This window comes from Pseudoalteromonas sp. S3178 (genome assembly GCF_005886985.1).
Taxonomy (GTDB): Bacteria; Pseudomonadota; Gammaproteobacteria; order Enterobacterales; family Alteromonadaceae; genus Pseudoalteromonas; species Pseudoalteromonas carrageenovora.
The window spans coordinates 1-54,874 of the sequence record NZ_PNCW01000021.1 but is presented as its reverse complement, the minus strand read 5'-3'; the positions used below and the strand labels follow the sequence as shown (position 1 = coordinate 54,874).

At 38.3% G+C, this 54,874-nt stretch carries 42 protein-coding genes, 1 pseudogene and 1 riboswitch; of the genes and pseudogenes, 22 read left to right on the top strand and 21 right to left on the bottom strand.

Features of this window, described 5'->3' with window-relative positions; genetic code table 11:
• Positions 1–346: 346 nt before the first annotated feature.
• Positions 347–829, bottom strand: a complete 483-nt coding sequence (locus CWC11_RS05960; RefSeq protein ID WP_138681943.1) for a GNAT family N-acetyltransferase — start codon at positions 827–829, stop codon at positions 347–349.
• 12 nt (positions 830–841) lie between these two features.
• Positions 842–5,602: a PAS domain-containing protein gene (locus CWC11_RS05955; protein WP_138681942.1), complete on the bottom strand. Its 4,761-nt coding sequence runs from the start codon at positions 5,600–5,602 to the stop codon at positions 842–844.
• A gap of 229 nt (positions 5,603–5,831) precedes the next feature.
• On the opposite strand from CWC11_RS05955, the gene CWC11_RS05950 reads away from it, so the two are divergent.
• The 4 genes from CWC11_RS05950 (at position 5,832) to bfr (CWC11_RS05935) (ending at position 8,964) form a co-directional block, all read left to right on the top strand.
• Complete coding sequence (locus CWC11_RS05950; RefSeq protein ID WP_104643989.1) at positions 5,832–6,710, top strand: cation diffusion facilitator family transporter; 879 nt, start codon at positions 5,832–5,834, stop codon at positions 6,708–6,710.
• A gap of 82 nt (positions 6,711–6,792) precedes the next feature.
• Positions 6,793–7,863 (top strand): PepSY-associated TM helix domain-containing protein, encoded by a 1,071-nt coding sequence (locus CWC11_RS05945; protein ID WP_138681941.1) that lies wholly within the window; start codon positions 6,793–6,795, stop codon positions 7,861–7,863.
• Positions 7,864–8,016: 153 nt separating this feature from the next.
• Positions 8,017–8,487, top strand: coding sequence for a bacterioferritin (bfr, locus tag CWC11_RS05940; RefSeq protein ID WP_138681940.1), 471 nt, complete (start codon positions 8,017–8,019; stop codon positions 8,485–8,487).
• A gap of 12 nt (positions 8,488–8,499) precedes the next feature.
• Complete coding sequence (gene bfr, locus CWC11_RS05935; protein WP_138681939.1) at positions 8,500–8,964, top strand: bacterioferritin; 465 nt, start codon at positions 8,500–8,502, stop codon at positions 8,962–8,964.
• A 68-nt stretch (positions 8,965–9,032) separates the two neighbouring features.
• Here the strand turns inward: bfr (CWC11_RS05935) and CWC11_RS05930 are convergent, their stop codons facing one another.
• A complete protein-coding gene (locus tag CWC11_RS05930; RefSeq protein WP_058404608.1) occupies positions 9,033–9,227 on the bottom strand; it encodes a (2Fe-2S)-binding protein in 195 nt (64 codons plus the stop codon).
• A 155-nt stretch (positions 9,228–9,382) separates the two neighbouring features.
• Positions 9,383–9,485: riboswitch (yybP-ykoY riboswitch) on the top strand.
• Positions 9,486–9,569: 84 nt separating this feature from the next.
• Here CWC11_RS05930 and CWC11_RS05925 point away from each other — a divergent pair.
• Positions 9,570–10,127: a TMEM165/GDT1 family protein gene (locus tag CWC11_RS05925; protein ID WP_138681938.1), complete on the top strand. Its 558-nt coding sequence runs from the start codon at positions 9,570–9,572 to the stop codon at positions 10,125–10,127.
• Positions 10,128–10,225: 98 nt separating this feature from the next.
• Here CWC11_RS05925 and CWC11_RS05920 read toward each other — a convergent pair whose 3' ends face one another.
• The 3 genes and pseudogenes from CWC11_RS05920 to CWC11_RS05910 form a co-directional block, all read right to left on the bottom strand.
• A complete protein-coding gene (locus tag CWC11_RS05920; RefSeq protein WP_138681937.1) occupies positions 10,226–10,756 on the bottom strand; it encodes a DUF6436 domain-containing protein in 531 nt (176 codons plus the stop codon).
• On the bottom strand, positions 10,740–12,206 hold the full coding sequence (locus tag CWC11_RS05915; RefSeq protein WP_138681936.1) for a methyl-accepting chemotaxis protein: 1,467 nt from the start codon (positions 12,204–12,206) through the stop codon (positions 10,740–10,742). The genes CWC11_RS05920 and CWC11_RS05915 overlap by 17 nt, the downstream gene beginning before the upstream one ends.
• Before the next feature lie 151 nt (positions 12,207–12,357).
• Positions 12,358–12,911: pseudogene (locus CWC11_RS05910) on the bottom strand (isochorismatase family protein).
• A 167-nt stretch (positions 12,912–13,078) separates the two neighbouring features.
• Here CWC11_RS05910 and CWC11_RS05905 point away from each other — a divergent pair.
• The gene (locus CWC11_RS05905) at positions 13,079–17,581 is read left to right on the top strand and encodes an EAL domain-containing protein (RefSeq protein ID WP_138681935.1); all 4,503 of its coding nucleotides are present in this window, start codon (positions 13,079–13,081) and stop codon (positions 17,579–17,581) included.
• A gap of 76 nt (positions 17,582–17,657) precedes the next feature.
• Here CWC11_RS05905 and CWC11_RS05900 read toward each other — a convergent pair whose 3' ends face one another.
• The gene (locus CWC11_RS05900; protein WP_138681934.1) at positions 17,658–18,554 is read right to left on the bottom strand and encodes a cation diffusion facilitator family transporter; all 897 of its coding nucleotides are present in this window, start codon (positions 18,552–18,554) and stop codon (positions 17,658–17,660) included.
• 208 nt (positions 18,555–18,762) lie between these two features.
• Here CWC11_RS05900 and CWC11_RS05895 point away from each other — a divergent pair, with 208 nt between their 5' ends.
• Positions 18,763–20,205 (top strand): diguanylate cyclase domain-containing protein, encoded by a 1,443-nt coding sequence (locus CWC11_RS05895; protein WP_138681933.1) that lies wholly within the window; start codon positions 18,763–18,765, stop codon positions 20,203–20,205.
• A gap of 11 nt (positions 20,206–20,216) precedes the next feature.
• Here the strand turns inward: CWC11_RS05895 and CWC11_RS05890 are convergent, their stop codons facing one another.
• The gene (locus CWC11_RS05890; protein ID WP_138681932.1) at positions 20,217–21,089 is read right to left on the bottom strand and encodes an SMP-30/gluconolactonase/LRE family protein; all 873 of its coding nucleotides are present in this window, start codon (positions 21,087–21,089) and stop codon (positions 20,217–20,219) included.
• 158 nt (positions 21,090–21,247) lie between these two features.
• Between CWC11_RS05890 and CWC11_RS05885 the strand changes: the two genes are divergently transcribed.
• Positions 21,248–22,078, top strand: coding sequence for a patatin-like phospholipase family protein (locus tag CWC11_RS05885; RefSeq protein ID WP_138681931.1), 831 nt, complete (start codon positions 21,248–21,250; stop codon positions 22,076–22,078).
• Between the two features lie 237 nt (positions 22,079–22,315).
• Here the strand turns inward: CWC11_RS05885 and CWC11_RS05880 are convergent, their stop codons facing one another.
• From CWC11_RS05880 to CWC11_RS05870, 3 genes are read right to left on the bottom strand one after another with little or no spacing between them, the layout of a single operon-like run.
• On the bottom strand, positions 22,316–22,513 hold the full coding sequence (locus tag CWC11_RS05880; protein WP_138681930.1) for a SurA N-terminal domain-containing protein: 198 nt from the start codon (positions 22,511–22,513) through the stop codon (positions 22,316–22,318).
• Positions 22,514–22,554: 41 nt separating this feature from the next.
• Positions 22,555–24,150 carry a PepSY-associated TM helix domain-containing protein gene (locus CWC11_RS05875; protein ID WP_138681929.1) on the bottom strand — a complete coding sequence of 532 codons (1,596 nt, stop codon included), beginning with the start codon at positions 24,148–24,150 and terminating at the stop codon, positions 22,555–22,557.
• Entirely contained in the window at positions 24,147–24,434 is a 288-nt protein-coding gene (locus tag CWC11_RS05870) for a hypothetical protein (RefSeq protein ID WP_138681928.1), read from the bottom strand. Before CWC11_RS05870 ends, CWC11_RS05875 begins: the two co-directional genes overlap by 4 nt.
• Positions 24,435–24,785: 351 nt before the next feature.
• Here CWC11_RS05870 and CWC11_RS05865 point away from each other — a divergent pair, with 351 nt between their 5' ends.
• From CWC11_RS05865 to CWC11_RS05850, 4 genes are all read left to right on the top strand, one after another.
• Entirely contained in the window at positions 24,786–25,559 is a 774-nt protein-coding gene (locus CWC11_RS05865) for an undecaprenyl-diphosphate phosphatase (protein WP_138681927.1), read from the top strand.
• A 182-nt stretch (positions 25,560–25,741) separates the two neighbouring features.
• Entirely contained in the window at positions 25,742–25,963 is a 222-nt protein-coding gene (locus CWC11_RS05860) for a hypothetical protein (RefSeq protein WP_058549908.1), read from the top strand.
• A 191-nt stretch (positions 25,964–26,154) separates the two neighbouring features.
• Positions 26,155–28,176: a hybrid sensor histidine kinase/response regulator gene (locus CWC11_RS05855; protein WP_138681926.1), complete on the top strand. Its 2,022-nt coding sequence runs from the start codon at positions 26,155–26,157 to the stop codon at positions 28,174–28,176.
• Positions 28,177–28,214: 38 nt separating this feature from the next.
• On the top strand, positions 28,215–28,466 hold the full coding sequence (locus tag CWC11_RS05850) for a hypothetical protein (protein WP_058549910.1): 252 nt from the start codon (positions 28,215–28,217) through the stop codon (positions 28,464–28,466).
• A gap of 105 nt (positions 28,467–28,571) precedes the next feature.
• Here the strand turns inward: CWC11_RS05850 and ahpF are convergent, their stop codons facing one another.
• Complete coding sequence (gene ahpF, locus CWC11_RS05845; RefSeq protein ID WP_138681925.1) at positions 28,572–30,155, bottom strand: alkyl hydroperoxide reductase subunit F; 1,584 nt, start codon at positions 30,153–30,155, stop codon at positions 28,572–28,574.
• Between the two features lie 154 nt (positions 30,156–30,309).
• Positions 30,310–30,879: an alkyl hydroperoxide reductase subunit C gene (gene ahpC / locus CWC11_RS05840; RefSeq protein WP_058404596.1), complete on the bottom strand. Its 570-nt coding sequence runs from the start codon at positions 30,877–30,879 to the stop codon at positions 30,310–30,312.
• Positions 30,880–31,146: 267 nt separating this feature from the next.
• On the opposite strand from ahpC, the gene CWC11_RS05835 reads away from it, so the two are divergent.
• The 3 genes from CWC11_RS05835 (at position 31,147) to CWC11_RS05825 (ending at position 32,866) form a co-directional block, all read left to right on the top strand.
• Positions 31,147–31,566, top strand: coding sequence for a DUF3429 domain-containing protein (locus CWC11_RS05835; RefSeq protein ID WP_138681924.1), 420 nt, complete (start codon positions 31,147–31,149; stop codon positions 31,564–31,566).
• Positions 31,567–31,633: 67 nt separating this feature from the next.
• Positions 31,634–32,032: a hypothetical protein gene (locus CWC11_RS05830; protein WP_138681923.1), complete on the top strand. Its 399-nt coding sequence runs from the start codon at positions 31,634–31,636 to the stop codon at positions 32,030–32,032.
• Between the two features lie 3 nt (positions 32,033–32,035).
• On the top strand, positions 32,036–32,866 hold the full coding sequence (locus tag CWC11_RS05825; RefSeq protein ID WP_138681922.1) for a class I SAM-dependent methyltransferase: 831 nt from the start codon (positions 32,036–32,038) through the stop codon (positions 32,864–32,866).
• Here the strand turns inward: CWC11_RS05825 and CWC11_RS05820 are convergent.
• A complete protein-coding gene (locus CWC11_RS05820) occupies positions 32,855–34,465 on the bottom strand; it encodes a GMC family oxidoreductase (RefSeq protein ID WP_138681921.1) in 1,611 nt (536 codons plus the stop codon). The genes CWC11_RS05825 and CWC11_RS05820 overlap by 12 nt on opposite strands.
• 197 nt (positions 34,466–34,662) lie before the next feature.
• On the opposite strand from CWC11_RS05820, the gene CWC11_RS05815 reads away from it, so the two are divergent.
• From CWC11_RS05815 to CWC11_RS05805, 3 genes are all read left to right on the top strand, one after another.
• Positions 34,663–35,652, top strand: coding sequence for a Gfo/Idh/MocA family protein (locus CWC11_RS05815; RefSeq protein WP_138681920.1), 990 nt, complete (start codon positions 34,663–34,665; stop codon positions 35,650–35,652).
• Positions 35,653–36,090: 438 nt separating this feature from the next.
• Complete coding sequence (locus tag CWC11_RS05810; RefSeq protein WP_138681919.1) at positions 36,091–36,831, top strand: FadR/GntR family transcriptional regulator; 741 nt, start codon at positions 36,091–36,093, stop codon at positions 36,829–36,831.
• Positions 36,832–37,109: 278 nt separating this feature from the next.
• A complete protein-coding gene (locus CWC11_RS05805; protein WP_138681918.1) occupies positions 37,110–37,991 on the top strand; it encodes an EamA family transporter in 882 nt (293 codons plus the stop codon).
• A gap of 215 nt (positions 37,992–38,206) precedes the next feature.
• On the opposite strand, the gene CWC11_RS05795 is transcribed toward CWC11_RS05805, so the two are convergent.
• Positions 38,207–39,403, bottom strand: a complete 1,197-nt coding sequence (locus CWC11_RS05795; RefSeq protein WP_138681917.1) for an MFS transporter — start codon at positions 39,401–39,403, stop codon at positions 38,207–38,209.
• Positions 39,404–39,483: 80 nt separating this feature from the next.
• Complete coding sequence (locus tag CWC11_RS05790; RefSeq protein WP_138681916.1) at positions 39,484–40,578, bottom strand: NADH:flavin oxidoreductase/NADH oxidase; 1,095 nt, start codon at positions 40,576–40,578, stop codon at positions 39,484–39,486.
• Between the two features lie 428 nt (positions 40,579–41,006).
• On the opposite strand from CWC11_RS05790, the gene CWC11_RS05785 reads away from it, so the two are divergent.
• Entirely contained in the window at positions 41,007–43,421 is a 2,415-nt protein-coding gene (locus CWC11_RS05785; protein WP_138681915.1) for a TonB-dependent receptor, read from the top strand.
• A gap of 92 nt (positions 43,422–43,513) precedes the next feature.
• Positions 43,514–45,097, top strand: coding sequence for a tetratricopeptide repeat-containing sulfotransferase family protein (locus CWC11_RS05780; protein WP_138681914.1), 1,584 nt, complete (start codon positions 43,514–43,516; stop codon positions 45,095–45,097).
• 212 nt (positions 45,098–45,309) lie between these two features.
• On the opposite strand, the gene CWC11_RS05775 is transcribed toward CWC11_RS05780, so the two are convergent.
• Complete coding sequence (locus CWC11_RS05775; RefSeq protein ID WP_138681944.1) at positions 45,310–46,314, bottom strand: zinc-dependent alcohol dehydrogenase family protein; 1,005 nt, start codon at positions 46,312–46,314, stop codon at positions 45,310–45,312.
• Between the two features lie 182 nt (positions 46,315–46,496).
• Here CWC11_RS05775 and CWC11_RS05770 point away from each other — a divergent pair, with 182 nt between their 5' ends.
• A complete protein-coding gene (locus CWC11_RS05770) occupies positions 46,497–47,102 on the top strand; it encodes a TetR/AcrR family transcriptional regulator (protein WP_138681913.1) in 606 nt (201 codons plus the stop codon).
• A gap of 407 nt (positions 47,103–47,509) precedes the next feature.
• Here the strand turns inward: CWC11_RS05770 and CWC11_RS05760 are convergent, their stop codons facing one another.
• The 3 genes from CWC11_RS05760 to CWC11_RS05750 form a co-directional block, all read right to left on the bottom strand.
• Positions 47,510–50,275, bottom strand: coding sequence for an AAA family ATPase (locus tag CWC11_RS05760; protein WP_138681911.1), 2,766 nt, complete (start codon positions 50,273–50,275; stop codon positions 47,510–47,512).
• 381 nt (positions 50,276–50,656) lie between these two features.
• Complete coding sequence (locus CWC11_RS05755) at positions 50,657–51,202, bottom strand: DUF7010 family protein (RefSeq protein WP_138681910.1); 546 nt, start codon at positions 51,200–51,202, stop codon at positions 50,657–50,659.
• 81 nt (positions 51,203–51,283) lie between these two features.
• Complete coding sequence (locus tag CWC11_RS05750; protein ID WP_138681909.1) at positions 51,284–51,700, bottom strand: hypothetical protein; 417 nt, start codon at positions 51,698–51,700, stop codon at positions 51,284–51,286.
• A 202-nt stretch (positions 51,701–51,902) separates the two neighbouring features.
• Between CWC11_RS05750 and uvrA the strand changes: the two genes are divergently transcribed.
• Positions 51,903–54,467 carry an excinuclease ABC subunit UvrA gene (uvrA, locus tag CWC11_RS05745; RefSeq protein ID WP_138681908.1) on the top strand — a complete coding sequence of 855 codons (2,565 nt, stop codon included), beginning with the start codon at positions 51,903–51,905 and terminating at the stop codon, positions 54,465–54,467.
• Between the two features lie 40 nt (positions 54,468–54,507).
• Here the strand turns inward: uvrA and CWC11_RS05740 are convergent, their stop codons facing one another.
• A complete protein-coding gene (locus CWC11_RS05740) occupies positions 54,508–54,711 on the bottom strand; it encodes a DUF2798 domain-containing protein (protein WP_249330664.1) in 204 nt (67 codons plus the stop codon).
• Positions 54,712–54,874 lie beyond the last annotated feature (163 nt).

Sequence of the window (54,874 nt, the reverse complement as noted above, 5' to 3'; positions counted from 1 at the left end):
TTCTATGACTTGCAAAAATAAAAATGTGGTTGTTTTATGTTCTGTTTTTATTTTTATATTAGGGCGTGTTGATCTTTGCGGATTGAAATTTGTTCAATCTAGGGGCGATTAAATCGCGGCGCAAGGTTTGTAACCTAGTGGGCTAAGTAAAAATCGAGCAACAAAGAGTTTATCGCCCCTAGGAAGAACCCGAAGGGCAGCGCATGTTTAGCATTTATGCTGCGTTATCACCTATTTATGTGGAATAACCACACTTCATAGGCTCTGCCTTGCCTAAAAACCAAACATACTGCTGCAAATTCAACCATCAAAGATCAACACGCCTTAATCTAATCGCAATAATAAATCACTTAGCAAAGTCGATTAGCTCTTGCCCTGTTAACCTATAAATTATCCATTCATTTTGAGGTTTAGCCCCAATACTGTCATAAAAGTCTATTGCAGGTTTATTCCAATCAAGTACCACCCATTCAAAGCGACCGCAGTTATTACTAATTGCTTTATTTGCAAGGTGCTTCATTATTGCTTTGCCTGCGCCATTTCCGCGACTATCTGGGCTAACGTATAAATCTTCTAGGTATAAACCGTTTTTACCAAGCCACGTTGAATAGTTGTAAAAATACACAGCAAAGCCAATGGGTTCATCGTCTTGTAAACAAATAATACTATGAGCGGTGGCACCTTCACTGAATAAAGTATCTAAAATGGCTTGTTCATCTGTTTTTACAGCGTCTGGCTCTTTTTCGTATATGGCAAGCTCAGTAATAAAATGCAAAATAGTTTTCGCGTCACTTGGCTTCGCGTCACGAATAATAACGGGTTGTTTCATTTATTTTTAATCCTAAATGTACTGCTCTAATTTATCTTTTAAAATATCTAATTGAATTGGTTTACTCAAGTAATCATCCATTCCTGCTTTAATACAACGCTCTTTATCTGACTCCATTGCATTAGCCGTCAGCGCAATGATTTTAATATCTTTATGTTTCATCGTCGCCAACCCTTTGCGAATAGCTGCAGTGGCAGCAAACCCATCCATTACAGGCATTTGGCAATCCATTAAAACAACTTTAAAAAAGTCAGGCTCGTGGGCTTTTAATATATCGATGGCTAATTGCCCATTTTCAGCAATAGTCACTTCGCAATTAAGCTTTTTAAGCATTAATTTAGAAACCTGTTGATTGATAGGGTTATCTTCAACTAATAATATTTGCGCAGGCTCTTCTACTTTTTCTTTTTTAAGCGAAGAAATATAACCTGGTGTAACTAATGGCAGCACTTCATCATTTTCGTTACTTGTAATAACAGACAACGCCGAAATTAAATCGGCCGTTGTTACTGGCTTTGGAAAATATGCCTGAAAACCAGCATCTGAATATTTTTGCGCACCTTCCATACCCGCAATACTCGTCATCATTACAAGTGGCATTAATTTATAGCGCTCATCCGCTTTTAATACTTTACACAGCTCAATGCCATCCATTTCAGGCATTTGCATATCAAGTACCGCTATATTGTACATTTCCTGATTATTTTTATATTGCTGCGCGCACATATCCAATGCTTGTTTAGCATTAGAGGCAAGGACTACTTTGGCGCCCCAGTGCTGGAGTTGTTGAGAAATAACAATACGATTTGTTTCATTGTCATCAACAACTAAAACCGTTAACTCAGCCATATTAACATTAGGGATGTAGCGTTCTTTTTGCTCACCTTGAGTAAGCATAACAGTGGCTGTAAATACACTCCCCTCTCCTTGTTGGCTGACAAGAGAAATCTCTCCCCCCATCAATTCACAAAGCTGTTTACATATAGCAAGGCCTAAACCTGTGCCACCATATTCACGCGTTGTTGATGCATCAACTTGAGAAAAAGGTGTAAATAATTGCTGTTGTTTTTCCTCACTAATTCCAATGCCTGAGTCTTTCACACTAATAACAAACGCTAAACCTTGCGCTAATTTATTAACTTTTGCACTAACCACCACTTCCCCGTGGCTGGTAAACTTAACGGCATTGCTTAGTAAATTAGTTACAACTTGGCGAATACGACCAGGGTCGCCGCACAACTGTGAAGGCTCTAGCGAGACTAAATCAAGAATGATCTCAATGCCTTTCTCCTGTGCTGACAGTGCTTGAGCCGCAGCAATTTCACCTATTAAATCACGGCCATTAAAGTTAATTTTTTCAAGTTCAATTTTACCTGCTTCACCCTTTGAAAAATCAAGTATATCGTTAATGACCCCCAATAAAGAGTGAGCACTTTTTTTAGCGATACCGACTTTAGTTTCGATTGGTTTAGATAGTGGCTCAAGCTCCACCAGCTCAAGCATACCCAATACACCATTCATAGGCGTTCTAATTTCGTGACTCATAGTGGCTAAAAAGTCGCTCTTAGCAACGGCTGCCTCTTCGGCTTTGACAAGAGCAATTTTTAGCTCTTCACTTATAACTTTACGTTGCTGAGACACTAACGTACTGCCCACTAACGTCGCTAAAGAACGAAGATAGGTTTCCTCACTTTGGCTCCAATGATGGTGCTCACCTACGGTTTCTGCGCACAAAATCCCTAAGTTTCCGTCTCCGCTAGCAATTACAGCGTCTAACATTGATTTAATATTAAGAGGCTTAGTATAAGAGTCTGTAAAGTCAGTGGTTGCTGGATGCGTATATACATCCTCTATGGCCACTAAATTATGTTCAAAAATGGCATTGTAATAGCCTGGGTAGTCTTTAGCGGTTAATACAGCATCAGAATCAACAAACCCCTGCCCTTGAATATATAAACCATGACAAGCCATTACGTTTCGTTGTGGGTTAAAAATCCATATTGATGCGCGAGCTACATTTAACACTTCACACATTGATTTAATGGCTAATTTTTTAACTTGAGCCACTTCACTATTTTGCACCTCTGGCGCAACAGTTAATGATGCTAAGTTTTTGTTGTATCTGTTGGCTTTTTCACTTTCGAGTTCTAAACGTTTATGGGCGTCAATACTTTGAAATGAGCCAAATACTCGTACGCACTTATCGTCTTTAAATTCTGCCTGCCCCATTGATTTAACCCAGCGCTCTTGCCCTGTATGAGTTAAAATAATAAGTTCAGCGCTCCAACTCTCTCCAAGCGTCACAGCACATTCAAACAGCGTATTTATAGTATCTTGATGTACTCCTGGTTTATAAAATTCAATGGCAGTATCAATATTCGGTTCAAAGTCTTCAGGCACTTCATGAATAACCTTAACCTCGTCAGACCAATAAAGCGTATGCGCTTGTAAGTCCATTTCCCAGGCGCCAATCTGCCCTTGTTTACTCATTGACTCTAATAAGCTTTGCTGACGTTTAATTTCTAGTTGTGTGTTATAACGCTGTGTAATATCTAAAATAAAACCATCTAAATATAAAACGCTGCCATCATCTGCGTAAATTGCTTGGCCTTTTTCATTTACCCAATGTAAGCTTCCATCACGGGCATTTACTCTGTACTCAATAGACCAAGATTGTTTAGCTCTTACACAGTGCAATATTTCATTTTTTACCTTTAGTGCGTCATCTTTATGTATTAAGTCATAAAAATCTAAAGATTCATTATGAATTAGTTCATTAGGTGAATAACCTGTTATTTCTATCGATTGCTCACTCATATAAAGAGTGCTTAACTTATCATCAAACTTACAGCGATAAATAATTCCGGGTATATTAGCAACTAAAGATGCAAACCTGTCTCGACTCCCCTGTAACTCATGTTCAGTCGCTTTTTGAGCTGATATATCTAAATGAGTACCAATCATACGCATTGGTGAGCCATCACTATTCCACTCAACTACTTTTGCAGTATCTAGCACCCAAATCCAATGCCCATTTTTATGCTTCATACGGGCTTCATGCACATAGTAATCTGTTTGCCCACTAAAGTGCTCTTTGAGTTTTTGTTCAGATATGATCAAGTCTTCGGGGTGAGCGTACTTATACCAAGTATTTATACTGCAAGGTTCAATTTCACTTAGCTGATAGCCGATAATTTCAGCCCATCGATTGTTAAATGTAACTTTACCTGTATCAACATACCAATCCCAAATACCCACAGCGGTTGAGTCAATTACAAGCTGTAATTGTGTTTTATGTTGCTCAAGCTCTAGCTCTTGCAGTTTAAGTGCTGTTAAATCAGTTCGAATAGCAATGTAACTTTGCGGCTTACCGTGCTCATCTAAAAATGGCGCAATGGTGGTATCTACCCAATAAATTCCACCATGTTTTGCTTTATTACAAATATGGCCGTTCCATACATCACCACGTTTGAGGGTTTGATACATTTCTTTAAAAAATGCTTTGTCGTGCTTACCTGAATTTAAAAGGCGATGATTTTTGCCTATTAACTCATGCTCATCGTAGCCACTGATCTCGCAAAACTTTTTATTTACAAAAGTAATAGTGCCATGTAAATCCGTTATCGCGACAATAGCGTGCTCATCTAGCGCACTTTTTTGCTCTGCGAGCTGCTTTAGCGCAACTTGTAAGGCCGTACGTTGCTCTTGTAAGGTATTTTGTTGCTTTGCTTTTACTTCTACTAGTTCATTTAAATCTGATGAAAGTTGATTAAACTCTTTACTGTCATTAAGTATCGCAACTTTACCTGTGTTACCTTTAGTAATATTTTCTACTGTTTTAGCTAGGTTAATTAAAGGCCTAGATAGCCTGCGCCCAAACCATAAAGATGAAATAAGTATTAATATCAGCGCCGCTGCATTAGTTAGTATTGCTAATTGTTTATAATTATCAGCCCCCTGAAGCGCTACTTTTACAGGCTTAGAGACCAATAATTGCCAACCATCTTCATTTAAAAAATTTAAATTACTTTTGTAGGCATATAGAGTTTCGTTATTAGTATTTTTGTAAGAAAAAACTCGATTTAGCACAGAGCTATTTTGAGAAAGAAACAGGGAATTATCTGTGCCTTCAATAAGTTGCTGTATTTTATTATGGTGCATAACATAAAATGTTATGTCTTTATTCTCTGCATGTATTTTATTTAGATTATTTAATAAGCCAGCTAAATTTACATCTGCAAGTAAAATAGCATCCAATTGTTGATTAGAGTTTAAGATGGGGATTGCAACTATGTGAATCGCTTTATTAGAAAGACCCATCGTTTGAAACTGTATCTTGCTCGATACAGACACACGTTCAAAAATGTTATCAATGCTTTGTTTTTCTAATGAGCTAAAAAAATCAGAGTTAGGCTGCGTATCTCCGAGGCTAACATCAACTAGTTCAACGTGATTGACAAAATCGTACTGCTTCTCAAATTTCTCTATTAAGTTTTGCTTTTGTAAAGGAGCTGTCGTGAGTTGAGCTTTTAGCAAATATAAATCTTTAATGTGATCAGTAAACCAAATATTAGCAAATTGCTTACCAATATCACTTAACTCACTGAGTTCATTATCTAAATGTTGTTTAAGCGTGCTATTAACATGACTAAAGCTAAACCACGTCAGTAAACAAAGTGGAGCTAAAGCAATAATTATAAAGGTTATAATTAGTTTACTTCGAATTGACTGGCCTTTCCCTGACATCACGCTAAAGTTTGAACCTTTATCCATGCTTTCACTCAGCAACTTTAATCATTTTATATTACTTACATTAATGCACTAAATCACTAAACTCGCAAGTATTTGGCATTAAACCCTATAAAAAATCAGTATTTAGCATGCTTTGTTAAATTTTGAATATGTATGCACTATCATTAGTCCTATGATGTTAATTCACTTTACTTACAATGTAAAAATACGCATGGTATTAGTATTAGTCTGCACATAAAAAAGAGGCCCCATGGGACACAATCACGCACATAGCCATGTAGATGATAACCAAAGTAACAAGCAGCTTTTTATCGCTATTTTAATTAATGTATTGCTGAGTGTAGTGCAAATTATTGGTGGCATATTTTCGGGTAGCTTGTCCTTAATAGCAGATGCACTTCACAATCTAAGTGATGCTGGGGCTATATTCATTGCACTAGTCGCTCGTAAAATCGGTGCTAAACCTGCAAGTTCAACTCATCATTTTGGTTATAAACGCGCCGAAATACTCGCCACACTTTTTAATAGCAGCACGTTAATAGTCATAGGTGTGTATTTAATTTTTGAGGCAATAGCAAATTACATAAACCCGCAACCTATTAATGGCTGGGTAGTAGTTTGGGTTGCTGCAATTGCGCTTATTGTAGATATAGCTACGGCATTACTAACCTATAAAGCAGGCGCAAACCACAATATGAATATTAGAGCTGCATTTATTCATAACGTTTCTGACGCTATGGCGTCTATTGTAGTGATGATTGCTGGTACGCTCATTATTTTATTTGATTGGTATATTGTAGACTTGATAGCCACGGTACTTATTTCAATCTATGTGATTTACCACGGCGTTTTATTATTAAAGGAAAGTTGTAAAATTTTAATGCAAGCAGCACCTAGCAACTTAGATACAGATGCGCTAACTCGCGCTATTAAAAAAGAATTTAATATTGAGTCTGTAGTAAGTATAAAAGTGTGGCTACTTGATGATACTCAAAGTCACTGTGAGCTAGTAATTAGCACAAAAACTAGAGTTAAACTTACTGACGTGAAACGTTTTATGCATGACAATTTTAACATTGAAAACTGCATAATCGAAAACCAACCTTATACAATTAATAGCGAAGCATGAAACACTAGAGCGGTATTTAATTGAAAACTGCTCGTATTATCATTTACAATAAGTGTATTAGCTCAACATTGAGATACACTTTTTGAAACTTTGGTTACGCAGAATCCATTTAGGTTTAGCCCTAATTAGCGGATTGTTTTTATTAATAGTAAGTTTAACGGGTGCAGTATTAATTTACGCTAAAGATATACAGCATTTTATTCAACCAGATAAATGGCAAGTTACCCCTCAGGCAAAAACATTAAGCAACCAAAAACTAATCGAATATGTGCAAAGCCATACACAGCAAAAAATAAACTTTTTTATGCCCGAGGCTGATAAAACACTCGCGTGGCAATTTAGGTTAGCAAATAGACATTACGTGAGTGTAAACCCTTACTCGGGCGAAGTGCTACACACCTACGAAAGTAGCGATACGCTTTATGGTTTTACTTTAGGCTTACATCGCTGGTTATTGTTTGAAGACAGTGATGGGAACAAGCCCTTTAAAAACTGGATGTCTGTATGTGCTTTAACGCTCTTAGTAAACGTAATGCTCGGCTTTTATATTTGGGCAAAACCCAAAAACAGAGTTAAACGCTTGGCCATAAAACCTAAAGCTAAATTTAGAGTGTTAATGTATCAACTACACACTGTATTAGGAGTCTATTTTTTTATACCGCTAATACTTATAGCGTTTACAGGAATGGCGTTTAATTGGAAAACACAAACTCAATCCGTATTAGAGTTTGTGACATTTAATAAAGTTCAAAGCAGGCCCTCTGCACCTAAAATAAGCCGCCCATTTCAAGGTGTTGCAAATTATAATGAAGCAATTAAAAATGCCCAAGGTACCTTTGTAAATGCTCAATTATATAGGGTGTATCTACCTAAAAAAACAAATGATGTACTCGTACTTAGAGTTAAAAACCCTGGCGAAAGCCATGCATATAGCTGGGTATGGGCAAACCCTTTTACTGGGGAGGTATTAGATTCGTTTGATGCCAGTAAAACTAACTTTACAACCCAAGCATGGAACTTTAAATACAAATTTCATATAGGCGATTTTGCTGGGCCAATAGTACAATTTTTATGGTTACTAATAGCATTATCACTGGCGTTTTTTATTATAAGTGGCTTTTATTTTTGGGCGAAAAGACATAAGTGGGTTTAAATACAAATAAAAAACTGTCCATAAACCAAGCAATAACGCAAACTTAAATAAGAATCAAAACCAATAGTAAACCAATGATTTTTAAAGAAAAACTTGCAATAAAAGCAATTTATACTACACTGCATACAATTGAAATAGTTAAGGCGATTTATCATGAAAGGTAATCAAAAAGTAATCGATGCATTTAACACATTGTTAGCTAACGAGTTAGCGGCAATCGATCAGTATTTTATACACTCACGCATGTATGATGACTGGGGCTTAAACAAGCTATACGAGCGCCTTAACCACGAAATGGAAGAAGAAAAAGATCACGCAGATTGGCTTATCAAACGCATTTTATTTTTAGAAGGCGTACCAAACATGACTAAGCGTCGTGACTTATTAATTGGTACTGACGTAAAAAGTATGATGCAAAACGATTTAACACTTGAGCTTGAAGTAGTTGCGTGTGTTAAAGATGTAATCGCAATATGCGAAGAGCAACAAGATTACCAATCTCGTAGCATTTTAGAAAAGCTATTATTTGATACCGAAGAAGATCACGTTTATTGGTTAGAGCAGCAAATTGGCTTAATTGACAAAATCGGTGCTCCAAATTACCACCAAGCACAACTAGGCTAGCAGGAGCATATTATGAAAGGCGATAAAGACGTTATTGCAGCACTAAATAAAGTGCTAGCTAATGAACTTGTAGGTATTAACCAATATTTTTTACATGCACGTATGTTTAAAGATTTTGGCTTTACACAACTAGATAAAGCGGACTACAAAGTATCTATTCAAAAAATGAAAAACGCCGATCGTTTAATCGAACGCATTTTATTTTTAGAAGGGCTACCAAATCTTCAAGACTTAGGCCGATTACGTATTGGTGAAAACAGCGAAGAAATGATTGCAGCTAATATGAGCTTTGAGCTTGATACTATCGACGAACTGAGAAGTGCAGTTAAATTAGCTGAAAGTAAACAAGACTATATTAGCCGAGAAGCGCTCGATCACATTTTAAACGAGCAAGAAGAGCAAATTGACTGGCTAGAAACACAGCAATTACTTATTAAAAATACAGGGCTTGAAAATTACTTACAGTCTCAACTGTAAACAATGATTCAGCCATAAAAAAAGCAGCTTAATAAAGCTGCTTTTTTTATGAATTTTTTAAAATGTAATTACGCAACTTGATCGGTAATATCTGCAATTTCAATAAGTTTACGATTAAGGATCTTTTTAGTACAACCACAACACTTACCGCATTGGCTGCCCACTTTAAGCTCTTTAGTTAATTCACGCATGGTCGTTGCACCATCGTCAATTGTTTGCTCAATTTTTTTATCAGTCACACCGTGACAAAGACAAATATACATCAATACAAACCGTGTTAATTACATTCAATGGATGCATACTAATCTAAACGACAATTGTTATCAATAGCTTCCTCAATAAAAATACACATTATTTATTAAATAATAGCCTTTGTTCTTTTTACTATATTTACCTAAAAATGAAGTTATGGAATAATGCCCACCTCTTAGGGGAGTAGCCCGCTCAGTAATGAGTAAACTTATCAACATAATTGCACCTCATGTGCATGGTAAGTTTGTAATGTTGTAGCAAGCATTATCGGCGAGACCTAGGTAGGCACTATCCTCATGGCGGGAGATACGTGTTTGCCTTGGTTTAGCACTCCCGCCTATAAGTATTTTTTAATGGAAGTTTTTGTAACCTCAACCGTCACCGTCACGCTTGCCGAAATTGGCGATAAAACTCAGCTTTTATCACTATTACTTGCCGTACGCTTTCGTAATAAAGCAGCTCTGGCTCTAGGTGTTTTAGCCGCCACACTTATTAATCATGGCCTATCTGCTTGGCTTGGCGGCTGGATAAGTGAAAGTATTACTCTCTCCTATTTACCAATAATCGTTAATGTAAGCATAATTGCAGTTGGTATATGGCTGCTAATTCCAGATAAGGATGAAGATGTTAGCCATCGATATGATAAATATGGCGCATTTTTAGTATCTTTTGTATTATTTTTTATCGCTGAAATAGGTGATAAAACACAAGTTGCTACAGTATTACTCGGTGCCCAATATCAAGACGTATTCTGGGTAACTATTGGTACAACATTAGGAATGCTAATCGCTAATATCCCTGTAATTTACGCAGGTAATGCACTGTTAAAGCGAATATCGCTTAATAGTGTAAGGTTTATTGCTGCCAGCGTGTTTGTACTATTAGGTGTTTATGGATTAATGACGTACTAACTTAGCCTAAACCTTAGATAATAAACTTATCTCTAGCAGCTATTTTCAGCGCTAACTGCGTTATTTATGAATAATAGAGCAACTAGCTAGTTGCTCTATTATGCTTGGGTTGAAGTTGTACAGTAACAACCCTTAGTATTGTTAAGTAATAGCTCGTTATTAAACCCAGCCATTAAATTAGTAATTACAGTTTCAACAAAACCGCTGCCCTGAGCGCAACCAAGTCCTTCAGAAAGAGGCCCCGCATATACAAACTCTCCTTTTTTGTCTAAGACAACCGCTGCGGGTGTGGAGGGTATTACCGCTTGTAAAAGTTTCGATTGTTCGAGGTTTATTACCTGTACACCCTTTTGGTTCGAAAAATCAGCTAGTTGCTTCAAGTGCGTTTTAGCCTGAAGAGTACAACCACAATTAGGGTCTGTTACAATTACTAAAGAAGCATGCTGGTTATTTTCATATTTAATTTGTTGTTTAAATTTATAAAACCACTGTGGTTCATTTAACAACTTATTAGTATCAAAATCAGTAAGCTGCGTCATTTGAAAGTATACTAGCCCAGTCACTATGCTAACAAACCAAGCTGCTATCAAAACATAAGTGACCAACTTAGGTTTATTTGAATTTAGCAATACTTTGCTCTAACACATCAATGCTTACATCAATAAGTTGCACCTTAGCAGTTAACTGCTGCACTATTTGCGTATCTTGATATTGGTTTTGGCGCATATTATCAGTACTACTTGCTATTAATTCAGTATTACCTGCTTGCTCTGCAACAACCTGTGCAACAGAGTCTGAACTTGCAGAAACGGCCTCTATTTGTGCACTCATAGCCGAAATATTTTCTTTCATTGCTGCACTAATATCTGTTAAATCAACAACAAAACTAACACATTGGCTCATTGATTGAGTCGATGTTTTACTATTACTTACTAAATCTTTTAACGTTAGGCTTATTTTATCGGTGGTGGCCTTACTATGGTTTGCAAGCGATCTTACTTCATCTGCTACAACAGCAAAGCCGCGCCCGTGCTCCCCAGCTCGAGCAGCCTCAATTGCAGCATTCAAAGCAAGGAGGTTCGTTTGCTCTGCAATACCTGATATCTCATTTAACAAACTTGAAATAACGTCACCCGCCGCGACTAAATGGTTTATTTGCTCTTCGGTGTGATTAAGTAGCGTCAATAACTCTCGACTTTTAGCATCAGTTTGTAGCACTTCTTTTAAAGCATTACCTGCTGCCTGAGTGATATGATCGACCTGATTTTTTAATACCTCACTTTCCTCTTCAACCAACTTAAAGCCATGGGCCACTTGTGCACCTGAGTTTGCTATGTCGTCTGTTTGCTGCGTTCGCTGTGTTGCCCCATCAGCTAGCTGATCATGCACTTGAATAAGCTCTTGTGAGTTGTTTTGCAATGATAATGACTGAGTTTGAACCTGTTTAATAACATCAGCAATGTAATCTAGTAATGTATTAAATCCGGCCACAGCCTTACTATTAGTATCATCTGCGCGCAGCGATAGCTTAATATTTTCAGGGTCTTTCATTATTTGCTCTGTTGCAAAGCTTAATGACAAACCTGCACGTCGCTCTCGCTGTAATGTTATTGCTATATAACCTGCTACTAATACTTCAACGACAGCATAGCCGGCATGAATAAGCACAGTAGTAAATGCTAATCTGTCAGGGTCAAAAACATAAAATCCGGTATTTTGGGTCTGCAGGTAGTAAAAAGACAAATGATGAATAGCAACAAATACAATGGCCGTTATAAATACCTGCCACTTTACAAACATGATCAACATTGCCATTAGTATAAATATCTCAAAATGAACTTCTATCAACCCATACGCTTGCTGTATATGTAAAAAAGAAAACATCATGATCGCACCAGCTACAACATGGGCTGTTATAGTGCTATTTGGCTGTGTTTTAAGTAGCCATATTGGCAACAAACTTAGTGGTAATCCAATAATAAAGGCTTGAGTTAGCGTGCCAAAATATAAGCCAATCCCTATAGACTCAACAAATAGAAGAGAAAAAATAAGAGTAAATAACCGAGCGACACTAGACATAAATACCTTAATACAATTTAAGTTTATTAAACAAATCAAAGTCTATACGGAATAAACTCTATATTTGAGCACCAACCCTAATAATAAAACATACCAAGCATTTTAAAAACAAATAACTTACCAAAAATTAACAACCACCTAAACTTAAGAGCTACTTAATAATAGGTAGTATTTGTTTAAACGTAGGTGTCGCCGCTTTTTTTGTCCACTGAAAAATAACAATTTCTGCACACGATATTACCCCACCAGCTTGTTTAAGCTGCTCTAAGGTTAACTTTTATGTTCTGGGTTTCGTGAACCAACCGCATCATGCACTAAAATCACTTCAAAGCCGTTTTGTATTAAGTCTAAACAGGTTTGTAAAACGCACACATGAGCCTCAGTACCAGCCACAATAATTTGCATTTTACCGTAGCTTTTTAAGCGTTCAATAAAGCCTGGCTCTGCACAAGCACTAAAGTATGTTTTGTGAAAATATGTCGCATCGGGTAAAGCATGCTTAATTTCAGCGGAGGTCTGCCCTAAACCAACTACATATTGCTCTGTAATTAACGCAGGCACTTTAAGAACATCACTGACTTTGGCGAGTTTAAGTACACTTTCTAAAATAGAATCAAAACCTGATATTGCAGGAGCAAGTTTAACTTGCAAGTCTATAATTAAAAGCAAACTACTTGCTGATTGTACATTTATAACTGTGCTCATATCACTACCTAAATTCTTTAAGCTATTGTGTTACAAAGATTAGCTCATGTTTTAAAAGAGGTACATAAGTTATTTTATAGATGTTTTTTGTAATCGACATTTCAAAAACATGCTATATTTAATTATAAATTAAGCCCCACCCTACCTGTTTTAGAGCGAGTTTATTAGTGCATTTGAGTAAGATAGTTTTTCTTATCGTCACTGTTGTTTTATTTTGCATTGGAAGTGCGAGCGCATCTCAAAACTATGCTCAGCAATTACAGCGTCTTTCAACAGATGAAGGATTGTCGCAAAGCTATGTCACACGCTCATTACAAGATGATATAGGATTTATATGGATTGCCACTGCACAAGGCTTAAACCGTTATGACGGATATCAAGTAACCGCGTTTGACGGAGGTTACGACCTTGATAAACAGTACATATATGACTTGTTTGAAACATCCACAGGAAACATTATTGTATCTACAGATGTTACAGGCGCTTATTTAGTAAACCCCAATACGCTAAAAACAGAAAAAATTTACGCTGGGCAACTAGATGATAAAACGAATACCTACTCACCAATTTCGGCAATTGCACAGCTTAATGAGCAATCATACTTTGCCATTGATGAGCAAATACTTACCTACAATCATAGTACTAAAAAATTAACGCCAATTACCGCTTTAACTAATAAAGACGATTACATAAGAGCAATAACTTTTTATAACAACACCTTATACGTTGGTACTAACAATGGTCTTTATACACTTGATATTAAAAGTAAAAAATTAAAACCACTTTCACTTCATAAAGATGAAAATGTGACTGCTGATAATAATAATATAAAACTATTAACTATTGATGCAGAGCTCGGTTTAATGGTGGGTACTGTAGAAGGTTTATACCTCTTAGCCTTTGACAAAAATAAAAATATAAACCCAAATCAAGTAAATACATTAGTCGAAGATTATAATATTTGGGATTACTCAAAAACAGACGCTGGTGAGTTTATTGCGACTCAAAGTGGCTTATTTCAGTACTTTAGACGCACCGGAAACATTGAATTTATTTTAAGCTTTGATGAGAGTAAATTTAACATTACAGAAAACACCATAAACGACGTGATGATTGATAAATCGGGCCTGCTATGGCTTGCTTCACGTACTCAAGGTGTTTTAACGTGGGCAACACAAACAAAACGATTTAAAAATATCACCCTACCTAACAGTAATTTAATTAATAAAATTGTGCAGGATGAAAATATACTTTGGTTAGGTACAGATAATGGCCTTGCAAAATATAATTTAAATACTCAGCAAGTGAGCACGTTTTTAGAATCAACAGACACCAAGGCAGTTTATGGTGAATATGCTGTATTTGATATTTTTCCTAGTGATTTAAAGGGAGGGCAATATTTATGGCTCTCACGTTATAATAATCTAGAATTATTTAATAAAAAAACAGGAAAAAAAGAAGCTGACCAGCCATTTTTATCTAACGATTTAAACAACACAAATTTATTTGGTTTTGCACAAATAGCATCAGACACCTTTGCATATATTTCTTCAGACGATTTTTATATCTATAACGCAATAACAGGTAAAAAAAGACCTATAAAAGGCCTAAAAGAGAAAACAAAACCAATAGATGCTTACACTTTTCATGCACCTTTAGACGCCTACCCAGAGGAGCTAATTTTAAGCACTAAAAATAAATTTTATAGATACCACGAAAAAACTGAAACGTTAACGACGATATTTCAATCAAATAATAAAAATAACAATCTATTTAATACTGTAGAAAACTTTTATTTAGACACTAAACGCAATTTACTATGGCTTGCTACAACGCAAGAAGGCCTTATTGCCCTAGATACTAAAACTTATGAACGAAAGCACACTTTTAACATTAAAAATGCGCTAGGAACCAACTCTATTTATATGTTGCTCGCAGACAGTAATCGTAATTTGTGGGCGAGCAGTGAAAATGGCTTATACCAGCTAAATTTAGATACCCAAAATATAACAAGTTACACCGTTAAAGATGGGCTGAATAATAATAAATTTAGTGCTATTGCTGGTATTATTTTAAATAACAAGCAAATAGTTTTTGGCAGTTACCATGGTGTTTTGCAATTCAACCCAGCTGATTTTAACTCTGATGAGCAATTTACGCAGAGTAACCTTGAAATTACTGATATAAGCTTACTTTCTACAGATCTAAATTATTATCCCAATAAATATAAATACAAACCACTTAAACTTGCTTATGACGATGTTGGTTTAACAGTTAAATTTTCAAACTTTGACTACATAAATAAAGAAAGCACACGCTATAAAGTAGTACTTTCAGGTGCAAATCCACTTGTTTATGACGAATTAAAAACAAATCAGGTGTTTTTTACGAAATTACAGCCTGGCGATTACTCATTAACGGTTTCCGTTGTAAACCAAAAAGATACAAATATTGGCGAGCAACGGTCACTTAACTTTAGTGTTGCCTACGCACCGTGGCAGTCGCCTCTTGCTTATGCCCTATACCTTATAGGTATATTTTTAATATTATTTTTACTATTTTGGCAGTACAGAAACCGCCAAGTAGCCATAGAAAATGCGCAAAGAGAAACCATTCATTCGCAAAAACAAACTGAGCTTGCGCTAAAAAACAACAAAAGTGGCGTATGGAATTATAGTTTTAGTGATCACACCGTTAACACGCAAAGGGGCGCAGAATTAGGTTACTTTAATTTACCTGAACGCCTTAGCATAGAGCGCTATTTTTTACTTATTCACCCTGATGATAGACGAAGAGTAGAAGCTCAATGGTACGCCTACATTAAACAAAATAAACAGCAACATTGGCAATGTGCCTACCGTTTAAAGCATAAAGAAGGTCATTGGCTTTGGTATCAAGACCTAGGCCAAATTATGTATAAGGAACACACTAGCGAACCGCAGTATGTATCGGGCATTTATACAAATATTACTGAGCAACGTGCTAATGAGCAACAAGCAAATATTTTAGGTGAGGCATTTAGCCAAATTACAGATTGGCTGTTAATTTTAGATGATCGACTAATGCCATTTTCTGCAAATAATAGCTTTATAGACACTTTTTCGAACGAACACAATTCAACAAAACTAAGCCTAAAACTTATAATTAATGCGATTGGAAAAACTAAATGCAGAGAATTTGCAGCTAAATTAAAAGCTTTAAAAGCAAAACAAAACTGGCGTACAAATGCAAATATAAAAACCGCAAAAAACTCCCAGCATCCAGTTCACTTAAGCGTTACTGCAGTAGCAAAAGAAAGCAACACTGTAAGTTATTACGTGGTAGTTATATCAGATTTAACAGAGCAAAAACGCGCAGAAACAGAGCTTCGTTATTTAGCAAACTTTGACCCTTTAACACGTTTACCGAATCGTAGTTTAATGTATAAAAATATTCAGCAAGCAATTGTTAAAGCACAAAAAAGTAATAATCAATGCGCTCTTTTGTTCATAGATTTAGATAAGTTTAAGCCCGTAAACGACTCATTTGGCCATGCTGTTGGCGATAAATTATTGTGTGATATTACACGGCGCGTGAGCGCAATGCTTGATGACAACGCAGCGCTTGGACGCCAAAGTGGAGATGAGTTTTTAGTATTAATTGAAAATATTGATTCGATAGAGTCACTCAACAATACAGTAAAAACAATAAGCCATGAGCTTGCTAATAAAGTTAACATCGAAGATTTTTCGATTAATATATCTGCAAGCATAGGCGTTGCACTTTATCCTAATGACGCAAACTCCAGTGATACTCTGATCCGAAATGCAGACGTTGCGATGATGCAAGCTAAACAAGATGGCCGTAATGGTTTTAAGTTTTTTAATGAAAAAATGAACGAGCAAATCAAACAAAAGCTCATCCTAGAAAACGACTTAAAAGATGCAGCAAAGGAAAATCTGCTATTTAATCATTACCAACCCATTGTTGATTTACACGCTAAAACAATCAATGGGGTTGAATTACTTATGCGCTGGGAGAATAAAGGACAATTTATATCTCCGGCTGTATTTATACCCGTAGCTGAAGAAACGGGGTTAATCGAAAAGTTAACCGAGCAAGCATTAAAACGTGCTTTAACCGATTTAGCTCCTTTACTTAATGATAACCCACTGTTTTATATATCTCTGAACTTATCACCTAAGCATATATTAAAAATACATATAGCGAGTCGCTTAGTGGCTATTTTAAGTGCTCACAATATAAATCCAAAGCAATTACGTCTTGAAATAACCGAAAGCACGCTACTAGAAGATAAACAAAAAGCATCAAAACAATTACACAAACTAAAAACAGCAGGATTTAAATTATTACTTGATGACTTTGGGACGGGCTATTCATCACTGACTTATTTGAGCCAGTTTCCGATTAATGTTATTAAAATTGATCAAAGCTTTGTACAAAGCATCGGCCTTGATAAAAGCAACGAATCGATAATTAAAACAATCTACTCTTTAGCCGATAACCTTGGCTTATATTGTATTGCTGAAGGGGTAGAAACTCATGAACAAATTACATTTCTTTCTGCTGTAGGCTGTCATGTATTACAAGGTTATTACTTTGCCAAACCAATGACAGCACAAGATTTATGTAATGGCAAAACCTTTGAAGAGATTATAAATTTACTTTAAGTTAGTTTTAGCGGTTAAATAAACTTTAAAGCTGCGTATAAAATACTAAGAGCCCGCTTAATACGGGCTCGTTTAGTTAGCTATGAATATGATGACACTCATGGCTTTCAATTTGAAGCACACTATTTTTAACTTTAAATTTACTGCTAAGTAGCTGCTCTACTTTCATTCGGCATGCTTCGTCATGCTTTTCAATGGTACAGTGCTGTTTAAGCACAACATGTGCGCCAACGACTATATCTTTATCTTTTCGAGAAACAGTTACATTGTGAACATTATGAACATGTTCCATTTTTGTAATTTCATGTTCTATATCAGCCACTCTAGGCAGCTTCGCTTTATTTAAACGTAAACCTTTTATACATCTGATAATAACCTTTATACCTGTGAATAATACAAACGACGCTATAAGCATACTTGATAAAATATCAATGACCGTCCAGCCGGTTAGGTAAATTAAAATACCAGCCACAAAGGTCGACACTGTAGATATTAAGTCAAAAAATGAGTGCAAGAATACAGCATATACATTAATACTCGCCTTGCGACCTTTATATAAAACCCAAGCTGCAGCACCATGAAATAAAAAGCCAATGGCTGCAATAACCGACATTAAATAACTATTAATAGCAAGCTCATTGCCTTCGTGCTGATGTATAAAGCGCTCGCCCCCCTCATACAAAATAATTAAGCTAATAGCTAAATAGAGCGTTCCATTTATTAAACCACCAATCAGCTCTGCTCGTTGGTGTCCATCGTTATAGGTTTTAGCAAAATGAATAGCGAGGCTAGAAGCAATCAATGCAATAAATAGCGAGCTATTATGCACAAACAAATGCCCTGCATCGGCAAGTACTGCTAGGGAGTTAGAGTAGTAAGCGCCAACAACCTGAATAACCATAAATGAACATGTTATTGCCAAAGCAATAAGCAACCGACGGCGTGATGCCTGGTGTGTAGTGATTTCTGTCATGAAATGCTTGAATAACCTATACTTAAAATTGCAAATAAGCCGGTAGGTGGCTTAGAGTAGAAATGGGTAATGATATACAGTTGCAATTGTAATACGAAGGCCAAATAAACGCACTAAAAACTTAGTAAATTAGCCAAAACTGTACTAAATAATAGATAAACAATAATAAAAATATTGAGTTAATATTTAATTTCATATGGAGCAATGAGTGGGCTTTAAATCAGTAGAAGATACTTGGAGTACTATAAAGCTAATCCCTTTTGCCGTTGTACTTTATGATGCTAAAAAAAAGACTTACAAAGCTAACTCTCAAGCACAAAGTTTATTTGAGCTATCTCCACATAATAAATACGATGATGGCGACTTTAAGCACCTCATCCTCACAAGCCCAGAAAGCAAAAAGCAATTAATATTCCGAGAGCTATTTGATAAATATTTAGTCATAAATACAAGTTCAAATATTCTTTTAGGAAAAGCAAAAACAAATTCATTAATAAATGCAAAGCTTGCTCAGCTCAGTAATAGCGTACACATTGTAACCTTTGAAATTATTAAACAAAGCGAAGATGAACAATACAACTTCGACAAAATCATTTCAAAAATTTCTACCGACTTAATTGATATTCAAAGCGACGAAATTAATACTCATATAGAGTTTGCCTTAAAAGCAATTGGTACTGTTTGCTTTGCAGATAGAAGTTATTTATTTAAATTCTCAGACGATGGAAAGTCAATGAGAAACACGCATGAATGGGTCAATCAAGGGGTTGAGCCGTTTAAGGATAAGTTACAACATATACCTAAAAACGCATTGCCCTACTTCACAACTTTAATGAATAGTACCCATCTTTTTAAAGTAAATGATGTTGAAAAGCTTCCTAAAAAAGCAATCAAAGAAAAAGAAGAATTACAGTCTGAAGAAATACAGTCAGTTTTATGTATTGGCCTGCGTTACGATAAAGAACTAGTTGGGTTTATTGGCTGTGACTGTGTAAAGCAAAAACGACAATGGACAGACTTAGATTTAATTAGGCTAAAGCTAGTTGGTGAAATGATAGCTAATGCTTTTAAAAATATAAACTTTAAGAATGAGCTTCAATATATTCAACAACAGCTCATCACAGCAAATTTAAAACTTAATGAACAAGTTAATACCGATGGTTTAACCGATATTGCGAATAGACGCTGCTTTGATGACACATTACAAAACGAAGTACTACGCTGTAAGCGCCATGTGCAACCTATTGCTTTAATTATGTGCGACATAGATTTTTTTAAAAGCTATAACGATAATTACGGACACCAGCAAGGCGATGAAGTTTTGAAATCTGTAGCGCAAGCGTTAAAAGCAATGTGTAAACGCCAAGGTGATTTGGCAGCTAGGTACGGCGGAGAAGAATTTGCGATTATTTTACCCGCAACAGATACCGATAACAGCTTAAAATTTGCAGCGCTAATTCAGCAAAAAATGGCAGAATTAGCGATAGAGCATAACTACTCTACTGTTAGTAAACAGCTCACTATAAGCATGGGGGTTTATAGTTTGATTCCGAATAAAGAGACAACTGCGCAAAGTCTTATAAGTGGTGCCGATAAAGCACTTTACGAGGCAAAAAATACTGGCAGAAACCAAGTCGCACTCTACAAGTAAGTACTTAATAATCACACTATAACGGGGGGTTCAAATCGCCCGTTTTTTATGCCTGAAATTTGAAATATCATGCCTTGTTGTTCTTTTGCCGTTTTGTATTGCTCATCAAATGCAGAAGTGACAAATAGGGTCTCTGCATTTTTACCACCAAACGCAGTGCACGTTACTTTAATAGCTGGTAGTTTAATTGTTGTGAGTAGCTCAGCTTGTGGGGATAAACACATAACGCATCCCATATCCCATACTGCAACCCATAAGTTACCGCTCTTATCTAGCACGCATCCATCTGGGTCAACATCTGTATTAGCAAATTGATAAAATACATTAGGTTTAGAACAAGGCTCTCCGGTAAGCTCATTTAAACTTATTACATAAATACAACTCGTTAATGAGTCGCAGTAATATCCGCGCAAACGAGATTTATCAAAACATAAACCATTAGGAATACTTAAGTCGGTAATAACCTCAATGAGATGCTTTTTGTAATACCGATAAATTTTCCCCTCACCTTTTTTAGCATTTATATCCATGGTACTTAACCAAAAACCACCCCATGGATCAGCCCGTCCATCATTACTACGCCTCTGTAAATGATCTTGTTCAATATTAATAATAAGCTCACGGCTATGTGACTCAATATGGTATTTATATAAACCAGTGCTTGTACTTAATAATAAGTGACTCTCATCAATCCACGCTAAGGCACTGAGTGTATCGGGCATTGTAACGGTATTCACTCTACATATATCTTTAATGCCTTTACTTAAAAGTTGCTTTTTATTTATATCTACCCAAAACAACGTATTTAACAGCGGATGCCAGAGCGGGCTTTCGGCTAGCTGGTATTGTGTGTTTTCAAAAACAGATACGGTAGGATCAAACATAAATAGTTATTCTTTATTAACAATGCCTTGTGATACTAAACCTTATCAGAAAAGCGTAATTGGCGCGATCTGTCATACGTTTTAATTTTTCTTCTACTATCTCTATCGCATTTTTTAGATCGAGTTGATAATATCAAGAGTCATAAAAGGATTGTAAAATGAACAATAATAAAAACACCCTCGTTGTAGAAGGCGGTGCCATGCGCGGTATTTTTGCAGCTGGCGTGCTTGACGAATTTTTAAATCAGCAGCATCAACCTTTTGAACGCTATTTTGGCGTATCGGCCGGGGCCACCAATATTGCAGCCTATTTATGTAATCAGCCAAAGCGCAATTATACCGTGATCACCGATTATTCATGTAGGCCTGAATTTATAAACGTAAAACGCTTTATTAAAGGAGGGCATTTATTTGACTTAGATTGGCTTTGGCAAGAAACAATACGTGAAATACGCCTTAAAACCGAAGTGTTTGAACAAAACCAGCCCGAGTTTTACATTGTATCTACTGCTATAAACACCGGTGCAGCACATTATTTAAAAGCCACAAGCAGCGAGATGGTTGAGCAACTCAAAGCTTCTTGCGCTATTCCTATTGCCTATCGCGATTACCCTGTAATTAATAATGAGCCAATGACAGACGGCGGTGTAGCCGACTCAATCCCAGTTATAAAAGCATATGAAATGGGGGCAAAAGAAATTACCGTGGTCCTATCTCAACCGCTAGGCTATCGTAAAAAACCAAGCAAAGCCCCATGGCTTACTAAAAAAGTGTACAAAAGTTACCCAGCACTTATTCAAGCATCTCTAAATAGGTCACACGTATACAACCAAAGTATCGACTTTATACTAAACCCGCCAAGTGACTGTAAAATTAATATAATTGCGCCACCAGCTAATTTTAAGGTAGGCCGTACAACTAAAAAATTAAAGCTACTGAATAACGGATACACTATGGGTATAGACGCAGCCAAAGATTTTTTAAGCTAGGACGTGTTGATCTTTGTGGATTGAAATTTGTTCAATCCAAAAAAGATTAAATCGCGGCGAGGTTTGTATCCTAGTGGCCAGGTAACAGCTCCTGCTCTACCCTACTGGCTTAGCGCCATGTAAGCTTGAAGTCTTGCTTACGCCCTTTACCCACATCCATGTAGGCAACAAAGAACTGATCGTCCCTAGAAAAACAAAGGGCACCGCATGTTCACCCATCAAAGAACAACTCACCCTTTAATAACCTTTGAGCGCTTTACCTGTTATAAATGCGGTTAAAAGCCCTACGCACATTAAGCATGCAACACCTGTAATTATTCCGCCAAGTAAACCGTACACGTTTGCAAAACAAACAAACGCTATTATTAATAAAATAAGGCTGTAAATTACTTTAATAATGTTTGAACTAGCGCTTTTACGTATAATGAGTGTCATAAAAACGAGACTCAAAACAGCACAAAAAATCAATGTTATATTCATACTGTTTGAGCCTCAAGTATCGGCAGCTTTGTCAATTTGAGCTTTAACCCAGCCCAAACCAACGTAAGGCCTATCAACATAAATAACGAATCAACAATCACAACAAGTGCGCTATTAAAATTCATAATATTATTTTGACCTATAAAAATGTTAAGTGGCATCACCGCACTTAGCGCAGCGCCACATAATAAAAGCGTAAGTTTAAAATAAAAGGTGTGATGCATTGGCAATAAACTAACTAAAAGCCAACCTAACCAGCTATAAAAAAACACTGGTCCAAAAAAAGCATTTTGCAAAGCGCCATCAACGCTGTAATTCAATACTATTTGTAATGGAAAAAGCACAAAGCTTGCTAAAACCAATCCACCACAACTGCCAATAATAAAACGATTCCAACGCGTATAAGCTTGAACACTTAAAGTAGGATTACTCCCTCTGGTTCGTTTAGATAGCCACATCATCATGCCTGAAAGAGGTAAAAGAGCCGTTGTTAATCCAAGCACTACCCACAATAGCTTTATAAATATTCCAGCAAAGTTGCCAAAGTGCAGTGGAAATAACACCTCTATTACCTTTATTGATATACCTGATATATCCCCAAAACTGCTCATCGACTTTACAAATTCGCCATCACCGCGGTAATGCAATAATTGAGAGGCCACGGCTTCACCTCCTAGCAAGCGCAAATATACTTGAGCGTTAGCGTCGTTGTTTGCCATAATTGTTGCATCAATGATTACCGCATCAGGATAACGATCTTTAGCGTTGTCTAAAATCATATCAATATTGGTCGGCTGTTCTACTTGGCTAATCACCGGTTCAGGAATTGCGGTAAACGTCTCAATTAACTTATCTTGATCGCCACCAAAACTCACAAATGCAGCGGCTGGCAACAATATAATGGTTGCAAGCCCCAAAAAGGCCCCAGTAAAACCAATAACAATATTAAATACGCTTCCCCAAATCCCCATTACTTTATGTGCATCGCTAATAGCTATATCTAAGCCCTTGCTCCGCCTAAAAGTAAACAGCTCTTTAATCATTTTTCTATGAATAAATAACCCTGTGATCGCGCTTATTAATAAAGTGAGCCCTAAAAAACCAGTTAAAATTAACCCTATAGGCCTACCTAAATGCAAATCAGCATGAAACTCTCCAATATAACTGGGCGCATCTGTTTTTTTATTTGCATAAAATTCTTTACTTGGGCCGTAGTAGCTATCAACTAAGGCCAACGAATCTGGGTGAAACTGAAATACACGGGCCACCTCTTGGGAATAGTTTTCATCTCCATGGTGCGATTCAAAAACAAGTGTCAGCAAATAAAAATTATGACCGCTTGGCATAAATACGTGGATATTCTCACCAAATGCACTGGGTACTTGTTTATAATATTTATTAACTAATGTGTTTATATCAGTACTTGGTACTATTTGAGTTGATTGTAATTCAGGATTAGCCCAAATTTTTAATTCAGGTCGGCTAAGTACAGCTAATGCGCCACTAAATGCCACAATAAATAATAGTACTGAAGTTAATATGCCAACCCAGCTGTGCATTAAAAATAACTTTTTTAACGTAATTGATTTCATGCTTTCCCCTGCATCAATGCAAAAAAGCTTAATAATCCATGCGAAGCACACAACAAAATCATCACAATAAATGGATGCCATACATGCTCTGCCAAATAGGCATATATAAAGAGCCCTGTCCAAATAATAGGAAATAGCATTATAGGAAGTAATATTTGCTCATTCATATGAAAGGGCAAATAAGTCGTCATTCCAGGGATCATTATAACCGCTGTAATTAGCGCTAAAACACATGCTAAAAAATGTCGCCTTTTAACCGCTTTAAACGTTTTTTTGTTATTCATCGTTACTTTAAACACTACTTACCCGATTTGGTAAATGATAATTGTTTTTATTATATTGCGCATTTGTAAGCAAAAGCAATTAATTATTCTTTTACCCCGAGCCCCACTCAGTATGTTTAATAACACATTGAATAATAATGGTATTTAACTGTATTACTTTCAGGCAAAAAATTTTCTGTAAATTCAATGCAGTTAGCACTAAAAATTGTATCTTAAGATAGGTTTATTATTTTGTGTTTAGGTTTATTAGCTTAAAAGTCTTTTTAAATGACTTTTAAGCTTTTATGCTTAGCCCGCTATTTAGATATATTTATTTTTAAACCGCTATTTTTCATTAGGAAACCATTATCCGTGGATATTTTAAACGCCATTATTTTAGGTATTATCGAAGGGATCACAGAGTTTTTACCCATTTCATCTACTGGCCATTTAATTGTGGCCTCAAAATGGCTAGGCATTGAGTCAACCGACGCAAACCTTGCATTTGAAGTTATTATTCAACTTGCTGCTATTTTGGCGGTGCTTGCAAATTACAAAGACAAATTTAGCCCTAAACATTTCAATTTATGGGCAAAAGTAGCCATTGCGTTTATCCCTTTAGGCGTTATTGGCTTTTTATTTAGTGACGTAATAAAAACACTGTTTAGCGTACCAATAGTAGGTGTTATGTTTATTGTAGGCGGTGTGATTTTTTTACTATTAGAGCGCAGCTATAAAGAAGCTAACTGCACAACTACCGATGTAACCCAAGTTACTTATAAACAAGCTCTTTGGATTGGCGTAGCACAAGTATTTGCACTTATTCCAGGCACAAGTCGTGCTGGGAGCTCTATTGTTGGTGCTATGTTGTGTGGTTTAAACCGAAAAGCCAGCGCTGAGTTTTCGTTTTTACTTGGGCTACCTGTACTCGCAGCTGCCTCTGGTTACGACCTACTTAAGCACTACCAATTGTTTAGCCTCGACGACTTAACAGCCCTCGCAGTCGGCTTTATCACCTCATTTATAGTTGCCTATTTTACCATTAAACTATTTATTCGTTTTTTAGAAAATTTCACTTTTGTAAGTTTTGGTATTTACCGTATTGTATTTGGTGTTATTTTATTAACTAACCTGAATTCTGGTTAAGAGATTTAAGCCTGTTTCTCTCTAGCTAGAAATTTTTGGTGAAAACAAGGCGAATTTTCGCGTCAATAGCTGGTCTATTGCAAGGAAATTCAACGCAGTTAGCGCTAAAAATAGCTGCTTGAGATAGATTTATTATCCAGAACTCAGGTTAGCTATAGCTTACGTTTAATTAGAGGGAAATCATGAGCGAAAAAATCAACCCAGAAGCCTTACACGCACTTAAAATTGCATTTACGTATATGCCACAAGCCATTGAGGTAACAAAATATGAGTATGGCGAGCGTTATCAAACAGTACTTGATCACATAGAAGCCGTGCGAGAAACATTGCTTATAAACGATGTTGACCCTGATGAAGTGGGTGGCGACATTAATCCAGAGTACACACCTAACTCTACCTACTAAATACTTAGCGCTGAGTGTTATTTATTCAGCGCAGTATTTTGCTTTATATAAAACATAGACTTATAAATTAAAATGCCACCAATTTTAGTTATTACTTACTAAAACTGCTAAACTGGCCATTAACTAATAAAAACGCCTTAATTGGCTAGCATATTTTATAAATTTAACAAAAGCTTACGGGGTGTTTTCTTTTGAATTTCTTAAGGCGTTTTCACGACATTGTATCAAATCAAGCTCTTGATTTTGAAAGCAAAATTAATAAACTTTTGACCTTTGGGCTAGAAGTATTCGACCTTGAGCTAGGTATTGTTAGTAAAGTAGATGAAAACAGTTACATCGTTTTACATGCTATAACCCCCGACAACTCACTTTTACCCGGTACTGTATTTGATTTACAAGGCACCTATTGCGTACATACGCTCGGTGCTGGATCTGCACTTGCCTTTCATAAAGCATCGCAAAGCGCTATAGCAAACCATCCCTGCTACATTAATTTTCAGTTAGAGTCATATATTGGTGCTCCTATAAAAATTGCAGATAAAGTATTTGGCACTGTTAACTTTTCATCAGCAAAAGACTCCCTCGCTTTTAATGACGACGCATACGACTATATAGAGCTATTCGCGCAATGGCTCGGATCGGAATTTGCGCGTTCGCAAACTAAAGAGCAACTTATAAAAAACAGTAATACCTTATTAAAACTAGAAATCGTCGCCAATATAGGTACGTGGGAAGTTGATTTAATAGAAAATAAAATATACTGGAGCGAACAAACTAAGCGTATTCATCAAGTACCAAGTGACTACCAACCCGTAATGGAAGGAGCTTTAGAATTTTATAAAGAAGGAACTAGCCGTGAAAACATCAGTCAAGCGGTCAAAAATGCCACCGAAAAAGGCGAAAAATGGAATCTAGACTTACAAATAGTAACCGCACAAAATGAAACTTTGTGGATATCTACCTTTGGTGAGGCTGAGTTTGACGGCGGCCGCTGTATAAGGTTGTTTGGCACCTTTCAAGATGTAACAGAATCTATGTTACTGCGCGAAGAGCTCAAGCAAAAGCAAGCCCAAGCCGAACGCTTGCTTGAAGATAGGAGCATGCTACTTGCTAAAATAAGCCATGAGCTGAGAACGCCACTTAATGGTATTACAGGTATGCTTACTACATTAATTGATGAGCATAGAGAGGAAGTACGCGCCGAAAAAATAAAAGTAGCACTAAGAAGCGCCGATATTCTACTTAACATAATTAACGAAGTACTCGATTTTTCTAAAATTAATCACGGTGAATTAAAACTAGAGCCTACCGATTTTTTACTAAAAACTATTTTTACAGATTTAACGTCGTTATACACCCCCTTATTTAAAAACACACACGTATCACTTAAAGTAGAAAACACCATTGACGATACTTTTTGGGCATTTAGCGACAACACACGCCTTAGCCAAATAACCTCAAACCTATTAAGCAACGCGCTTAAATTTACCGAAAATGGCTGTGTTTTACTTAAAACAAGTATTGAACACGCAAAAAAATCACAAAGTCTAAATATTGAAGTTTCCGACACTGGCCGAGGCATGAGTAAAGGGTTTTTAGAATCGCTATTTTCTCCTTTTTCACAAGAGGTTGATGCAAAAAATTCGAAAGGCGGTACAGGGCTTGGCCTTGCCATTGTTAAAGAGCTTGTTGAATATATGGGCGGTACAATAAAAGTAAAAAGTACGCCAAATGAAGGGACTACATTTTTACTAAATATACCAATTGAGTCAGGCAAAGAGCAAAAGCAAGACAGCCTAATAACAAACCAAGATACTGATGGCAGTGAACTGTCTGTACTTGTAGTAGATGATAACGATATCAACAGGCTGGTACTTCACGCCTCTTTGAGCAAATTAAACATTAAAGCCGACTCTGCAGTTGATGGCCAAGACGCGATTTTAAAATGCAAACAAAAGCACTATGACCTTATTTTTATGGATTGCATAATGCCAATTCTTGATGGCTTTGAGGCAACAAAGCAGCTTCGGGCTGATAATACTTGCCCCAAACAAGAAACTTATATTGTCGCTATAACCGCAAATACCTCATCTCAAGATAAACTTGCTTGTCAACAAGCTGGTATGGATATGTTTATTTCAAAGCCTTTTAAACTACCCACACTTGAAAAAGCAGTTATTAACGCGCTTGAGCATAACCAAAAAATCAGCTAACGCTTAAAGTTATCTGGCTGGCTAAATAGGGATATAAAATGAAAAATATAATAAGAACGTTACTCTTTACTGTACTGTGTTTAGCCATATTTAAAGGCATTTCCACTGAGCAATGGAGCTCATCAATAACGGTCGTTATTGTATCAGGCGTATTGCTATTAGTTACGTTTATCAGTGGTAAAGCATCACGTGGCTCTTCAACTTACACAAGCAGTGACTCTTCAATTTATTCTAGTAATAACTCACACTCTAATAATGATTGCGGTGGAGATTCTGGCGGCTGTGATTAAATTTATTATCTAACGTCGTAAAAAAGCCGCCTTTGGAGAGGGCGGCTTGGGTTAACAAACAGCTTTGGGTGTACCTTGCTGTTATATCAAGAGAGGGTTTACAGTTTAAGCAGCTGTTTTGTCTTGCTCGCTTTCTTCGCTGTTGCGAATTAAGTAATCAAAAGCACCTAAGCTCGCTGTTGCGCCGCTGCCCATGGCAATAATAATTTGCTTAAATGGGGTATTTGTTGCATCACCTGCGCCATAAACACCTGGTAATGACGTAGCACCTTTTGCATCAATTAATATTTCACCAAATTTACTTAACTCTAAGTCACTAATTTTTAACCACTCAGTGTTAGGAATTAAGCCTATTTGAACAAAAATACCCGCTAAAGTAAGTGCCTTACTATCACCTGTTACTCGGTCTGTGTAAGTAAGTCCTGTCACCTTTTTACCATCGCCAAGTACTTCTGTAGTTTGGGCATTTTTAATAATAGTAATATTATTTAAGCTGTTTGCTTTGCGAATAAGTACTTCATCGGCACGTAATGTATCTGCAAATTCAAGTACTGTTACATGCTCAACAATGTTTGCTAAATCGATTGCGGCTTCAATACCAGAGTTACCACCACCAATGACAGCTACAGGCTTGCCTTTAAATAAAGGACCGTCACAATGCGGGCAGTATGCTACACCATATCCGCGGTACTCTTGCTCACCGGGTACGTTCATTTCACGCCAGCGTGCACCGGTTGCTAAAACAAGTGATTTAGCTTTTAAAGTAGCCCCGTTTTCAAGCGTAATTTCGTATTTGTTATTAACGCGTTCAAGCCCTGCAGCACGTTGGTTATGCATTACATCAACATCGTACTCTTTCACATGCTCTTCAAGCTGTGCAACAAGCTTAGGTCCTTCAGTGGCTTTAACCGATATAAAGTTTTCAATAGCTAATGTGTCAGCAACTTGCCCACCAAATCGCTCTGCAACAATACCGGTATTTAACCCTTTACGTGCAGAATAAATTGCAGCTGATGCACCGGCAGGTCCGCCACCTACTACTAATACGTCAAATTCGTCTTTTTCGCTAAGTGCCGCAGCTTGGCGTGCTGCACCTTTACTGTCTACTTTGTTTAATATGTCAGTTAGGCTTAATGCACCTTGGCTAAATGGTTCGCCATTTAAATAAACAGCCGGTACTGCTAAAATGTTGCGCTCTTCTACTTCCTCTTGAAATAGTGCGCCGTCAATCATTGTTGCTTTAATTTTGCTATTAGTCGCGGCCATTGTATTTAGCGCCTGCACTACTTGTGGGCACGTTTGGCAACTCAAGCTAATGTAAATTTCAAAATTAAGTTCTTGATCAAGTGATTGTATTTGTTCAATGTCTTCGCTTTTTGCTTTACTTGCATGTCCGCCAGTATGTAAAAGCGCCAACACTAAACTTGTAAATTCGTGTCCCATCGGTACGCCTGCAAACGTAATGTGGGTATTTTTAACCGGTGAATGTACAACCATAGACGGGCGTCGTGCGCTGGTATCAGGGTTGTTAACTACCGTAAACTTACCGCTTAATGATGCTAAGTCGTTTGCTAAGCTTTCTACTTCTGCTGATTTTTTGCTGTCATCCAAGGCAATAAGCAGCTCAACAGGTTGAGTAAGCGATTCAAAATGGCTTTTTAATTGATTTTTAATGTTGTTATCTAACATGGCTTAACCCTTTTTAGGAAAATTTAAACAGCAAGCCTCCCATGCCAATAAACGCATGTGCTTAATTATCAAATTGAGATAGGAGGCACCAATAAACGAATATTTATTGGTTTAAGGGCAGTTAACTGCCCTTATAGTAGGGATAAATCTATACTTAGATTTTACCAACTAGGTCTAGTGAAGGAGCAAGTGTGTCTTCACCTGGCTGCCAAGATGCAGGACAAACTTCACCGTCGTGAGTTGCAATGTATTGTGCAGCTTGTACTTTACGTACTAACTCTTTAGCGCTACGGCCAATACCTAAATCGTGAGTTTCGATTACTTTGATTTCGCCCTCAGGGTTCATAACAAAAGTACCACGAAGTGCTAAGCCTTCTTCTTCAATCATTACACCGAAGCTGCGAGTAATACGGCCAGTTGGGTCGCCAATCATTGGGTAAGTAATTTTACCTATTGTGTCTGACGTATCGTGCCATGCTTTATGAGTGAAATGAGTATCAGTTGATACTGAGTAAACTTCTACGCCCATTTCTTGAAGCTGTGCGTAGTAATCTGCAAGGTCGCCTAGCTCTGTAGGACATACAAATGTGAAATCTGCTGGGTAAAAGAAGAAGATTGACCACTTACCAAGTACATCTTTTTCAGATACTTCTACAAAATCACCATTGTGGTATGCAGTTGCGTTGAAAGGTTGAATTTTTGTGTTGATTAATGAAGTGCTCATAGTATTCCTCATTTATATTTAATGTATTAATTTAAGTTACCAAGCAAAGCTAGATTTGTTGGCTAGCTCTGCTGGCTTGATTAATACAATAAGCCCATTGATAAATTAAATAAAATTGATTGTTTAGATTAAAACAATCGATTTTTAAGATTGAACTATTGACAAGGATTTCTCGTAATTGATTTATTACCCGTTTATTAATTTATATTTTGAGAATACTGCTACAATAACCGCGCTTAAAAACACTTCTACATAAGGCATGCAGCAATGGAAAAATTTATTAATCATATTCAACTTGGCTATTTAGGGTTATTGCCATTTTTAGGCTGCGTAGCATGGCCGCTTGTGTTTGGAAGTAACAGTGTAAACTTAGAGTTTTTTACTTTTTATAGCATTGCCATACTTGCCTTTATGGCTGGTAATTTATGGCGCGCTGGAATGCAAAGCTATAGCGATGCGATAAAAGCAGTTTTACCTGTCATCCCGGTGCCATTTTTATCTTTTCTGCCTGTTGAGTGGGCACTTGCCTGGTTAGGAGCAAGTTTTTGGTTGGTACTTATATTTGAAAAAGCCACAGCGCAATGGAAAACCTACCACAAAGATTATCAAAAAATGCGATTTGTACTTACCTCTGTCGTGTTTGTGTGCCACATACTTACCATAGGTATGAGCCTTTACCCTAAATAACCTCGAGCCACTTAACCTAACGAGCGTAATGGTGTAACATCCGCGCACTGCTATTTGAGGACGCACCATGATTGATACATTACGCCAACAACTAAATGAACTTGGCGAAAACTACGTAGAAAAAAACGCTGCGTTTAAAATTAAAGTTATTCCATTTTTTTGCGCTATAAGCATTAAAAAAGATCACAAAAATGAAGGCCGTTTAAGCTTTTATTCAAATCAACTAATTGAAATACTTTTAGTTGTACTATTCATGCTATTTGGCCTAACACTTTACAACCCAGAAGCTGGGTTTTCTCATGGCCCTATTCATATAGTGTTTGCTATTTTAATTACCTTTAATTTAATTTTAAAACAAATAGCCATTGAAGGGCTTAAAACCCGCCTTGCATTCCATCGTTTACACGCTGCTCACTCTCAAAACATTGCCAGTAATGATGAGCAAACACCGAGTAAGTCCGCTTAATTTATGTATTTAAATGCTGATTGGCGAATACTTACCGTAGGTGATGGCGATTTATCGTTTTCAAATGCCCTGTATACTCACATAAAACCTTCAAAATTAGTGGCTTCAACTTATGATAGTGCAGCCACCATTGAGCAAAAATACGAAAATAATGCGCTAAGCACCCTAAAAGCACATAACGTAGATGTACTTAATAGCTTTGATGTAACAAATCCTGCCTGTTGGCAAGCACTAGGTCAAAACCAGCACAGCTTTGATGTGGTTATATTTCAGTTTCCGCTTATTCCAGCATTTGTTGGACGCGAAGCGTATGAAAGCAATACCCGACAATCAAGCATGAACGTACTTAACCGTGCTTTGCTTCATCAATTTATTAAGTACGCTAACGAATTTGCGCTAAACCCTAACGGCCCCATGCTTTGTTATATTACCTCTAAAGATGTAAAGCCCTACCGAGAGTGGAATATTGAAGGCAGTTTAAACAAAGGCTTACAGGCTGAATATTTAGGCCAAATGCCATTTGATATTAGCCACTTTGAAGGGTATAAAATTAGAAACGTAGACCGTGATAAACACGTAAAAGATACCAGTGGTATTACCTACGTGTTTAGCCCTAAAACAAGTCCTGAGTTGGTCAGTGAGTTAAGCCCATACCTTTCAAAACCTACCTATTTAACACCTAATCATTGCTCGCTGTGTCGTGTTGGTCCATATATAGCGCTTGAGGATGAAACAAAGCATTTAAATGCTAAAAAACATCAGCAAATGCTTCGCCTAGAAAGCGATTGGCAAGCTTGGCTTACTCAGTTTTATAGCACACATTCACAGCCCTGATTTATAACTTTGTTTAATTAAATCTGCTGCTTTTTCGGCAATCGCTATTACCGGTGCATTCGTATTGCCGGTAATTATTGTAGGCATAATAGACGCATCAACTACGCGTAACTTGCTCACACCATGTACCTGTAAATTGGTATTCACGACTGCCATTTTATCTTGCCCCATTTTACAAGTCCCTACAGGATGATACTCGGTATCGGCCGTTTGCCTGATAAACTCTATAAGTTGCTCATCGTTATTAATATCAAGTGGATACAGCATTTTACCGCGTATTTTATCAAAAGCAGGGCTTTGCATTATGCTAAGCGTCTTTTTAAGTCCTGCTAGCATAATTTTTAAATCATCAGGGTGGCTTAAATAGTTAGGATCAATAAGGGGGGCACTGCGCGGGTCGCTATTTTTAAGCGTAATACTGCCACGGCTTTTTGGGCGCATAATACTGCTATGAATACTATAACCATGGCCTACATGTAGCTTACGGCTATGATCGTCTACAAGTCCTATAACAAACTCAAGCTGTACATCTGCCTCTTTTGAGTCTTCAAATAATTTAATAAAGGCATGCGACTCTGCAAAGTTAGTGGTTAATCGCCCTTTTCGCATACTAAACCAGTTAACACAGCCTTTAAAAATACTTGCAATGCCCAGGGGGCTAATACCAAACGTACCTTTACTTGTTTTTGATTTATAAAGCGGCACTACGGTTAAGTGATCTTGTAAATTAGCACCTACGCCCTCTAGAGCGTGCTCTACTTTAATATTGTGTGCTGTTAAATGTGCTTTAGGGCCAATACCTGAAAGCATTAATACCTGCGGAGAGTTAATTGCACCGGCACTCAAAATAACGTCTTTATTTGCAATTAAACTAGTTACTTGATTGTTTTTAACAAGTTCTACCCCTTGCGCTGTTTTGTCTTTAATATTTATTTTATTAACGTGGCAATTTGTAAGTACTGTTAAGTTAGCTCTATTTAAATTAGGAGTTAAATACGCCTTAGCTACGCTGCAGCGCTCACCATTATGTTGGGTAACTTGTGAAAGACGCGCTCCAGGCTGTTTTTCTCCATTAATATCGTCGCTTAAATTAACGCCCTGCTCCTTACAACCGTTTAAAAAACACTGATTAATTGCACTTGGGTTATTAAGATCTTGCACATGTAAGGGGCCATCAGTGCCATGCAGCTCATTATTTATAAAGGTTTTATTGTTTTCAGCTTTGATAAAATACGGTAATAAACTGTTAAAGTCCCACCCTTCATTACCAAGCTGCGCCCAATTATCGTAGTCATATTTATTCCCTCTAATGTACACCATCGCATTAGTGGAGCTTGAGCCACCAAGCACTTTACCACGCGGCACAAAACCACAGCGATTATTAAGCTCTTTTTGTGGCACCGTGTTGTAATGCCAGCTATTTATGCCATACGGCACGCTTGCCGCTATTCCCGCCGGCATTTGCACAAATGCACTTTTATCGCTGCCACCTGATTCAATAAGGCACACACTTACATTTGCATCCTCAGATAACCGCGAAGCAATAACGCAACCACCACTGCCTGCGCCAATTATGATGTAATCATACTCTGTGCTCATACAACTTACCGTTTACTTTTTATTTACACCACAATACATAAAACCAGCTCATTAATCGCTATTTATATTGCATAAACCCTCAGCTAAAAAACGACGTAAATTAAAGCTTAAACACATTAAAAACTTAACCTTTAAAACAAACACGCCAAAATTTAAAATGATACAATTATCGCTCTTATATTTTCTAAGGAGTGAGCATGAACTTTGTTATTGTTGGCACTAATTTTATTAGCGACACCTTACTCAATGCGGCAAATACATTAGCCGATTTTAATTTATATGGCGTGTGTTCGCGCGCTGTCTCAAGTGGGGAAGCATTTTTAACAAAACACCCTCAAAATTCGAACGCAAAAATTTTCACTTCAATTGAGCAAGTATGCCAAGATCAAAACGTTGATGCCGTATACATTGCAGCGCCAAATAGCCTGCATAAACATTACGCAGTAATGTGCCTTGAAGCAGGCAAGCATGTATTAGGTGAAAAACCATCAGCAGCTAATACTAACGAGCTAAATGCTATTTTAGCAACCGCAAAAAAACATCAGCGGCTTTACATGGAAGCTATGATGACCACACACTTGCCAAACTTTACCAACCTTAAACACGCCATGGCTAAAATTGGTACACCCCGTAAATTTATTGGTCAATACAGTCAGTACTCATCTCGCTACGATAAATACAAAAATGGTGAGCGCCCAAATACATTTTTACCTGAGTTTGCTAACGGTGCCTTGGTAGATCTAGGTGTATATCCACTTTACTTGTTAATAGCCCTTTGGGGCGCACCTCAAAGTGTAAGCGCAAGCGGCATATTACTCGAAACAGGCGTAGATGGCGCGGGCGATGTATTACTAAACTACGCAGATAAACAAGCCGTTATTAGTTACTCTAAAATATCGCAAGGCGACAATATTACCGAAATACAAGGCGAGCTTGGCCGCATACGCATAGAAGCCGTATCCCAGCTTAAACAGATTGAATTTATTGCAAATAACGGTGAAACAGAAGTTATTTCAGGTAAGTTTGATGAGCATTTTATGAAATACGAAGTAGCTCACTTTATCGAGTTAGTTGAGCAAAACGTGCTTGAATCGCCTGTTAATACCCACCAATTAGCATCTGATGTAATGAGCGTACTAGATGATGCGCGTAAACAACTTGGTGTTATATACCCAAGCGATAAATAATAAAATATATATGGGCGTTAACCAACGACAGTTAACGCCCAAAGGGAAGTTAAAACAACTAACTAAGACTACACTTTTTATTACAATAACGACCCCCATCCGTGGGCAATCAATTTGAGTTATCAACTATAAAATTCTTAATTTGCAACAAATAACACTTACAGTGCAACTTTGACTTATTACCAATGTATCTATTTTAGCAACCTTAAAACTAACCTAACACATAAAAACATTACCAATCAAGCTGGCCAATTGCATTATTTTGAACTAAATTGGTAATACACAAACGCAACCATTGGTGTATAGTGGTTTGCAAGCGTAACATCGCGTTAGAATTTTGACATAATAGTGAATTTTGGGGTAACCTCTGGTATTAACTGTTGTTTTTGACTATTAGGCCCCAGAGGCCATTATTCCTTAAGGTAATGAAGGTAAAGTATGGGTAATCGTCGCTTATTTTGGCGCATTGTTGATAAAGTTGAGTCTTTGATAAATCAAGGTGAGTTTTCTGCTGGAAGTCGTTTACCTCCAGAGCGTGAACTTGCTGAAATGTTTGACGTAAGTCGCCCTACTATCAGAGAAGCTATTATCGCATTAGAAGTGCGCGGCCGAGTTGAAGTTAAAACTGGCTCAGGTGTTTATGTTGTTGAGCAGCTAGAAAAACCAATTAAATCTAAAGAAATTAGTGCATTTGAACTTACTCAAGCACGTGCTTTAATTGAAGGCGAAATTGCAGCACTGGCAGCTCAAACTATTACCGAAGAAGAGTTAGAGCAATTAAATAAAACGCTAATCGCTATGGAAAAAGGCCTTTATGTTGAGCAGGCTGACCGTGAGTTTCACGAAATTATAGCCCGCGCTACTCGCAATAAAGCGCTTGAGTATGCGGTATCTAATTTATGGGATTTACGTCTTAACAACGCTCAAATTGTTACCGATTACGGCAGTGTATGTAAAAACAATAACGACTGCGTAATGGACGAACATACCGCTATTTATAAAGCGCTTAAGTCTCATGATGCAAGTGCCGCACGTACAGCAATGCATAAACACTTTAATCGCTTAATTAATGCTTTATTTGATGCAGTAGAATCACGTGCACTTGAAGAAATTAAACGCAAAAATGATGAAAAAAGAGGACTTTACTCTTTAGACGGTTTGGTTAAAAGCGCAAACTAATACCCTTATTCATTACTTATACTAAAAATATAGCGAACAAGTCTTACTTGCTCGCTATTTTTTTGCTTATCCTTATCACCTTGGTATAGCTATTCTATTTGAGTAAACAACATGCTTTTTCTAGCAGCTATACATTTAACTTGCTTTAAAACGTATTAAGGGTTTAATTATTTTTAAGCAATGCTTCAAGATTTATTAATTACTGGGTATTGATGTTTCGCTAATAATTAAAAAAAGATACACTGCGCAAAACCAGCCGATTGTAAGTAAGGAATTCAATGCAATCATCCACTAAAGATTTTTTACTCGCCATTATTTGTGTAATTTTAGCTATGATCACCATTCAATCTGGTGCCTCTATTGCTAAGCAATTATTTCCTATTGTTGGCCCCGAGGGCACTACTGCACTAAGGCTTGGTTTTTCTGCGCTTATTTTATGTTTAATCTTTAAACCTTGGAAACACTTACCCTCGCAGGATAATCGCACCTCTATTATTGTTTATGGCTTGAGCCTTGGCGGTATGAATATTTTATTTTATTACGCTATAGAGCGTATTCCGCTAGGTATAGGTGTTGCGCTTGAATTTACAGGCCCTTTAGCTGTGGCGCTATTTAGCTCTCGCCGTAAGCGAGATTTATTTTGGGTAGCCTGTGCCATTGCTGGTATTTTACTGCTTCTACCCGATATGAGCAGCCAAGATAGCCTAGACCCAATAGGTGTCATACTTGCACTTGCAGCAGGAGCTTGCTGGGCCGCGTATATTTTATTTGGTAAAAAAACCGGCACTCAAAGTTCAGGTGGTGCAACGGTTGCTTTAGGTATGACCATTGCTGCACTAGTACTAGTCCCTTATGGTGGTATATCGCAAAGCAGTGCATTTACATGGGAAATAATTCCCCTTGGTATTGGCATTGCCATTTTATCAAGCGCCCTGCCCTATACACTTGAAATGGTCGCTCTGCGCAATATGCCCGCACAAGGATTTAGCATTATGCTTAGCTTAGAGCCTGCATTTGCAGCCCTTGCAGGCTTTATTATACTTGGAGAGTTACTTACATTATGGCAATGGTTGGCTATTTTATTAGTGATTATAGCCTCTGTTGGTAGCTCATTTTCAAGTGTTAAAAAACAAAAAAACACCTTAGATCTAACTAGTTAAAACAAAATAGCCATCGTATAAATTACGATGGCTACGTGTTTAATAATACCAATCCGCTTAATTAAGTGATCTATTTTGAGGATGGAAAAGCGTGTTGATAGCAAGGCAAAAAATTCGCTATTTAGTTGTTCTAAATGAGAATTTTTTAACGCAGATAGCGAAACGTTTAGCCCCTAAAAATGATTAAGTATTATTGCGGATTGGTATAATACCTATTAACTAACCGATTTAGCGCTTTTGTTGGTTGTTAGCAAATACCCAATTAATGAAATAAGCGGCATACCAGCGGCTACTAACGCAACGCTTGTCCAGCCACCGGCTTCATAAAGTGGGCTGGCTATAAGTGAGCCTACAGCGCCACCTACAAAAATACTCGTCATGTAAATCGCGTTTAGTCGCGCACGGCTTTGTGGCTCTAATGAATACACAGCCCGTTGGCCAAGCACCATATTTGCTTGTACTGCAAAATCAATAAACACACCTGTTAAAGCTAAAATTATTATTCCGTTGGGTAACTCAAATAAGCTAGGTAAAAAACACACTGCGGCAATCACCTTTGCCAATAACGATAACTGATGCGTGTAACCTTTATCAGCCAAGCGCCCTACAATAGGGGCTGCAATCGCACCTGCTGCACCAACTAAAGCAAATAAGGCTATTTGTGATTGCGATAAACCATATTCTCGCGCAAGTACAATGGGTACGCTTGTCCAAAATAAGCTAAACGAGGCAAACATTAACGCCTGAAAAAAAGCGCGTTGACGTAAAACGGGCTGACCTATCATTAACTGCTTAAGCGATTTTAATAATTTAAAATACGTTGTTTTTTGAGTTGGCTGCCTGTGCGGAATAGCAAAATAAATTACGCTTGCTATAAACACCATACAGCCAGCTGCAAAGTAAAATACTGAACGCCAACCAAAGTGATCGGCAATTAAACTCGATATAGGCCTTGCGAGTAAAATGCCTAATAGTAACCCCGCCATTATATTACCCAGCACTTGGCCACGCTTTTCGTCAGACGATAAATGCGCCGCAAGCGGAATAAGCACCTGAACAGACACCGAGCTAATACCTATCATTAAGCATAAAATAAGCATTACATTTGGGGTATCGGCAAGGGCTGTGCCTATTAAGCTCAAAAACGATACCCCAAGCGTTATAAGCATTAGGCGCTTATTTTCGACGAGATCAGCTAATGGCACTAAAAAAAATAGCCCAAGGGCATAGCCAATCTGCGTAAGAGACACAATAAAACTCGCACTGTGCGGGCTCAACCCCACCTCGGGTGCTAATAACTCAATAATAGGTTGAGCGTAGTAAATGTTGGCAACAATTAGGCCGCAACATAAAGCAATAATACCAACAAGTGTATTGCTAAGGGGCTGCGGTGAAACGCCTGTTTGAGTCATGTATTTCTCTGTTTTGTACAGTTTAAAATAATAAAACCCAATGGATGCAAAGCCCACTGGGTTATAACCTCGTACTTTGCTTACTTTATTGGTGATGGCTTACCATGCGGGCTTGAGCGTAAATACTGTTTAGGTGCAGTTACAGTAGCGCCAAGCTCTGCTGCTGCATGCCAAGGCCAGTGCGGGTCATATAAAATACCACGCGCAAGGGCTACGCCATCGGCTTGCTGCTCATTAATAACATCTTCGGCTTGTTGTGGCTTGGTAATTAATCCCACCGCTATAACAGGCATATTCACAGCCTCTTTAATAGCTGTTGCAAATGGCACCTGAAAGTTAGGTTTTACTGGTATTTGTTGCTCAGGGCTTAGACCCGCAGTACTTACATGAATAAAATCACAGCCAAGCTCATCAAGGGCTTTAGCAAGCGCTATTGATTGCTCTAAATCCCAACCACCTTCTACCCAATCAGTGGCAGAAATACGAATCCCTACTGGTTTGTTGCTGTTAAATTCTGCGCGAACAGCTTTAAATACTTCAAGCACAATACGCATACGGTTTTGCAAACTGCCTCCATACTCATCATCGCGCTTATTACTCAACGGTGATAAAAACTGATGCAACAAATAACCATGCGCACCATGTAACTCTATTAAATCAAGGCCAAGCTCGTCAGCGCGTTTAGCACCGCTTACAAAGTCTTTAATTAATGAGTCTATGTCGGATTGGCTCATAGCTTTTGGCTCAGGGCTACTTTCGTCGTACGCGAGTGCTGAAGGCGCAAGCGTTTGCCAGCCGTTTTCATCAGTTGGGCTTAATGCACCGCCCCCATCCCATGGCTTTTCTGTAGATGCTTTACGCCCTGCATGAGCAAGTTGAATACCAATAGGCATAGGGCTGTATTGCCTCACTGCTTTTAAACTTTTACCTAATGCTTGCTGGGTTTCGTTATCCCAAAGCCCTAAATCACCGTAACTAATACGCCCCTCTGGGTTTACCGCTGTGGCCTCTAAAATAAGCAACCCTGCACCACTTAAACTTAACTGCCCTAAATGAATGGTATGCCAATCACTGGCAGCACCATTATTGGCTGAGTACTGGCACATAGGCGCAATAATAATTCGGTTCTCTAAAGTGAGCTGACCTATGTTTAAAGGCGAAAATAACTGACTCATTGCTTGCTCCTTAATGCGCGCACATGCGTGCGAATTGAAATAGCTTACGATAACTAACAACAATGGGGATCAAACTTAATTTTTACAGTGCCAAAAGTAGAATAAGTCATTACTAAAAGAGCTATGAATGACGTTTTTTATCGAGGCATAAAGCGCATTAACAAACACTACAATTAATGCAATTTTATAAACATGAATGCCTATTTACTTTTAATCAATCAAAGTAGCTGCTTATAACGTGTACCCTTTTCGCTGCAAGTCTTTGGGCACAAGAAACTGCCATATAAATTAAAGTGCATTTAAACTCGCTATTTATTCCAAAAAAGTGAATTAAAATTCAATTTTATTATTCCCAGCAATCTAACTCCCTGATAAACTGCTTAACTTAATTTACTAATGTAAAACATTTGAACTGGGGATCACTTTTTATGTTTAAACCAAGCTTGTTAACCTTGGCTATTTCGAGCGCTGTTTCTAGCGTATTTTTATTGCCTAATGCCGCACTTGCTCAAGAAGAAGTTGCAGCTCAAAACAAATCACTCGAAGTAATCGAAGTTACAGCAACAAGGCGCAGCGGCTCTGTACAAAATGCACCACTAAATATTACAGCGCTTGATGCAGATATTATGAAAGATCAAAATATCAGTGAGCTTGCCGATGTAGCACGCTGGGTGCCTGGTTTAACAATAACCGATCAAGGTGGTCGCTCAGGCTCGCCTATTATTGTTCGTGGTTTAAACACAAACTCGTCTGGTCCATCATCAGATGGCGGTACAGTATCAACTTACATTAACGAAATTCCGGTTTCAGTTGATATGCGTTTAGTAGATATAGAGCGCGTTGAAGTACTTATTGGGCCGCAAGGCACCCTTTATGGTGCGGGCACATTAGGCGGTGCAATTCGTTACATGCTTAAAGAGCCTGAGCTTGATTTTACGTCATTCGAAGTTTACGGCGACCTATTTCAAACCCAAGAAAGCGACTCTCTAGGTGGCGAAGGTGGCTTTATTGTTAACCTTCCTATTATTGAAGATAAATTAGCAGTTCGCGCAAGCTTAAACGTATACGAAGATCCTGGCTTTATTGATTACGGCTACGTAGTACAAGAGCCAGGTGTATCGCTACCCGATCCTGATTGGAATGATAGCACTGCAGTTAACGAAAACATTAAAAATGTAGAAGATGCTAACGGTGAAACCACTACTACAGGGCGTATTTCAGTTCGTTGGAAAGCAACCGAATCATTAGAAGCAACATTAAATTACTTTTACCAAAAGCAAGACAGCGAAGGCCGTTCAATTGTTCATTACAACAGCTTAAACGATGATAATGGCCTAAGTGATATCATTGGTAAATATGAGTCTGCTTATCGCTATGAAGAACCGCGCGAAAAAGAAGATCAATTACTAAGCCTTGAGCTAAAAGCTGATTTAGGTTTTGCAGAGCTAGTATCGGCAACCGGTATTTCGAGCTTTGATGCTGACGGACAACGCGATCAAACCGATTTACTTATTCGTCTTGACTATGGCTATGAAGAATTTCCAGCGTTTTCCTCTTTCACGCGTGAAATTGAAGAAGAAGACACCTTCACCCAAGAGCTGCGTTTAGTATCACAAGGTGATAGCGACTTAAACTGGATTGTGGGTGCGTTTTACAACAAAATAGAAACGGATGCTTCAAGTAAAGAGTTTACACCTGGCTTTGGTGACTTTGCAGTAGAGAACTTTGGCGCTTCGCAGTCTCGCCCAGATCAGCTTGAGTACTTTTCAGTAGATCGCACCGAAATAACAGAATCAGCTTTATTTGGTGAAGTAGGATATCAAGTAACAGAAAAGCTAGACGTAACTTTAGGTATGCGCTTATACCAATACGACGTTGAATCAGAATCTGCTGTAGACTTCCCATTATTTAATACTTTATTTGATGACGCTGCACCTGATGCTATTTCATTAAACTTTGAAAAAAATGAAGCTGACGATAACGGCAGCCTCTTTAAATTTAATGCTAAATACCAATTTACTGACTCAGTTATGGGTTACGTAACAGTGAGCGAAGGCTTTAGAATTGGTGGTTCAAATGGTTTAGCACCGTGTCCTGATCCATTACCAGCTAACCAAGCAGGCTGTGGCAGCCCAGAAGAAATGCTCTACGACGCCGATACAACTACCAACTACGAGTTAGGTTTAAAAAGTACGTGGTTTAGAAGCCAACTACACTTTAACGCCGCATTATTTAACATCGATTGGGATGATGCACAAATCACTGGCGCTACAGATATAGGTCAATTAACGTACCTTTCAAACGCTGGCAGTGCTAACGCAAAAGGGATTGAAATTTCTACCCGTGCTATTTTATCTGACTCGTTTTCAGTATATGCAACTTATGCCTACACAAAAGCAGAGCTAACATCAGACGCACCATTTTTGTTTAATGCTGATGGCACAGACGGCGCAGAAGACGGGGACCGTTTACCTGGTTCATCTGAAAACCAGTTTTCGATGGGTGTAAACTATCAAACAGACGTGTTTAACGACAAAACGCTTGATATTAACTACGGTTTAACCGCGCAAAGCGACGTGCTTTCAAGAGTAGGGCTTCGTGATAACGGCGAAACACTACCAGGTTACAGCTTAAGTAATATTTCAGCTAAATTAACAGCTGATGCATGGTCAACTACCTTATATGTTGATAACCTATTCAACAAATACGCGGTTACATCCGTTCGTCGTTCAGATGCCGATATCACATCAGCAAATGGCGCCGACATACAACGTAATTACGGCCATTACATTAATCGCCCGCTTACGGTAGGTGTTAAATTTAACTACAAATTTGAAATTTAATTTATAGTCACTTTTAAACAATGTTTTAAGGCTCAAATTTATTTGAGCCTTTTTTCTTTATTAACGCGCAACTAAACAATAAAAATTAAACAATGCAGCCAAATTTAAAACAACTCCACCAAAGTGCAATTACACATTTAAACCAAGGCAATATTGAACTTGCTCATAAAGCCTTAGTTGAATTAGTAACTCAAAAAAACGACTTTGCCGATGGGTACTTTTTACTGGCCATGGTTAATTTACGTGTTGGGCAAATACACAAAGCCATAAAGCTAATCGAAAAAGCCCTTAGCTTTGGTAACAACATTGAATATACCGCCCAACTTGCAAAGTGTTATGCATTAACAGGTGAGCTTACTAAAGCAAAAAACACCGCTTTAGCCATCCCCATTAAGCAAATAAAAAAGAGTCTTGATGCCGACACCCTAGGTGTTGCGCTTACACAAACAGGCCTTCATGAACACGCACTAAATTACTTTAACTGCGCTATTGAACTGGCCAAACACGCAAATAAACCACAACCACAGTTTTATTATAATTTGGGTGTGAGCGCTAAATTTGTAGGCCAATTTGAACAAGCAAAAAACGCCTTTGAAAGCGCCATTACTCTAAACCCGCAGCATCATCAGAGCCATTTTGCATTAAGCGATTTAACCAAAGCCACTGCGCAATCTAATCATATAGCGCGCTTAAAAACCGTAGCTGAGCAAATCACTCATCCCGATGCAAAATTACACATTGGCCACGCGCTTGCAAAAGAGTACCAAGACATAGGTAAGTTTGATGATGCGTTTAAAAGCCTAGAGCAAGGTAAAGCAGCAAAGCGTACTATGCAGCCGTTTGATCATAAAAGCTCAGCCGCATTATTTGAACACATTAAACATTTAAGTGAGCAGCATAAACACGCGCTTACACAAGGTAACCCAACGGCAGAGCCTATTTTTGTATTAGGTATGCCCCGCTCTGGCACCACATTGGTTGAGCGTATTTTATCGAGCCACAGCGACGTACAATCGGCCGGAGAATTACAAGACTTTGGCCTAAGCGTTAAAAAGTTAAGCCAGACTCAAACACCGCATGTACTCGATACTCAAACTCTCACTCAAGCGTATGAGCTTGATTTTAATCAGCTTGGGACAACTTATTTAAACGCGACTCGCGTAACCACTGGCAGCCATAAACACTTTATAGATAAACTCCCGTTTAACTTTTTTTATATCGACTTAATTACTAAAGCGCTGCCAAACGCTAAAATTATTTGTATGCTGCGCGACCCAATGGACACCTGCATCGGTAACTACCGCCAGTTATTTACAATAAATAACCCTTATTACGCATACTCGCTCGATTTACTCGACACCGCCAAATTTTATAGCCGCTTTTACAAACTCATGCAGCACTTGAGCTCCCTGCACAGCAACATAAAATTAGTAAAATACGAAGAATTAGTCGCACAGCCAGAGCAGCAAATAAAAGAGCTAGTCAGCTTTTGTAATTTAGGATGGCAAGCACAATGTATAGATTTTCACCTAAACACCGCTCCGGTATCTACGGCCAGTAAAGTGCAAGTACGCCAACCATTAAATAGCAAAGCAATTGGCCGTTGGAAGGCTTTTAAGCCTCATACTGATGAAATTGAAGATTACTTTTTAAAGCAAAATATCAGTTTTGAGTAAGGATTTTATAACTTGAGAGTTAGGTGTGAGCTTAGAGGTAGCCCGCTTTGTGTTGGTGTAGGTCGGATAAGCGAAGCGCCATCCGACACAGTAAAATACCTTGCCAATTATTATCAATATTTTATGTTGTAGAGTGGCTGGAGAGTGCCATTGCGGGCATTTAAATATAGAGTGGCAAAAGGCAAGACGCGACCCCATTTCCCTTTAGGTGTTTAGTCTGCGTAAGTTACGGTAATTTTACCAAAGTGCGAACCACTCGCTTGATGCTCAAAGGCTTGTGCTAGTTCATCAAACGCGAAGTTTTTATCAAGCACAGGATGAACGTCATTTACCTCAATGGCGGCTATCATTTTTTCCTGCATTTCTTTGCTACCTACCGCTAAAGCCGACAATTTTACATGGCCTAAAATCAGTTGCGGCAGCATCAATTCCGCCGTCATTCCGCCTAAAACACCAATTAATGCAATATGCCCACCAACCGCAACAGCATCCATTGAGTGCTTAATGGTCGCGCTAGCACCAACATCTAATACGTGATCAACCCCACCAGAGCGCTCAGCAATCGTCTTACCCCAGTTCTCATCGGTACGGTAATTAAAAACCTCATCTGCACCTAGTGCCTTTAAACGCTCTAATTTTTCATCAGAAGAAGACGTGGCATACACATATGCACCTGCCGCTTTCGCAAATTGCAGCGCAAAAATAGACATACCGCCAGTGCCTTGCACCAACACCGAATCACCTGCTTGTAGATTACCTTCCACCATCAGTGCTCGCCATGCTGTTAGCCCTGCACACGGTAAGGTTGCCGCTTCCTCAAAGGTATAATTGTTAGGCATACGCGTTAGCGAGTCAGCATCAACACACGAGTATTCGCGTGCAAAACCATCCGCCGTATCACCACTAATCGCCTCTGTAGCCGTCGCCGAAGGTTTACCGCTTAACCAATTAGGGAAAAATAAACTCATGACCTTATCACCCGCTTTCCACGTACTAACTCCCTCACCAACGGCAACTACTTCACCTGCACCATCCGACATAGGTACGCGACCATCCTCAACAGGAATACCGCCAATGCCAACCAAATAGTCATGAAAGTTAAGAGACGTTGCACGCCAATGCACTAATACCTTACCGGCTTCAGGTTGTGGAATTTCTTGCTCAACAATGTTCAGGTTTTCAAGGCCACCAGGGCTTGTTACTTGGTAAGTTTTCATCACTTAGTCTTCCTTTTATTTGTGATCGTAAACGATCGTCATCTATAAAATTGGGAAGGAACACTTACTCTAGTTTTCAGTTGCCAATTAAAGATTAGCAAAGGATAATAGAATGATCGTTCCAACTTTTTCAGAAGCTTACTGGAATGATCATTCTAAAACAAGTGATATACAGGAAAATAATGTCTAGACCTAAATCTCAGAGCAGATCCGCCCTGCTCGACAACGCCCTATCAACGTTCTGGAAAATGGGCTATCACGTCGTCTCGATGGGCGATTTAGTGCGTGAAACTGGCGTTAGTCGCGGCGGAATTTATAGCGACTTCAAAGGGAAGCGGGAATTATTTCATGCCTGTCTGGAGCATTATCAAGATACTTTTGTCGGGTCGAGCCTCGCCCCTATTGAGGCTGATGGTTCAGGGATCGCTGCCATCGCAGAGTATTTGGAAACTCTCATATCATCGATTGAGCAGTCTGGAGAGGGGGTTATTGGCTGTTTGGTAGTTAATACCTCGGCGCAACTAGACCCCAATGATACCGAAACACATGCTTTGCTTGAGAGGCACTTCAAGAGACAGGAAAACGCATTTCACGCAGCAATAAGTAATGAAAACAACATCAGTAAAAAGCTAAGTGAAACAGAGGTCAGCGCCCTTGCTCAATTTGTAACGACCTCAATTCAAGGGCTTGCTGCACGATTTCGAAATACGACTGACATAAAACCTCTGAGGCAATATGCTGACTCGCTCATGCAAATTCTAAAAGTACAGCTGCATAACGACCAATAATTATCTTTTAGATATTCATGGCATAGTGCTACGCGCAGTACTTAGAAAGCTATTTGGTTAAGTTCCTTAAGTAGAACATCATTGGGGTTTTTCTTAAGTAAAATTGCTAAAGGCAGAATGGGCGTTGGCCGGTTCTGCCCTAAGTGCCAATGTAGGTCGGATAAGCGAAGCGCCATCCGACACAGTAAAATACTTTGCCAATTATTATCAACATTTTATGTTTCGAGTGGCTAGAGAGTGCCAAGTACATTCAAGCGTAACTCGTTTCTGCCCCTTTCCGTGCCAGCAGCACTAAGCCCCTCAATCTGCATCGATACGCTTTGCATTACTTTTACTCATGCTCCGAACTCTACTTTTGTGGCCAAATTTGCTAGTTCACTACAATTCGACCAAGCATTCGGCTATAGCTAAACTTGTTCTAAGATCTTATTCAACAACCTTAATTCGCTATTAGCTCGCTCAAGGCGATCTCTGCAATTTTGAACAAGCTCCTGAGCAGCATTGTCAACAAACCCTTGATTTGCTAATTGACGGGTAGTTTGTTCCCTGATTCTTTCATGTTCTGCTTTTTCATTGTTCAACTTCTCGATAGTTTTGTCTTGATTTAACTGAGCCTCGAATACCCATAGCTTCTCATAGATAGTCTGAACTTCTAAGCTAGTCGTTGCATGAGAGAAGTTATAGTTATACTCATCAAATGCATGATGTTCTTGATTTTGACCACCCCAGTTTATTAGGTCGTTTTTCAGGTAGTTAAAGGTATCGACATTACCGTTCAATGACTTCGCAAACTCGTTATAAGTTGCCTCTAAGCTGATTTCCAACCAATTGTCTTTTTTGAGCTGTCTGCTAGAAAATGTTGTCGTAATTTGAATTTGATTTCTAACGCAATACTCATTGACCATAGTCTCAAACCAAATTCGTGAGTATACCAATGCTTGACGAATATCGTACGTCTCTAGTGCTTCTTTAACCTTTTGAGAGTAACTCACACCGAAGTTTTGTATTACTATCCCTTTTGGTGTCGATTTCAATATTTGACTTGAAAATGTGTCCGCATCAGTTGCTCTCTTATGTTTGTTGGAAATCTTTTCCCAAAACATTCTGTCATGTGTTGTAATTATCCTTTGAACTTGTTTTAGATAATCATCTTCACTAAACATATCTATAATGTTTGACCGATGTTCAGTATCAATTGCATTTACTACATCATCAAAAACAATCACTGGATGACAATTTTTCTTTGCTACAGATAACAATAAGGCAAGTCCCAAGCCTCTTAGATGTCCTTCACTTAACACACAAAATGCGTCATCTTCACGACCATCTTGCATCTTAAGAATAATTCTATATGTACCGCCTCTTTGTTGAAATTTAACTTCCGACACAATTTCATTAGGGTTGTCATGCTGGTTGATCTGATTGTAATAGTTGAGTGTTGATAGTTCTATTCCACTTATATTTTCAGCCTCTACTCCTCGCTTGTACTCATTAAGTTCTGAAAACAGTTTCTTGTAACTATCTTCTAGCTGTTTTGCAAAATCGTTAAACTCTTCGTCACGCAGTATTTGACTAGAATGAGCCTTACTTTGTGTCAGAAGACGGATTATCTCTTCGTGTATTTCCGATAAAGTGACAGATTTTGTGGAGATACTTGTCTCAAAAACTGAAGCAGATCTGAGCTTTTCTTCGATCTTATCAATTTTAAAGTTCAGAGATTCGAGGCGTTTAGCTTGATTTGCTACCCTCTTATTTTTTGCTCTAATCTCATCATTTAGTGTTTCAATCGCAGCCGAAAATTCGTTCAATGCTGATAATCGTGTTAAATACTCGGCTGAATCGGACTTGTTTGATGATAAAACACTATCAATTGCGAAAACCAAATCTTCCGATAGAGTATCCCGATTTAGTTCTAAGTATGTTTGTAGGTAGGCAGAGGAAACAGTTATACGCTCTTGTAATTGATGCTCTATCTTTTTGCAGGTTATGGATGCCTGCTCTAAAAACTCTAGCTTCGGCAACTCGTCTTCAGCAACCTGCTTCGGATGTTTTTGAACATCTTTAATTGGTGTTTCACAAGTTGGACAGTTCTCAATATCAGACATATCACCGAAGTTTTGAATAGCCTTATACAAATCTTTGTAATTAACTTTACTAGCGTGAGTTGCTAAAAGGTTCCCTCTACTTGCTAATAATTCAATTAGCCAAGCAATTGAATTAATATATTTACTCAAGGAGTCTAGTTTGATCTCTTCACTAGCAACTTCAAATTTCTGGGTACTTAACATTAGGTGTTTCTTCAACCTATCAAAATAGTTCTTCCTTGTTACTATATGAGCACTATCATATTTTTCTAACCCAAACAGTTTCGCTAAGAGCTGTTGTTCTTCTTGGATTTCATCAATCTTTGTTTTTCTCAAGCGCCTTTTATCAGCTAGGTTTTGACTAACCCCTTCATAACGCTCTTGGCCAGAGGTTCGAATAAACTCTTCAGCTTTGAATGAAGCTGGCTTAACCATTCCATTTACAATGTCATCAACCTCTTCGAGTTCAAACAATGTAGCAAGAACATCCGTTTGCTTAACGTTAGTATCCTTTGAACCCAATAGCGAAAACTCTTGTAGCCTGTTCCTATCAATAAAACAACTATTCCAAAATGGCGACTTAGGGACGACTCCATTGACTAACTTGCAGATAATGCTTGGTGCTCCACCATTCTTTATGTAGTTTTTTAATGGTGTGTTCCTACGATTAGCTTCTTTTAAATTGTCCGTGAGACTATATTCGATAGCCTCACATAATGATGTTTTTCCTCCACCGTTTGGTGAAAAAAAGACATTAACCCCCTTACTAAATGGGATTAATGTCCCTTGATCATTGTCGTTGAGTGAAGAGAAGCCTCTAAAGTTTTTGACTTGTATTGACTTCAGTGGCGTCAGGACTAAATTGGATCCGTCACGTTCTAAAGCCATATTTTGGTCCACAATTTGCCTGTACCTTTCTACCTGCCTTATTACTCTTCTTTTTAACTTATCTATGTCATCAAGCTCTGAATAAATTGCTTTTGTCAGCTTTTTGCCTTTCTGCTTTTTAATCAGAGACAATAGATATAGGTAAGAGAGATTATCATCTAGAATTTGATTTTTAAGAAAAGTATTTAAATGAAAGCTCATGATGGGTACACCTGTGCAACTGGTAGTAATTACATGTTACCACTGATACTAACTATATGTTATTCAAAGTTTAACTCGCGAAGGGTTAGATTGATCTATGTAGTTGTTTGAGTCTTTAGATGCAAAAAAACGGACTCGATTAGCCTGCCCTCGTTCTCCCTCGGTGTCAGGTCTTGCTTATTGCTGCTGGAAAGTATAGCTTAGTTTTTCTAATCCTAGATCAGTGAGTTAGAGCAGGAGTTCTAAATCGTTTATGTCCAAAAACGAGTTTGTTCGACTATATCTCGCTCTAAGCCGACTAATAGCTACATGCAATTTGCAGATACTCAATACTTTAAAAACCTTTACTATAACCTACAACTTTTCCATTATGACCGCTTGTTATTCAGTTTTTAAAACCAGTCCTTTCGATTGGGCAAATATTACTATCGCAAATAGTATTTCAGTTATCCCGCCAATAAATGCGCCAATTACAAAATTGGCATTTAATACAATACACCCCATGCCAAAAAACATAAGCAAAGCTCCTAAAATCCAATAGATTTTCATGCCATATAAAGTGTTAAAAATTAAATAGCGAACACCAATTATCATCAGCATGATTGGATAAAACCATTCAGCTTGCAGTTTTGCTACGTAAAACGCTAAAAACAAACCAACAAATAAAATAATAGTGCTTTCTAAGGCCAATTTACCTAATGGGTTTTTAGGGTCGTGATTGCCAGAGCGTTTAAGCGCTTTTGAAAGTAGCATAGCTAATGGATGTATAAACATGCCACCAAAAAACAGTGTAAGCATGCTTACTTGATTTGAATGCAGTAAAGCAACAAAACCAGCTATAGACCAAACTAAGCCAGATACTAATACACCGGTTCCACCACCAAAATATGCGAGGTTCATATTTTGTTGCGCATCTTCAAATTTCATAGTAATTCCTTAACTTTAACTCCTTAACTTTAACTAAAGCCCAAGGCAATATTATTTGCATCACTTAAATTCTAGTATTAACTACAAATCGTTACTCGAATACACACTTAAAATAGGAAACTTATGCTCAGCAAACGAAACGGTGACTGATTGTGTTTCACTACCTTTAAAACCGAGTTTAAATTCTATTGGCGTTAATCTGCTACCATCTGCAAACAATGCTAATATATGATCTTGATTGAGTTCGCGGTTGCCTGACGATAAATTATTTAGCGTAATAACCGCCCAGCGCTCGCCGTCGTTATTGCTCATAAGAACGTAATTTAAAATTGTGAAGTCAGATTTTTTAGGCGTTATATTATTATCGTTTGGAAACGATAAATGAATACTGTTGGGTATGGCACGGTCAACATTTAATACACTATTAAGAGTGTTTGATGTGTTGGCAGTGACTGCCGATGAAAACACGATAAAAATCAAAACTAAGGCTTTAAACACTGTGCAACTTCCCTTTATTAAATTGTGTTTTTAAAAACAATCGTTGAAAATTTATACTCTCAGTTTTTACCTATTATGTAAACGCACAATAATCATAATTTAATGCATATTTTGAATAAGCGCACATTCAGTGAGATTGCTGTAGGGTTTATATCTTGAAAGGCTCGCGTAATCATAAGGTTATTAAACAGGAGTAAACTACATGCCAACCACACCTAAAAGTACCCAAGCGGTTAATAATGCACAATCGGCTTTATTAAACCCTGAGCACAGCATTCAAGTAAGAGGCGCACGTGTTCATAACTTAAAAGATGTGGATGTAGATCTTCCCCGTAATTCACTTGTTGTTTTTACCGGTATATCGGGATCGGGTAAATCATCGCTCGCCTTTGGAACATTATTTGCTGAATCGCAGCATCGTTATCTTGATTCGGTATCACCTTATGCACGCAGATTAATAGAGCAAGTAGACGAGCCCGATGTTGATTCAATTGAAGGGCTACCACCTGCGGTTGCATTGCAGCAACAGCGCGGTGTGCCGTCGGTACGCTCATCTGTGGGCAGTGTAACTACAATATCTAACGCGCTACGTATGTTGTACTCGCGCGCGGGTGAATACCCAAAAGGCCAAGGTATACTTTATGCCGATGCGTTTTCGCCTAATACCCCGCAAGGCGCGTGCCCAGAATGCCACGGTATTGGCCGTGTATTTAACGTTACCGAAGAGCTGCTAGTGCCCGACCCCACTAAATCAATTAGAGAACGCGCAATAGCCGCATGGCCTCCAGCATGGCAAGGTAAAAACCTAAGCCGAATACTGACCTCGTTAGGTTACGATATTGATAAACCTTGGAATACTCTGCCTAAAAAAACGCGTGATTGGATTCTATTTACCGACGAAACACCTACAGTCCCAGTATTTCCTGAGTACACACTTGAGCAAACACAAGCAGCTATTAAAAATGAAGAAAGCCCTAGCTACATGGGTACATTTGCAAGTGCTAAACGCTTTGTTTTACAATCGTTTGCGAGCACTCAAAGCCCACGTACTAAAAAGCGCGTATCGCAGTATATGCAAATATCACAGTGCCCGCAGTGCGAAGGTAAAAAGCTTAAAAAAGAGTCGTTATCGGTTAAGGTAGCGGGCCTTGATATAGGCGAAATTTCGCAATTAACGCTCAATGAGCTGGCAGATAAGTTAAAGTTTGCCGCTAGTAACCCCGCTAAAAGTAACGTTGCAAATCCCGAAAAAGCCATAGTCGCAAAGCGTATAGCAGGCGATATTCTTAAACGCGTTGAAGCACTCACCAAACTTGGTTTAGGGTATTTATCGCTTGAACGCACCACCCCATCGTTATCACCTGGTGAATTACAACGCTTAAGGCTTGCAACGCAAATTCGATCAAAATTATTTGGCGTAGTGTATGTACTAGATGAACCCTCAGCAGGTTTACACCCTGCCGATACACAAGCTTTGTTAGCCGCACTAGATGAGCTAATAACCGCTGGTAACTCAGTGTTTGTGGTTGAACACGACGTAAGTGTTATTCGACATGCCGATTGGGTGGTTGATGTAGGGCCAAATGCGGGCTCCCGTGGCGGTAATATAGTTTATAGCGGCCCTGTTGAAGGCTTGCAAAAAGTGACTAGCTCGCACACTAGCCAATACCTTTTTAAAAATGATGAAAAGCTTTTAAAACAAAGTAACAAACAACAACGCAGCGCAAAAGCATGGTTAAAGCTTAACGGTATTGGACGTAATAATTTACAAAAACTCGATGTAGAATTTCCGCTAGGGGTTATTACAAGTGTTACAGGGGTATCTGGGTCAGGTAAATCAAGTTTAGTAAGCCAAGCTTTAGTTGAGCTGGTATACGATGCACTTGGGCAAAAATCGCAGCCACAAATACCTACCGATGAAGCCGAGCTACTCGAGCAAGAACTCGATATAACAACCGGCGGGCAAATAACAGGGGGCATTGAGCACATAAAGCGACTAATAACGGTTGATCAAAAAGCCATTGGCCGCACACCTCGCTCAAACCTTGCAACATACACCGGTTTGTTCGATCACGTACGTAAACTGTTTGCCAATACCAAAGAGGCAAAAGCACGTAAGTACGATGCCGGTCGTTTTTCGTTTAATGTTAAAAAAGGTCGCTGTGAAAATTGCGAAGGCGTAGGCTTTGTAAGCGTGGAGCTGTTATTTTTACCAAGCGTGTATTCGCCTTGCCCTGTGTGTAACGCCAAGCGCTACAACCAAAAAACACTCGACATTACCTATAAAGATAAAACCATTGCCGATGTACTTAATTTAACGGTGGAGTCTGCGCATACATTTTTTGCCGATGAACCCGCTATTTTACGTGCGCTAAATGCGCTGCTACAAGTGGGCCTTGGCTATTTACGTTTAGGCCAACCTGCTACTGAGCTTTCGGGCGGTGAAGCCCAGCGCATTAAACTTGCCACTGAACTACAACGTACACAGCGCAGTGATACGCTTTATATTTTAGATGAACCAACCACTGGCCTGCACCCTAAAGATGTAGCTATGCTAATGGCGCAGTTAAATGGCTTAGTTGATGCGGGCAACACCGTCATTATGGTTGAACACGATATGCAAGTAGCCAGTAACAGTGATTGGGTTATTGATATTGGCCCAGGAGCCGGCGACGAAGGCGGGGTAATAGTTGCGCAAGGTAAACCAAACGAAGTCGCGCAATCTACAAAAAGCCGCACTGCACCGTTTTTGAATAGCGCAATTTAGTGTTTAGCTTGCTAACAAAAAGAGCTACAGGCTCTTTTTGTTAACTTTTTAAAAAGCGTACTAATTTAGATTTTACCGTAACCGACATTATTAACATTATAGTAAGACCTATAGGCAGTGCAGCAAGTAGCCCTTCAGCCCAACCATTTAAAAATAAACGCATATCCGCATAGCCAATATTGTTTGTAGCGGTAACAAATGCCATTACCGACTCCATGATCAGCGCCATAAAAACACTAATCACTAAATTACGTTTTAGCTCGCTACTAGGGCGTGTTTATCTTTGTGGATTGAAATTTGTTCAATCTAGGGGCGATTAAATCACGGCGCGAGGTTTGTGACCTAGTGGGCTAAGTAAAAACCGATCAACAAAGAGTTAATAGTCCCTAGAAAGAACCCAAAGGGCA

Bases quoted from the DNA above. Each gene is read 5' to 3' on its own strand.
- CWC11_RS05775 (WP_138681944.1), bottom strand. From the start codon at position 46,314: ATGAAAACTTACCAAGTAACAAGCCCTGGTGGCCTTGAAAACCTGAAC.
- CWC11_RS05795 (WP_138681917.1), bottom strand. From the start codon at position 39,403: ATGACTCAAACAGGCGTTTCACCGCAGCCCCTTAGCAATACACTTGTT.
- CWC11_RS05820 (WP_138681921.1), bottom strand. From the start codon at position 34,465: ATGAGCACAGAGTATGATTACATCATAATTGGCGCAGGCAGTGGTGGT.
- CWC11_RS05885 (WP_138681931.1), top strand. From the start codon at position 21,248: ATGAACAATAATAAAAACACCCTCGTTGTAGAAGGCGGTGCCATGCGC.
- CWC11_RS05755 (WP_138681910.1), bottom strand. From the start codon at position 51,202: ATGAAATTTGAAGATGCGCAACAAAATATGAACCTCGCATATTTTGGT.
- CWC11_RS05770 (WP_138681913.1), top strand. From the start codon at position 46,497: ATGTCTAGACCTAAATCTCAGAGCAGATCCGCCCTGCTCGACAACGCC.
- CWC11_RS05780 (WP_138681914.1), top strand. From the start codon at position 43,514: ATGCAGCCAAATTTAAAACAACTCCACCAAAGTGCAATTACACATTTA.
- CWC11_RS05880 (WP_138681930.1), bottom strand. From the start codon at position 22,513: ATGACACTCATTATACGTAAAAGCGCTAGTTCAAACATTATTAAAGTA.
- bfr (WP_138681939.1), top strand. From the start codon at position 8,500: ATGAAAGGCGATAAAGACGTTATTGCAGCACTAAATAAAGTGCTAGCT.
- CWC11_RS05850 (WP_058549910.1), top strand. From the start codon at position 28,215: ATGAAAAATATAATAAGAACGTTACTCTTTACTGTACTGTGTTTAGCC.
- ahpF (WP_138681925.1), bottom strand. From the start codon at position 30,155: ATGTTAGATAACAACATTAAAAATCAATTAAAAAGCCATTTTGAATCG.
- CWC11_RS05875 (WP_138681929.1), bottom strand. From the start codon at position 24,150: ATGAAATCAATTACGTTAAAAAAGTTATTTTTAATGCACAGCTGGGTT.
- CWC11_RS05760 (WP_138681911.1), bottom strand. From the start codon at position 50,275: ATGAGCTTTCATTTAAATACTTTTCTTAAAAATCAAATTCTAGATGAT.
- CWC11_RS05870 (WP_138681928.1), bottom strand. From the start codon at position 24,434: ATGAATAACAAAAAAACGTTTAAAGCGGTTAAAAGGCGACATTTTTTA.
- CWC11_RS05825 (WP_138681922.1), top strand. From the start codon at position 32,036: ATGTATTTAAATGCTGATTGGCGAATACTTACCGTAGGTGATGGCGAT.
- CWC11_RS05810 (WP_138681919.1), top strand. From the start codon at position 36,091: ATGGGTAATCGTCGCTTATTTTGGCGCATTGTTGATAAAGTTGAGTCT.
- CWC11_RS05930 (WP_058404608.1), bottom strand. From the start codon at position 9,227: ATGTATATTTGTCTTTGTCACGGTGTGACTGATAAAAAAATTGAGCAA.
- CWC11_RS05790 (WP_138681916.1), bottom strand. From the start codon at position 40,578: ATGAGTCAGTTATTTTCGCCTTTAAACATAGGTCAGCTCACTTTAGAG.
- CWC11_RS05950 (WP_104643989.1), top strand. From the start codon at position 5,832: ATGGGACACAATCACGCACATAGCCATGTAGATGATAACCAAAGTAAC.
- CWC11_RS05925 (WP_138681938.1), top strand. From the start codon at position 9,570: ATGGAAGTTTTTGTAACCTCAACCGTCACCGTCACGCTTGCCGAAATT.
- ahpC (WP_058404596.1), bottom strand. From the start codon at position 30,879: ATGAGCACTTCATTAATCAACACAAAAATTCAACCTTTCAACGCAACT.
- CWC11_RS05900 (WP_138681934.1), bottom strand. From the start codon at position 18,554: ATGACAGAAATCACTACACACCAGGCATCACGCCGTCGGTTGCTTATT.
- CWC11_RS05835 (WP_138681924.1), top strand. From the start codon at position 31,147: ATGGAAAAATTTATTAATCATATTCAACTTGGCTATTTAGGGTTATTG.
- CWC11_RS05960 (WP_138681943.1), bottom strand. From the start codon at position 829: ATGAAACAACCCGTTATTATTCGTGACGCGAAGCCAAGTGACGCGAAA.
- CWC11_RS05955 (WP_138681942.1), bottom strand. From the start codon at position 5,602: ATGGATAAAGGTTCAAACTTTAGCGTGATGTCAGGGAAAGGCCAGTCA.
- CWC11_RS05915 (WP_138681936.1), bottom strand. From the start codon at position 12,206: ATGTCTAGTGTCGCTCGGTTATTTACTCTTATTTTTTCTCTTCTATTT.
- CWC11_RS05860 (WP_058549908.1), top strand. From the start codon at position 25,742: ATGAGCGAAAAAATCAACCCAGAAGCCTTACACGCACTTAAAATTGCA.
- uvrA (WP_138681908.1), top strand. From the start codon at position 51,903: ATGCCAACCACACCTAAAAGTACCCAAGCGGTTAATAATGCACAATCG.
- CWC11_RS05785 (WP_138681915.1), top strand. From the start codon at position 41,007: ATGTTTAAACCAAGCTTGTTAACCTTGGCTATTTCGAGCGCTGTTTCT.
- CWC11_RS05805 (WP_138681918.1), top strand. From the start codon at position 37,110: ATGCAATCATCCACTAAAGATTTTTTACTCGCCATTATTTGTGTAATT.
- CWC11_RS05830 (WP_138681923.1), top strand. From the start codon at position 31,634: ATGATTGATACATTACGCCAACAACTAAATGAACTTGGCGAAAACTAC.
- bfr (WP_138681940.1), top strand. From the start codon at position 8,017: ATGAAAGGTAATCAAAAAGTAATCGATGCATTTAACACATTGTTAGCT.
- CWC11_RS05890 (WP_138681932.1), bottom strand. From the start codon at position 21,089: ATGTTTGATCCTACCGTATCTGTTTTTGAAAACACACAATACCAGCTA.
- CWC11_RS05815 (WP_138681920.1), top strand. From the start codon at position 34,663: ATGAACTTTGTTATTGTTGGCACTAATTTTATTAGCGACACCTTACTC.